The sequence below is a fragment of the Kribbella sp. NPDC059898 genome (assembly GCF_042730855.1).
Taxonomy (GTDB): Bacteria; Actinomycetota; Actinomycetes; order Propionibacteriales; family Kribbellaceae; genus Kribbella.
Genome location: NZ_JBHWKR010000014.1, coordinates 122,515 through 178,390 on the forward strand (window position 1 = coordinate 122,515; position 55,876 = coordinate 178,390).

General features: G+C 68.5%; 55 protein-coding genes and 1 pseudogene (1 of these 56 cut by a window edge). 13 read left to right on the forward strand and 43 right to left on the reverse strand.

Features of this window, described 5'->3' with window-relative positions; all coding sequences use genetic code 11:
• Window positions 1-117 precede the first annotated feature (117 nt).
• The gene (locus tag ACFV9C_RS34640) at window positions 118-963 is read right to left on the reverse strand and encodes a hypothetical protein (RefSeq protein WP_380200290.1); all 846 of its coding nucleotides are present in this window, start codon (window positions 961-963) and stop codon (window positions 118-120) included.
• A gap of 235 nt (window positions 964-1,198) precedes the next feature.
• Between ACFV9C_RS34640 and ACFV9C_RS34645 the strand changes: the two genes are divergently transcribed.
• Window positions 1,199-1,654 (forward strand): GNAT family N-acetyltransferase, encoded by a 456-nt coding sequence (locus tag ACFV9C_RS34645; RefSeq protein ID WP_380200292.1) that lies wholly within the window; start codon window positions 1,199-1,201, stop codon window positions 1,652-1,654.
• Here the strand turns inward: ACFV9C_RS34645 and ACFV9C_RS34650 are convergent.
• The 6 genes from ACFV9C_RS34650 to ACFV9C_RS34675 all read right to left on the reverse strand — a co-directional run bounded on the left by ACFV9C_RS34650 (window position 1,641) and on the right by ACFV9C_RS34675 (window position 7,540).
• Window positions 1,641-2,363 (reverse strand): neutral zinc metallopeptidase, encoded by a 723-nt coding sequence (locus ACFV9C_RS34650; RefSeq protein WP_380200294.1) that lies wholly within the window; start codon window positions 2,361-2,363, stop codon window positions 1,641-1,643. The genes ACFV9C_RS34645 and ACFV9C_RS34650 overlap by 14 nt on opposite strands.
• 115 nt (window positions 2,364-2,478) lie before the next feature.
• The gene (locus ACFV9C_RS34655; protein WP_380200296.1) at window positions 2,479-3,261 is read right to left on the reverse strand and encodes a neutral zinc metallopeptidase; all 783 of its coding nucleotides are present in this window, start codon (window positions 3,259-3,261) and stop codon (window positions 2,479-2,481) included.
• Between the two features lie 3 nt (window positions 3,262-3,264).
• Window positions 3,265-3,981, reverse strand: coding sequence for a neutral zinc metallopeptidase (locus ACFV9C_RS34660; protein WP_380200298.1), 717 nt, complete (start codon window positions 3,979-3,981; stop codon window positions 3,265-3,267).
• Between the two features lie 179 nt (window positions 3,982-4,160).
• The gene (locus tag ACFV9C_RS34665) at window positions 4,161-5,048 is read right to left on the reverse strand and encodes a neutral zinc metallopeptidase (RefSeq protein WP_380200300.1); all 888 of its coding nucleotides are present in this window, start codon (window positions 5,046-5,048) and stop codon (window positions 4,161-4,163) included.
• Complete coding sequence (locus ACFV9C_RS34670; protein ID WP_380200302.1) at window positions 5,048-6,313, reverse strand: neutral zinc metallopeptidase; 1,266 nt, start codon at window positions 6,311-6,313, stop codon at window positions 5,048-5,050. The genes ACFV9C_RS34665 and ACFV9C_RS34670 overlap by 1 nt, the downstream gene beginning before the upstream one ends.
• Window positions 6,314-6,331: 18 nt before the next feature.
• Complete coding sequence (locus tag ACFV9C_RS34675; protein WP_380200304.1) at window positions 6,332-7,540, reverse strand: neutral zinc metallopeptidase; 1,209 nt, start codon at window positions 7,538-7,540, stop codon at window positions 6,332-6,334.
• Between the two features lie 212 nt (window positions 7,541-7,752).
• Between ACFV9C_RS34675 and ACFV9C_RS34680 the strand changes: the two genes are divergently transcribed.
• On the forward strand, window positions 7,753-8,175 hold the full coding sequence (locus tag ACFV9C_RS34680; RefSeq protein WP_380200306.1) for a hypothetical protein: 423 nt from the start codon (window positions 7,753-7,755) through the stop codon (window positions 8,173-8,175).
• 29 nt (window positions 8,176-8,204) lie between these two features.
• Here ACFV9C_RS34680 and ACFV9C_RS34685 read toward each other — a convergent pair whose 3' ends face one another.
• From ACFV9C_RS34685 to ACFV9C_RS34720, 8 genes are all read right to left on the reverse strand, one after another.
• Entirely contained in the window at window positions 8,205-8,732 is a 528-nt protein-coding gene (locus ACFV9C_RS34685; RefSeq protein WP_380200308.1) for an MOSC domain-containing protein, read from the reverse strand.
• 2 nt (window positions 8,733-8,734) lie between these two features.
• Window positions 8,735-9,484, reverse strand: a complete 750-nt coding sequence (locus ACFV9C_RS34690; RefSeq protein WP_380200310.1) for a phosphotransferase — start codon at window positions 9,482-9,484, stop codon at window positions 8,735-8,737.
• A complete protein-coding gene (locus ACFV9C_RS34695) occupies window positions 9,465-10,934 on the reverse strand; it encodes an arylsulfatase (protein ID WP_380200312.1) in 1,470 nt (489 codons plus the stop codon). Before ACFV9C_RS34695 ends, ACFV9C_RS34690 begins: the two co-directional genes overlap by 20 nt.
• Entirely contained in the window at window positions 10,931-11,920 is a 990-nt protein-coding gene (locus ACFV9C_RS34700) for a LacI family DNA-binding transcriptional regulator (RefSeq protein ID WP_380200314.1), read from the reverse strand. The genes ACFV9C_RS34695 and ACFV9C_RS34700 overlap by 4 nt, the downstream gene beginning before the upstream one ends.
• 16 nt (window positions 11,921-11,936) lie before the next feature.
• Window positions 11,937-12,812, reverse strand: coding sequence for a carbohydrate ABC transporter permease (locus tag ACFV9C_RS34705; protein WP_380200316.1), 876 nt, complete (start codon window positions 12,810-12,812; stop codon window positions 11,937-11,939).
• Complete coding sequence (locus tag ACFV9C_RS34710; protein WP_380200318.1) at window positions 12,809-13,768, reverse strand: ABC transporter permease; 960 nt, start codon at window positions 13,766-13,768, stop codon at window positions 12,809-12,811. The genes ACFV9C_RS34705 and ACFV9C_RS34710 overlap by 4 nt, the downstream gene beginning before the upstream one ends.
• The gene (locus tag ACFV9C_RS34715; RefSeq protein WP_380200320.1) at window positions 13,768-15,384 is read right to left on the reverse strand and encodes a sugar ABC transporter substrate-binding protein; all 1,617 of its coding nucleotides are present in this window, start codon (window positions 15,382-15,384) and stop codon (window positions 13,768-13,770) included. The genes ACFV9C_RS34710 and ACFV9C_RS34715 overlap by 1 nt, the downstream gene beginning before the upstream one ends.
• A gap of 172 nt (window positions 15,385-15,556) precedes the next feature.
• Window positions 15,557-16,345, reverse strand: a complete 789-nt coding sequence (locus tag ACFV9C_RS34720; protein ID WP_380200322.1) for a hypothetical protein — start codon at window positions 16,343-16,345, stop codon at window positions 15,557-15,559.
• A gap of 261 nt (window positions 16,346-16,606) precedes the next feature.
• On the opposite strand from ACFV9C_RS34720, the gene ACFV9C_RS34725 reads away from it, so the two are divergent.
• A complete protein-coding gene (locus ACFV9C_RS34725) occupies window positions 16,607-17,194 on the forward strand; it encodes a hypothetical protein (RefSeq protein ID WP_380200324.1) in 588 nt (195 codons plus the stop codon).
• Here the strand turns inward: ACFV9C_RS34725 and ACFV9C_RS34730 are convergent.
• From ACFV9C_RS34730 to ACFV9C_RS34750, 5 genes are read right to left on the reverse strand one after another with little or no spacing between them, the layout of a single operon-like run.
• Complete coding sequence (locus ACFV9C_RS34730; protein ID WP_380200326.1) at window positions 17,191-18,189, reverse strand: LacI family DNA-binding transcriptional regulator; 999 nt, start codon at window positions 18,187-18,189, stop codon at window positions 17,191-17,193. The two genes, ACFV9C_RS34725 and ACFV9C_RS34730, sit on opposite strands and share 4 nt — an antisense overlap.
• A gap of 13 nt (window positions 18,190-18,202) precedes the next feature.
• The gene (locus ACFV9C_RS34735; protein ID WP_380200328.1) at window positions 18,203-19,021 is read right to left on the reverse strand and encodes a carbohydrate ABC transporter permease; all 819 of its coding nucleotides are present in this window, start codon (window positions 19,019-19,021) and stop codon (window positions 18,203-18,205) included.
• Window positions 19,018-19,914 carry a carbohydrate ABC transporter permease gene (locus tag ACFV9C_RS34740; RefSeq protein WP_380200330.1) on the reverse strand — a complete coding sequence of 299 codons (897 nt, stop codon included), beginning with the start codon at window positions 19,912-19,914 and terminating at the stop codon, window positions 19,018-19,020. The genes ACFV9C_RS34735 and ACFV9C_RS34740 overlap by 4 nt, the downstream gene beginning before the upstream one ends.
• Window positions 19,911-21,170, reverse strand: coding sequence for an extracellular solute-binding protein (locus ACFV9C_RS34745; protein WP_380200332.1), 1,260 nt, complete (start codon window positions 21,168-21,170; stop codon window positions 19,911-19,913). Before ACFV9C_RS34745 ends, ACFV9C_RS34740 begins: the two co-directional genes overlap by 4 nt.
• A complete protein-coding gene (locus tag ACFV9C_RS34750; protein ID WP_380200334.1) occupies window positions 21,167-22,633 on the reverse strand; it encodes a sulfatase-like hydrolase/transferase in 1,467 nt (488 codons plus the stop codon). Before ACFV9C_RS34750 ends, ACFV9C_RS34745 begins: the two co-directional genes overlap by 4 nt.
• Before the next feature lie 98 nt (window positions 22,634-22,731).
• On the opposite strand from ACFV9C_RS34750, the gene ACFV9C_RS34755 reads away from it, so the two are divergent.
• A complete protein-coding gene (locus ACFV9C_RS34755; protein WP_380200336.1) occupies window positions 22,732-22,929 on the forward strand; it encodes a hypothetical protein in 198 nt (65 codons plus the stop codon).
• On the opposite strand, the gene ACFV9C_RS34760 is transcribed toward ACFV9C_RS34755, so the two are convergent.
• From ACFV9C_RS34760 to ACFV9C_RS34770, 3 genes are all read right to left on the reverse strand, one after another.
• Window positions 22,922-23,305 (reverse strand): aspartate/glutamate racemase family protein, encoded by a 384-nt coding sequence (locus ACFV9C_RS34760; RefSeq protein ID WP_380200459.1) that lies wholly within the window; start codon window positions 23,303-23,305, stop codon window positions 22,922-22,924. The two genes, ACFV9C_RS34755 and ACFV9C_RS34760, sit on opposite strands and share 8 nt — an antisense overlap.
• 43 nt (window positions 23,306-23,348) lie before the next feature.
• On the reverse strand, window positions 23,349-25,541 hold the full coding sequence (locus ACFV9C_RS34765; protein WP_380200338.1) for a carbohydrate-binding protein: 2,193 nt from the start codon (window positions 25,539-25,541) through the stop codon (window positions 23,349-23,351).
• 104 nt (window positions 25,542-25,645) lie between these two features.
• On the reverse strand, window positions 25,646-26,296 hold the full coding sequence (locus ACFV9C_RS34770) for a DUF1345 domain-containing protein (RefSeq protein WP_380200340.1): 651 nt from the start codon (window positions 26,294-26,296) through the stop codon (window positions 25,646-25,648).
• A gap of 91 nt (window positions 26,297-26,387) precedes the next feature.
• Here ACFV9C_RS34770 and ACFV9C_RS34775 point away from each other — a divergent pair, with 91 nt between their 5' ends.
• Window positions 26,388-26,831, forward strand: coding sequence for a hypothetical protein (locus tag ACFV9C_RS34775; protein ID WP_380200342.1), 444 nt, complete (start codon window positions 26,388-26,390; stop codon window positions 26,829-26,831).
• A 3-nt stretch (window positions 26,832-26,834) separates the two neighbouring features.
• Here the strand turns inward: ACFV9C_RS34775 and ACFV9C_RS34780 are convergent, their stop codons facing one another.
• Together ACFV9C_RS34780 and ACFV9C_RS34785 are read right to left on the reverse strand one after the other, a co-directional pair.
• A complete protein-coding gene (locus ACFV9C_RS34780; protein ID WP_380200344.1) occupies window positions 26,835-27,221 on the reverse strand; it encodes a hypothetical protein in 387 nt (128 codons plus the stop codon).
• A gap of 75 nt (window positions 27,222-27,296) precedes the next feature.
• Window positions 27,297-27,626: a cupin domain-containing protein gene (locus tag ACFV9C_RS34785; RefSeq protein ID WP_380200346.1), complete on the reverse strand. Its 330-nt coding sequence runs from the start codon at window positions 27,624-27,626 to the stop codon at window positions 27,297-27,299.
• 32 nt (window positions 27,627-27,658) lie between these two features.
• Between ACFV9C_RS34785 and ACFV9C_RS34790 the strand changes: the two genes are divergently transcribed.
• On the forward strand, window positions 27,659-28,144 hold the full coding sequence (locus ACFV9C_RS34790) for a GNAT family N-acetyltransferase (protein ID WP_380200348.1): 486 nt from the start codon (window positions 27,659-27,661) through the stop codon (window positions 28,142-28,144).
• 161 nt (window positions 28,145-28,305) lie between these two features.
• On the opposite strand, the gene ACFV9C_RS34795 is transcribed toward ACFV9C_RS34790, so the two are convergent.
• The 5 genes from ACFV9C_RS34795 to ACFV9C_RS34815 form a co-directional block, all read right to left on the reverse strand.
• Complete coding sequence (locus ACFV9C_RS34795; protein WP_380200350.1) at window positions 28,306-29,421, reverse strand: ring-opening amidohydrolase; 1,116 nt, start codon at window positions 29,419-29,421, stop codon at window positions 28,306-28,308.
• A complete protein-coding gene (locus ACFV9C_RS34800; protein WP_380200352.1) occupies window positions 29,411-30,583 on the reverse strand; it encodes an amidohydrolase family protein in 1,173 nt (390 codons plus the stop codon). The genes ACFV9C_RS34795 and ACFV9C_RS34800 overlap by 11 nt, the downstream gene beginning before the upstream one ends.
• Before the next feature lie 3 nt (window positions 30,584-30,586).
• Window positions 30,587-31,810 carry an amidohydrolase family protein gene (locus ACFV9C_RS34805; RefSeq protein ID WP_380200354.1) on the reverse strand — a complete coding sequence of 408 codons (1,224 nt, stop codon included), beginning with the start codon at window positions 31,808-31,810 and terminating at the stop codon, window positions 30,587-30,589.
• 87 nt (window positions 31,811-31,897) lie between these two features.
• On the reverse strand, window positions 31,898-32,563 hold the full coding sequence (locus ACFV9C_RS34810; protein ID WP_380200356.1) for a GntR family transcriptional regulator: 666 nt from the start codon (window positions 32,561-32,563) through the stop codon (window positions 31,898-31,900).
• 10 nt (window positions 32,564-32,573) lie between these two features.
• Entirely contained in the window at window positions 32,574-33,476 is a 903-nt protein-coding gene (locus ACFV9C_RS34815; RefSeq protein ID WP_380200358.1) for a hypothetical protein, read from the reverse strand.
• Window positions 33,477-33,549: 73 nt separating this feature from the next.
• On the opposite strand from ACFV9C_RS34815, the gene ACFV9C_RS34820 reads away from it, so the two are divergent.
• From ACFV9C_RS34820 to ACFV9C_RS34835, 4 genes and pseudogenes are all read left to right on the forward strand, one after another.
• Window positions 33,550-33,711, forward strand: coding sequence for a hypothetical protein (locus ACFV9C_RS34820; RefSeq protein WP_380200463.1), 162 nt, complete (start codon window positions 33,550-33,552; stop codon window positions 33,709-33,711).
• Window positions 33,708-33,827, forward strand: a pseudogene (locus tag ACFV9C_RS34825) (ankyrin repeat domain-containing protein); the annotation flags it as partial. The gene ACFV9C_RS34820 and the pseudogene ACFV9C_RS34825, both read left to right, overlap by 4 nt.
• Window positions 33,828-33,839: 12 nt before the next feature.
• Window positions 33,840-34,619: an ankyrin repeat domain-containing protein gene (locus tag ACFV9C_RS34830; protein ID WP_380200461.1), complete on the forward strand. Its 780-nt coding sequence runs from the start codon at window positions 33,840-33,842 to the stop codon at window positions 34,617-34,619.
• Between the two features lie 44 nt (window positions 34,620-34,663).
• Window positions 34,664-36,223 (forward strand): N,N-dimethylformamidase beta subunit family domain-containing protein, encoded by a 1,560-nt coding sequence (locus ACFV9C_RS34835; RefSeq protein ID WP_380200360.1) that lies wholly within the window; start codon window positions 34,664-34,666, stop codon window positions 36,221-36,223.
• Between the two features lie 3 nt (window positions 36,224-36,226).
• Here the strand turns inward: ACFV9C_RS34835 and ACFV9C_RS34840 are convergent, their stop codons facing one another.
• The 3 genes from ACFV9C_RS34840 to ACFV9C_RS34850 form a co-directional block, all read right to left on the reverse strand.
• Window positions 36,227-36,949, reverse strand: coding sequence for a polysaccharide deacetylase family protein (locus tag ACFV9C_RS34840; RefSeq protein ID WP_380200362.1), 723 nt, complete (start codon window positions 36,947-36,949; stop codon window positions 36,227-36,229).
• Window positions 36,950-36,973: 24 nt separating this feature from the next.
• Entirely contained in the window at window positions 36,974-38,206 is a 1,233-nt protein-coding gene (locus tag ACFV9C_RS34845) for an alpha/beta hydrolase (protein WP_380200364.1), read from the reverse strand.
• Between the two features lie 252 nt (window positions 38,207-38,458).
• On the reverse strand, window positions 38,459-38,881 hold the full coding sequence (locus tag ACFV9C_RS34850; RefSeq protein ID WP_380200366.1) for a MerR family transcriptional regulator: 423 nt from the start codon (window positions 38,879-38,881) through the stop codon (window positions 38,459-38,461).
• Window positions 38,882-38,947: 66 nt separating this feature from the next.
• Between ACFV9C_RS34850 and ACFV9C_RS34855 the strand changes: the two genes are divergently transcribed.
• Entirely contained in the window at window positions 38,948-39,706 is a 759-nt protein-coding gene (locus ACFV9C_RS34855; protein WP_380200368.1) for an SDR family NAD(P)-dependent oxidoreductase, read from the forward strand.
• Window positions 39,707-39,919: 213 nt separating this feature from the next.
• Here ACFV9C_RS34855 and ACFV9C_RS34860 read toward each other — a convergent pair whose 3' ends face one another.
• The 10 genes from ACFV9C_RS34860 to ACFV9C_RS34905 form a co-directional block, all read right to left on the reverse strand.
• Window positions 39,920-40,837 carry an aldo/keto reductase gene (locus ACFV9C_RS34860; RefSeq protein WP_380200370.1) on the reverse strand — a complete coding sequence of 306 codons (918 nt, stop codon included), beginning with the start codon at window positions 40,835-40,837 and terminating at the stop codon, window positions 39,920-39,922.
• Between the two features lie 99 nt (window positions 40,838-40,936).
• Window positions 40,937-43,408 carry a glycosyl hydrolase family 28-related protein gene (locus tag ACFV9C_RS34865; RefSeq protein ID WP_380200372.1) on the reverse strand — a complete coding sequence of 824 codons (2,472 nt, stop codon included), beginning with the start codon at window positions 43,406-43,408 and terminating at the stop codon, window positions 40,937-40,939.
• Window positions 43,405-45,378, reverse strand: coding sequence for a heparinase II/III family protein (locus ACFV9C_RS34870; RefSeq protein ID WP_380200374.1), 1,974 nt, complete (start codon window positions 45,376-45,378; stop codon window positions 43,405-43,407). The genes ACFV9C_RS34865 and ACFV9C_RS34870 overlap by 4 nt, the downstream gene beginning before the upstream one ends.
• Complete coding sequence (locus tag ACFV9C_RS34875; protein WP_380200376.1) at window positions 45,375-46,205, reverse strand: amidohydrolase family protein; 831 nt, start codon at window positions 46,203-46,205, stop codon at window positions 45,375-45,377. Before ACFV9C_RS34875 ends, ACFV9C_RS34870 begins: the two co-directional genes overlap by 4 nt.
• Window positions 46,202-46,981, reverse strand: a complete 780-nt coding sequence (locus ACFV9C_RS34880) for a hypothetical protein (RefSeq protein ID WP_380200378.1) — start codon at window positions 46,979-46,981, stop codon at window positions 46,202-46,204. Before ACFV9C_RS34880 ends, ACFV9C_RS34875 begins: the two co-directional genes overlap by 4 nt.
• A gap of 46 nt (window positions 46,982-47,027) precedes the next feature.
• Window positions 47,028-48,920 carry a hypothetical protein gene (locus tag ACFV9C_RS34885; protein ID WP_380200380.1) on the reverse strand — a complete coding sequence of 631 codons (1,893 nt, stop codon included), beginning with the start codon at window positions 48,918-48,920 and terminating at the stop codon, window positions 47,028-47,030.
• Window positions 48,901-50,196: an amylo-alpha-1,6-glucosidase gene (locus ACFV9C_RS34890; RefSeq protein ID WP_380200382.1), complete on the reverse strand. Its 1,296-nt coding sequence runs from the start codon at window positions 50,194-50,196 to the stop codon at window positions 48,901-48,903. The genes ACFV9C_RS34885 and ACFV9C_RS34890 overlap by 20 nt, the downstream gene beginning before the upstream one ends.
• Complete coding sequence (locus ACFV9C_RS34895; RefSeq protein WP_380200384.1) at window positions 50,193-51,701, reverse strand: ABC transporter substrate-binding protein; 1,509 nt, start codon at window positions 51,699-51,701, stop codon at window positions 50,193-50,195. Before ACFV9C_RS34895 ends, ACFV9C_RS34890 begins: the two co-directional genes overlap by 4 nt.
• 43 nt (window positions 51,702-51,744) lie before the next feature.
• Window positions 51,745-52,665: a carbohydrate ABC transporter permease gene (locus tag ACFV9C_RS34900; RefSeq protein ID WP_380200386.1), complete on the reverse strand. Its 921-nt coding sequence runs from the start codon at window positions 52,663-52,665 to the stop codon at window positions 51,745-51,747.
• Window positions 52,666-52,720: 55 nt separating this feature from the next.
• The gene (locus ACFV9C_RS34905; RefSeq protein WP_380200388.1) at window positions 52,721-53,794 is read right to left on the reverse strand and encodes an ABC transporter permease; all 1,074 of its coding nucleotides are present in this window, start codon (window positions 53,792-53,794) and stop codon (window positions 52,721-52,723) included.
• A 102-nt stretch (window positions 53,795-53,896) separates the two neighbouring features.
• Between ACFV9C_RS34905 and ACFV9C_RS34910 the strand changes: the two genes are divergently transcribed.
• Both ACFV9C_RS34910 and ACFV9C_RS34915 read left to right on the forward strand, forming a co-directional pair.
• Complete coding sequence (locus ACFV9C_RS34910; protein WP_380200390.1) at window positions 53,897-55,486, forward strand: hypothetical protein; 1,590 nt, start codon at window positions 53,897-53,899, stop codon at window positions 55,484-55,486.
• A gap of 248 nt (window positions 55,487-55,734) precedes the next feature.
• Window positions 55,735-55,876, forward strand: the start of a protein-coding gene (locus ACFV9C_RS34915; protein ID WP_380200392.1) for a hypothetical protein. It continues 176 nt past the right edge of the window; the window shows 142 of its 318 coding nt (coding positions 1-142); its start codon is at window positions 55,735-55,737; its stop codon lies off the right edge, out of view.

The window sequence follows — 55,876 nt, forward strand, 5'->3', positions numbered from 1 at the left end:
GGGGGGTTGTGGTGTTTTGTTTTCTCGCCCGGCGTGCCGGCCCGCGGCCCCCCCCCCCCCCCTCCCCCCGCGCGGGCCCCCCCCGGGGGGGGGGCCCCCCCCCGGCTGGAGGAACAGTTACTGGCCCTGTTGCCAGTTGCCGTTTTGGGGGGTGCCGTTGGACCAGGTGCCTGTGCTGTGGGCGGCTGGGTGCTGCTCGGGCTGTTGTTGCTGGTAGCCGCCCTCGTAGTTGCCCTGGTAGTTGCCCTCGGCGGGGTAAGCCGCCGTACCGTTGGAGCCTGTCGCGTTCGGGTCCGCGGCCGGCTTCTGGAGGTTGTCCTTCGAGAACACGTTGCCCAGTGCGCGGCCGGCCATCTCGCGGCCCCCGAGACCGAAAGCGAGGCCGAGAGCGAGTGCGGCACCCGCGAGCACGATCAGCAGCGTGTTGCCGGTCAGCTGGACCGCGACACCGAGCTGGGTGAGGGCGGCGAACGCGGCGTACACCAGGACGGCGTACCGCGCCACCTTCGCCAGGGTCTCGTTGCCGGTGGCACCGCGGATGATCGCGGCCAGGAAGTTCGCGAACAGGGCCGCCAGGCAGACGATCACGATCGCGGCGAAGATCCGCGGGATGTAGCCGAGCATGTCACTCATGAAGTTCGAGATCTCCGGTACGCCGAGCGCGGAGGCGAACATCGTGAAGCTGATCAGGAACACGAACCAGAACACGACCTTGCCCAGCATCGCCGAAGCGGTCAGCCCCGTGCCCGACCGTTGCAGCACACCGGAGACGCCGGCCCGTTCCATCCAGTTGTCGAAACCGACCCGGCCGAGAAGTTTGCCGACGAGTTTGCCGAGCACCTTGGCGACGAAGTAACCGATCACCAGGATGACCAGGCCACCCAGCAGGTTCGGGATGAACGACAGCAGTTTGCTGAACGCATCCTCGAACGGCTGGGTGAAGTCAATCGCTAACGCTGACATCGGATGAACCTTTCAGGACTGGCCCGCATCCGCTGTCGGCGCATAACTGCCCCAACCCCGGCACGGGCGGATGCAGTGGTGTCCAGTATGACTGGTACCCGCTGATGCCCGAGGCAAACAACGGCACTCGGCGAGGCGGGCAACGAAAAGTGTTTGCATAAGGCAATCACCATCGCCGTACTTCGGTCCTTACCCCCATGACTGAACCGCTTCAGCTGTTTGCGATCCTGGACCCATGAACGACCTCGTGATCCGCCGCGCCACCGCCGCCGACGTCGCCCCGATCGTCACGATGATCGCCGACGACCAACTCGGCGCCACCCGCGAGTCGACCGCCGACCTGACGCCGTACCTGGCCGCGTTCGAGCAGATCGACGCCGACCCCAACCAGCTCCTCGTGGTTGCCGAACGCAACGACGAGGTGATCGGCACCCTGCAGCTCACGATCATCCCCGGCCTGTCCCGCCGCGGCTCCAGCCGCGGCCTGATCGAAGCCGTCCGGGTCTCCCGCCAGGCCCGCGGCGCGGGCCTAGGCACCACCCTCATCCAGTGGGCCATCGAGGAGTCCCGCACCCGCGGCTGCACCCTCGTCCAGCTCACCTCGGACAAGACCCGCACCGACGCCCACCGCTTCTACACCAACCTGGGCTTCGAAAACACCCACGAGGGCTTCAAACTCAAACTCCGGTGACACTGCCGGCCGGTGCCGCCCAGGTGTTGCAGCCGGCCGGTCCCCTTGCCGTGAACGCCTTCCGCATCCATCGGTCGAAGTTCACCATGTCGGCGTCGTGCCGGTCGTATCCCGGATGCCCGTAGTGGTCGAGGCGGGTACCCCGGATCCGAAAGGTGTCCCGGTTGGCCCCGAAGAACGCGGCCGCGAAGCAGTGCGCCTGCATCTCGCTGCGGCTCTCCTCGAGCTGCTTGGCGGCGCCCTTCGCCGCCCAGTACCGCTCGTCGTACTGGTCGAGAATGCCGGTCAGTGCCTGCACATGGTGCCCGTACTCGTGGCCGATCAGCCACTGCACCCATTGTTCGGCGTCGCGCTGGCCGAACGACCCCTCGACGACGTACTCCGGCCAGTTGAAGTAGATCCCCCGGTTGTTCTGGCAGTACATCCCGTAGACGTCCTTCTCCATCGTCCCGCAGGCAGTCCTGGTCCCTGGCGGCGACGAGAACACGGCTGACGGCGGGACGAAGTCGAAGCCTGCGCGGGTGATCACCGGCGCCCACGCCCGGTCCAAGCAGGCCACGAAGGCAGTCGCGTACCGGAGCATCGCCGTCTTGTTCACGAGCGCCGCGGTGGGCAGCGAGCAACGGACCGCGGCAATCGCGCCGGAGCTGTACAGCTGGTTGTAGAGCAGGAACTCGTCCTTGATCGGCGCGGGTGGTTGTACCGTCACCGCCCGCGGCGTCCGTGCCGGAACAACAGTCGAAGGGGCGACCGCGGGCACAGCTGCCGTCCTGGTGCACCCGGCAAGCAGAAGCACGGCGAGAAGCGCCGCCATACGTCGCACGTCAGCTGACCCGCTTCGCGGGGGCGGCCCAGGTATTGCAGGCCGACGGGGACTTGGCGGCGAAGGCGGCCTTGGACCAGGCCTTGTTGTTCTTGCCGGATCCGTGGTCGTGATCGCCGGTGCCAGCCCCGTCGTGGTAGGCGTCGAAGCGGTCGCCGTACAGGTTGAGCGTTGCCTGGTTCGCGCCGAGGAACGCGGCGGCCAGGCAGGAGGCCTGCAGTTCGAGGCGGCGGCCCCGTTCCAGGCTGTCGTCGGAGTACCCCATGATGCCGACCAACTGCTGGAGATGATGGCCGAACTCGTGCGCCAGCACGTACAACAAGTACGCCGACGCGTATTGCCGGTCGTCCGGGCTCTCCTCGACGTGTTGGGCCCAGTCGACGTAGATACCCGAGTCGTCGGCGCAGTAGAACGCATCGGAGTCGTCGTCGAAGTCGCCGCAGGCAGTCCCTGCTCCCACCGTCACGACGTACAGATCGGTCGGCAAGAAGTGGAGGTCCGCACGCTCCACCACCGGCTTCCAGGCGCGCTCGAGGCAGACGATCATCGCATCCCCGGAGCGTTGTACGTCGCTTCGCGTCGTCAACGGCACGTCCGGCAGATTGCACTGTACCGCGGGCACCTGCCCAGCCGAGTACAGCGGGTTGTGCACCAGGTAGGCGTCTTCCAGCGACGTGTAGGTCGTCGGGCTCGGTGTCTGCGGCGTGTTCGGGGCGCCAAGTGCGGCGCTCGCGCAAGCGCCGGCCGCCACAAGCAGCCCGAGCGTCAGGACCTTCCTGCGCACGGCTTAACTGACCCGTTTCGCGGGGGCGGCCCAGGTGTTGCAGGCCGCGGGAGACTTGGTGGTGAAGCCGGCTTTGGACCAGGTGGTGCTGCTTTTGCGGGAGCCGTGGTCGTGGGGTGCGGACGGGACATCCTCGTCGCCTACGTACGCGGCGTCGTGGTAGGCGCTGAGTCTTTCGCCGTACAGGTCGAGGGTCTGCTGGTTCGCGCCGAGCCAGGCGGCGGCGAAGCAGGTGGCCTGGAGTTCGTGGCGGCGCATCTGCTCGAGCTGGGCCGCGCCGGTGGCCTGGTTCCAGCGGTCGTCGAAGTACCGCGAGATGCCGACCAGCTGCTGCACGTGGTGACCGAACTCGTGCGCCATCACGAACTCGAGGTACGTCTGCGCCCAGGCCTGGTCGGCGTTGGACTCCTCCACCTGCTGGTGCCAGTCGAGGTAGATGAAGTCGTTCGCCGGGCAGTAGAACGCGTCGTCGTTCTTGCCGAACGTCCCGCAGCCGGTCCGCGCGCCGCGGGCGACTGCGTAGACCCTTGTCGGGGTGAACACCACGTCGGAGCGGTCGACCAGCGATTTCCAGGAGCGCTGGAGGCAGTCGAGAACGGCGTCAGAGTACCGCTGCACGTCTTTCTGTGTCCGCAGGTGGAGATCGGGAAGCTTGCACCGCACAGCCTGCACCCGCCCGGCGCTGTAGACCTCGTTGTACAGCAAGTACGTCTCTTCCAACGACCTGACCGTCATCGTCGTCGACGGTTCCAGTTTCGTCGGAGTCGGGGTCGGGGTCGGGGTCGGGCTTGGCATCGAAGTCGGAGTGGCCGACGTGGTCACCGCCGCAGGCGAGGTGGGCCCGGGGTCGCACGCGGTCAGGGCCAGTACGACGAGCAGGAGCCCTGTGCCGCGTTGCATCAGCTGACTCGCTTGGCGGGGGCGGTGAAGGTGTTGCAGGTGGCGGGGGTGGTGGAGGTGAAGGCGCGGGTGGTCCAGTAGGAGTGATTCTTGCGGGAGCCGTGGTCGCGGACCTTGCTGTACTCGTCGCCGACGTGGCTGACGACGTACCGCCAGTAGCGGAGGCGGAGGCCGGACAGCCCGAACGTGCTCTTGTTCGCGCCCAGGAAGGCGGCGCCGAGGCAGCTGGCCTGGAGTTCCTTACGGCGCATCACCTCCAGCTGACGCGCCTCGGACTTGCCGCGCATGAGTTCGTCGTACAGCGTGAGGATGCCGACCGAGTACTGGACGTGGTGGCCGTACTCGTGGGCGATCAGCTGTTCGAAGTTGACCAGGTTGAACTCCTGGTCCTTCGAGTCGAGGTAGATGTCGGTGTCGAAGCAGATCCTCCCGGTGAAGCCGCCGAAGTAGTAGAACGCGTCGGCGCTGCCCGGCGGGTCCGTGCAGGCGGGCGTGGCCTTCGGGTGGCGGGCGCTGTACGGGATCAGCTCGACCGACGTCTGCACCGCGTCCGCCTTCAGGACGAGCGGCGCCCAGGCCTTGTTCATGCAGGCGACCAGCGCGTTGCCGTACGCCACCAGCCCGGCCTTGGTGGTCAGCTGCGGCCGCGGCAACGCACACGGCACCACAGGCACCCGGCCGGCCGTGTAGAGCTTGTTGTGTACGACGCCCGACGTCATGTCGATGCTCATCGGCGAAGAAGGAGCCGTCGCCCTTGTCCGCGTCGGAGTAGGCGTAGGAGTAGGCGTTGGTGTCACGGCCGGCGTCGGTACGGCGGCCGGCTCCGTCCGCGCGCAGCCGGTCGCGGCCAGTACGACGAGCGCCACCAGCACACCGACGCGCCGCATCAGCTCACCTTGGCGGCGGCGGCGCTGAACGTGTTGCAGTCCTTGGGGTTGGCGGAGGTGAAGGCAGGACCGGACCAGGCCCAGTTGCTCTTCCGGGAGCCGTGGTCGCGGATCTTCTCCGGGTTGTACTCGTCGCCGGAGTGCTGCGCCTCCCACTGCCAGGTCTTCAGCTTCTCGCCGGACAACCCGAGGGACTGCTTGTTCGCACCGAGGAAGGCCGCGCCGAAGCAGGTCGCCTGGAGCTCGCGGCGGCGGGCCCATTCGAGCTTCATCGCCTTCGACTTCGTCCAGCCCTCACGGGAGAACGACGCGGTGATCATCTCGGTCATCTGCTGGACGTGGTGGCCGTACTCGTGGGCCATCGTGTCGAGCATCCACACCCGCGCGGCCTGCGGCTCGGCCTTGTAGTACTTGAGGTCTTCCTTCCAGCTGATGTTGATGCTCTCGTCGGCGCTGCAGTAGTACGCCGTGTCCGACTCGCCGGTGCAGTCCTCGTCGTCGGTGACCTGGCTGGTCTGCAGTTTCACCTTCGGCGACCGGAAGTCGTACCCGGCCTTCTTCACGATCGGCGCCCACGCATTGTTCAGGCAGGGCAGCAGCGCCTGGTAGTAGCGCAGGATCGTGGACTGCGAGTTCGGCTTGATGGCAGGCTCCTTGCAGCTGACCGAGACGACGGCGCCGGCGGCATAGATCTTGTTCTGCTGCAGCCGCACCATGTCCGGGACGCCCTGGACGGTGACCGTGACGGTGGGGTCCGGCGGGACCGGGATCGGCGCTTCCGACTTCTTGATCGACGGCTGCGACAGCGGACGCTGGAGACCGTACGAGTCGACGAGCTTGAACCCGCCGATGGTGGCGCCGGTCAGCATCACCACGACCAGGACCGCGAGGCCGGCGATGATCGGCCGCGAGTGCCGGCGCGGCGGCTTGAGCGGCGGCGGTTCGGCGCTGAACTGAGCCCCGGAGCGGGACGGGTTCGAGTGCCAGCCGCTCGGGCGCGGGCCGCCGGGGCGGCGGGTGCCGGTGAGCGGCGGGTACGGCGCACCCGTGGTGAGCGGCGCGATCGGCGGACCGTTGTAGTCGCTCTCGGTCCCCGGATCGGTCGGCAGCGGGCGGGCCTTCCGGCGTACGGACGAGTCGTCGTACGCCACCGGGCGCGCCTTCCCGAGACCGACGGGCTCCGCGGTCTTCAGGGTCAGCGGCTGGGATCCGGGCGGCGGCTCGCCGGTGCTGAAGTGGCCCGGCTTCGGGACGGAGTCAGGCATCGATCGTTCCCATCTCGCTCAGCTGACCTTGGCGGATGCTGCGCCGAAAGTGTTGCAGGCGCCGGGGCTGGTTGTCGCGAAGCCCTGGTTCATCCACAACGTGCGGCTCTTGCTCGAGCCGTGGTCGCGGACCTTGTCCTTGCTGAACTCGTCGCCACTGCGCCGGATCTGGTCGGTCCACTGCTGCAGCAGCTCGCCGCGGAGCGGGAAGGTCGACCGCGCGGCGCCGAAGAACGCCGCGCCGAAGCAGTACGCCTGCAGCGCCGCGCGCCGGTGCTGTTCCAGCTCGACGGTCTTGTTCGCCGCGGTGTCCGCCAGGTTGCCGGCGGCCTCGGCCATCCCGGTCAGGTTCTGCACGTGGACGCCGTACACGAAGCCGAACGACTGGGCCATCTCCACCCGGGTCGCGGCCCGGTGCTTCGGGTAGTCCTCGACGATCTTCTGCCACGGCATCGTCACGCTGCCGCCCTGTTCGTCCAGGCAGTACGACGCGAGGTCGGCGTCCTGTACGCCGCACGCGGTCTCCTCGCCGTCGTCGAAGACGATCAGCCGCGGCGACCGGAACTCGAAGCCCGCCTTGGTCACGACCGGCTTCCAGGCCTTGTCCATACATGCGGTCAGCGCCTGGTAGTACGAGCGCACGTTCTCCTTGGAGGTCGGGCGGAACGCGGGCTCCGGGCAGTTCACCGCCGCCAGCTTCCCGGCGGTGTAGATCGCGTTCTTGCCGACGATGTCCGCGTCCGGGGTGCCCTTGCCGACCGGCGCGGGGCTCGTCGGCGCGCCGCCGGGACCGTCGCTCGGGCTCGCGGACGGCGTACCGAGCGGGTTCGCGACGAAGCCGTCGTAGTTCGAGAGCATCTTGACCGCGAACGTCGCGCCGCCGCCGAGCAGCAGCAGGACCGCGGCGACGATCAGCGCGATCAGGCCCTTCGAGCGCTTCTTCGGCACGAACGGGATCGGCTCCGGGTGGAACACCTCCCGGTACGCCGCGGCCGCACGGTCGTCCGCCGGCGGCGGACCGAGCCGGGTGCCGGACAGCGTCGTACTCCGGGAGTCGAGCCGGCTGCCGCGGAGCTGTGGATGGGCCGGCTGGTCGTCCCGGCCGAGCCGTGGTGTGGGTGCCGCCAACGGTGCCGATCCGTCCGGCCGGCGCTGGTCCGCCGCCGTCCGGTCCCCGTCGCCGCCGGGCAGGAAATGCCCGGGCTTGGGCGCCGACTCGTCCGCCATAGGTTTCCGCTTCTCCCCAGTACCGGCTTCCACCGGTCCCCATCAGAAAGGCCGGCACAGACCCCCGAGCCGACCGCCGGCTGATATTACGGCCTGGACCGCCATCCGGAGAACCGGGTTGCAGCTATTGACACCGTTTCGCGACCGGCACTACCCACCGCACTCAACTGGTTACCTGAACGCATCCGGAAAGAACCTGGCATGCTGGGGGCATGAGCTGGGCTGTCTATGCGATGCGCGGGCCAGGAGGCGTACGGCGCCTCGACGACCTACCGGTGGACTACGAGCCGCCGTCGGTCGGGACCTCGACCGACGTGGTGGCCGCGGTCCGGGAACTGGTGCCGGACGTGGACACCAGCAAGCCGTCGTGGCTGGCGCTGCGAAGTGCCGACTTCGACGTCGAGATGACGATCGGCAAGGGCATCGAGGTCCGCGACATCACGTTCTACCTGAACGACGGTCCGCGGTCGATCCCGATCGTGATGGAGATCAGCCGCAAGCTCGGCGTCACGCCGTACGACACCGAGTCCGGCAACTTCCTCACCGAGGAGTCCCGGCCGCCGGTGCCGCCGCCGATGGAGCCGGACGAGATCAAGATGAACAAGCCGAAGTGGTGGAAGCTCGGCCGTAAGTAGTCACCTCACGCGCTGGGTCAGCTGCCTGGTCAGTCGTGGACGGTGAGGTCGGCCAGGCCCAGGCGGAGGGTGCCGGAGGTCAGTGGGGTGGCGCGGATGCCGCCGTGGCCGCGGAGGGCGCGCATTGCGCCGGGGGCGAGGACCTGGTCCATCCAGGCGCACGGGTTGGCCGGGCGGTTCGCCTGGAAGGTGATGCCGCCGAGGGTGAAGCGGCGGCCGGGGATGCGCGCGCCGTCGGGGGTGCGGCGGGCGGCGAGGTCGTCGATCGCGAAGCCGCGGAGGGTGATGTTGCGGCGGGTCAGGTGCGGGTCGAGCGGTGCTTGGAGGCCGAGGACTCGGACGACCTCGTCGAGGGAGGCGGCGTCGATGAGGGTGACGGCGGCGTTCTTGTGGACGGCCTGGCCGTAGTACCGGTCCCCGACGATGCCGAGCCCGGCGCGGACCTCGACCTCGGTCCGGGCGACCGGCTCCGGGTCAGGGCGCGGACCGTCGTGCGGGCGGCCCTCGAAGGCGTGCTGCCGGGAGACGGCGAGCGCGACGATCTCGACGGTCGGCACGGTCAGCCCCAGGTGAGGGGGTCGAGGAGGCGGAAGAAGTGCAGGCGGCGCTTGTCCGGGACGGGTACGCCGTACGCCTGGAGGAATGGGGTTGGGTCGGCGGACCACTCGTCGTGCAGCTGGATCGTGGTGAGGGCGAGGTCGCTGTACCTGTCCGCGACGCCGAGCCGCCCGAGGTCGATCAGGCCGGTCACCTCCAGGGTGTCCGGGTCGAAGAAGACGTTCGGCAGGCAGGCGTCGCCGTGGCAGACCACCGGCTCCAGCACGCTCTCCACATAGGTGCTCTCAGCAACAACCTCCGCCAGCAACTCCTCCGGCGCGACCTTCCGCCACTCGTCCGTCAAGAAGTCCGGGTTGACAGCCCCTCGCCGTACGACGTCCGCGGCCGACGCGATCACCTCCGCCAACGGCCGTTCGAACGGGCAGTCCTCCAACGAATGCAACTCCCGCAGAAACCGTCCGAGGCTGCGCATGGCGCGATCATGTGCACCTGCCGGAAGGGTGTCGCCAGGCACTCCAGGAACGGCAGACGTCATCAAACATCCACCCTCCGGCGACTCGATCCAGTCGAGGACTGTTGCGCTCGGCAACGCAGTCCCGGACAGCCACTGGATTCGGTCGCGTTCGGCGGTCAGCTCAGGTACGCCGGAAGGGGCGCAGCATTTGGCGAAAGCTTTGTCGCGACGGTAGACGGTCGTGTCGGACTCGCCGACCTCGACCAGGGACCAGTCGTCACCCGGTGGCTTGAGCAAGTTTTTCCCTTGTGTGGTTGAGGATCGGCGTGACCGGCCGACCGGTGACCAGGTCGCCGTCCGCGACGAAACCTTCCTCGCGCCCGGTGAGGTCCTGGATCAGGCGGGACCGCCAAAGCTCCCGCAACTCAGGCCGCAACGACACCAGGTTGTGCAACTCCCCCGGATCCGCCTCCAGGTCGAACAGCTGCTCCACGCCCCGCCCCGACCCCCACACGTACTTGATCTTCCCGTCCGTCACCCACTGCAGCGACTGATCGAAGTGCAGATGCTCCCCGTGCAACCACTCCCGCACCGGCACCTCCGAGCCACGCAGGAACGGCGCCAGCGACACGCCATCCACCGACGAAGGAACCGGAACCCCGGCGAGATCCAGCAACGTCGGCATCACGTCGCGCAACTCGACCACCTGATCCACTACGCCGCCGCGGACCGACGAGGCCGAAGCACGATCCGCCACGATGAACGGCACCCGCGCAGACCCTTCGTACGGCACCGACTTCCGGAACATCCGGTGGTCGCCCATCATCTCGCCGTGATCGGACGTGAACGCGATGATCGTGTCGTCGTACACCCCGAAGTCGACCAGTGCCTCGCGGATCCGGTTGACCTGCAGGTCGATCTGCGCCATCAACCCGTAGTACCCGGCCCGCGCCCGGTGCACCACGCGATCCGGCAGGTCCCCGATCGCGGCCTGGTAGTCCCCGTCCTTGCGGAACTCGTCCCACGAACTCTCCCAGTCGCCAAGCGTCTGCGAGTACGGCGGCAACGCGTCGTACCGGTCGAACGCCCAGGCCGGCGGGTCGTACGGCGGATGCGGCCGATGGAACGACAGGTACAGGAAGAACGGCCGGGTCGGATCCCGCCGGTACAACCAGTCGATCGTCTGCGTCCCGATCCACGACGTCGGGTGCAACGACTCCGCCTTGTCCCACGGCCGCGCGACCACCGAGTTGCAGTTCACCCCGTGATCGGAGTACTCCGCATCCGGCGAAACCCCCGGCTGCCGCCGCAACCACGGCACATAGTCGTCGAAGAACCCGAACTGCTGCCGGTACGAACGCCGCGAGTGGTGCAGGAACCCGTCATGCAGTACGACGTCGTCGAACCCGAGCCGCGCCCGCTCCGGCCACACGTGCATCTTCCCGATCGCCTGCGTGTGGTACCCGGCGCGCCGGAACTCCCCCTGCACAGTCACCGGATGCGCGACGTCGAACGGTACGCCGTCCGTGTACCCGACCCGCCCGTGCCGCTCCTGCGACTGCCCGGTGAACAACGCCACTCGCGCCGGCACGCACGTCGGCGTCGCGGAGTACGCGCGGCTGAACCGCACCCCGTTCCGCGCCAGCTCGTCCAGATGCGGCGTCTCGACGTACGGGTGACCGGCGCACGACATCGCGTCGCCCCGCCACTCGTCGACACAGATCAGTACGACGTTCGGCCGACTCAAGAAGACTCCCGGACGATCAGTTGCCAGGGGAAATCGAACACTTCACCGGGAGCGCCCTCCCGGTCCGTCAGCCGGCCGACGATGATCCGGGCGAGCGCCTCGTTGAAGCCGACGGGGCCGACGGTGGACAGCGCGGGGTCGAGGTGCTCGCCCTCAGGAGTGTTACCGACCCCGATGATCGCCAGGTCCCGCGGTACGTCGATCCGCAGCCGGTGCGCCGCCCGGACCGCGGCGATCGCGGCGAAGTCCGTCGTGCAGTACAGCGCGGTGGGGCGGTCCGGCCGGGACAGCAGCGCCATCGCGGCCCGGTACGCGCCCTCCGGGTGCTGCTCGAAGACCTCGACGTCGTCGCTGTGCACCGGTTTGCCGGCGGCGCGCAGCGTGTTCACGTATGCGTCGAAGCGAGCGAACCCCGTCGTTCGCGAGGTCAGCGCGCCGATGTGGTCGTGCCGCTCGAGCAGGTGCCGCACCGCGAGGTGACAGCGCGGCTCGGCGCCGGACCGGATCACGTCGAAGCCCCGCGGTTCCAGCGTCTCGGAGAAGGCGACGATCTGCACGCCCTGGGCGGCGAAGGCGGCGAGCTCCTCGGCCTGCGACGGGTCCGGGACGCTGTCGATGAAGATCACGTCCGGCGTCCGGTTCGCCAGCACGGTCCGCCAGTCGCCGTCGGCCACGATCAGCGCGGTCTTGCCGAACGGGGTCACCGCCGTACTGACCGTCGCCGCGACCGCCTGCGACCAAGGGTCCGCGAGCACGGTCAGCGACAGCAGGACCAGGTCCGACTTGCCGGTCCGGATCGCGCGGGCCGCGTCGTTGCGCCGGTAGCCCAGGCGCGACGCGGCCTCGCGGACCCGGTCCGCGGTGGAGTCCTTGATCGTGTGGCTGCGGTGCCGCCCGGACAGCACGTAGGACACGGTCGCGACCGAGACCCCGGCCTCCTTCGCCACCATCCGCAGCGTCGGCCGCTCGACCAAAGGTGAGGACATGAACCGAGCTTATGCCCTAGCCCTTGACCGCACCGGTGATGACGCCCTTGGTGAAGTGCCGCTGCAGGAACGGGTACACCATCGCGATCGGGACCAGCGCGACCACGACGACGGCCATCTGGAGCGACTGCGGTTGCGGGAGCGGGGTCACGCCGAGCTGGTCCGCGGACAGCGACTTGCCCTGCAGGACATACGTCCGCAGGATCACCTGGACCGGCCACTTCGACGTGTCGTTCAGGTACAGCAGCGCGTTGAAGAACGCGTTCCAGAAACCGACCGCGTAGAACAGCCCGACGACCGCGATCACGGCCTTCGACAGCGGCATGATGATCTGCCGCAGGATCGTGAAGTCGCTGGCGCCGTCGATCCGGGCGCTCTCCAGCAGTTCGCCTGGCACGTTCATGAAGAACGTCCGCAGTACGACGAAGTTGAAGGCGCCGAGCGCCCCCGGGAGGATCAGCGACCACAGGCTGTCCAGCAACCCGAGCTGCTTCACCACCAGGAACATCGGGATGATGCCGGGCGCGAACAGCAACGTGAACAGCACCATCAGCAGCACCGGCCGCCCGAACAGCACGGGCCGCGAGGTCGCGTACGCGAGCGCGATCGTCACCGCCAGCGCGATCGCCGTACCGACCACCGTCACGAACACGCTGACGAGGATCGCGCGGCCCATCAAACCGCCGGAGAACAGCGTCTGGTACGCCTTGAACGTCGGGTGCGACGGCCACAACACGTACCCGCCGGCCTTGATGATGTCCCGGTCGCTGGCCAGCGAGGTCGAGATGACGACGATGATCGGGATGATGATGGCGAGGGCGAAGCCGCCCAGGATGACGGCCTTGATCGCCTGGTAGCCGGGAGAGGGCCTCTCCTTCCAGACCGGTCTCATGAAACCCCTCGCTTCTGGAAGATCCCCGGCTCGCCGAGCCGGTGGGCCAGCGTGTTCGCGCCCCACAGCAGCAACGCGCCGACGACGCCCTTGGCCAGCCCGGCCGCGGCGCCACTGCTCCAGTCACCGCCGACCACGCCCGCGTAGTACGTGAACGTGTCCAGTACTTCGGCAGCGCCCGGCCCGACCGAGTCGCGTTGCAGGATGAACTGCTCGAACCCGACGCTGAGGATGTCGCCGATCCGCAGGATCAGCAGCAGCACGATGACGGTCCGCAGCGACGGCAGCGTGATGTGCCACATCCGCCGCCAGCGCCCGGCGCCGTCCGCCGCGGCCGCCTCGTACAGCGAGACGTCCACCGTGGTCAGCGCGGCCAGGAAGATGATCATCGCCCAGCCGGCGTCCTTCCAGATCAGCTGCCCGACGACGAGCAGCGGGAAGGTGTCTGGGTTCGTCATGAACGGGATCGGGTCCAGTCCCGCCTGCCGGAGCAGGTTGTTGACGAACCCCGCGCCGCCCAGCGACTGCTGGAACAGCGTCACCACCAGCACCCAGGACAGGAAGTGCGGCAGGTAGGCGATCGTCTGGAACCATTTCCGGAACCGGTTGCTGACCAGCGAGTCGACGATCAGGGCCAGCCCGATCGGCACCGGAAAGAACAGCAGCAACTGCACGCCGGCCAGCAGCAGCGTGTTCCGCAACGCGTCCCAGAAGTCCGGGTTGTCGTACAGGTTGACGAAGTTCTGCAGGCCGTTCCACTCGCTGTGCATGATCCCGAGGTACGGCTGGAAGTCCTGGAACGCGACCACGTTGCCGAGCACCGGCAGGTAGAAGAACACCAGGAGGAAGACCACGCCGGGGATCATCAGCAGCACCATCTGCCAGTCCCGGGCCCATTTCGCCTTCAGCGGCAGGCCGTTCTTGGCCTGCCGCTTCGACGAGCTCTGCTTCAGCATCAGGACACCGGAACGCTGGCGGGCAGTACGGCGGCGAACTCGTCGCGCATCTTGTCACCGCCGCCGGACTTCCACCGCTTCAGCGCCGCGTCGTACGCGTCGATCTTCTGCCGGCCGGTGACGATGTCCACGATCGTGTCCCGGAACGCCGCGGTCAGCTTCGGGCCGACCTTGCTGCTGGTGTCGGAGTACGTGCCCGCGGTCGGGTTCCGGACCGCGAACTCGAGCAGCTTCTGCTCGGTCGCGTAGATCTTCTGGGTGTCGTCCGGGAACGCCGGGTTGAAGATCACGCTCTCCGGCGCGTTCATGATCTGCAGCGCGCTGACCAGACCCGGCGCCTGCTGGTTCCCGGCCTTGGTCAGCACCGGGTTCTTCTGCGCGTCGAGCTGGTACTGCTGTCCCTCGACGCCGAAGTTCTTCACCAGGTACTCCTTGGTGCCGAACGGCGCCGACAGGTAGTCCATCAGCGCGAGCAGCTCGCGGATCCGGCCCTCGTCGGTCTTCTTGAACGGCGTGAACCCGACCGTCCCGTAGCCCATGTCGTACGTCGGCTTCGCCTTGCCGTCGTGGCCGAACGGGATCATCGTGTCGACGAACAGCGTCGGGTCCAGGTTGCGGAAGTCCGCGGTCGCCCGCGGGCCGACCACGACCTGCGCGGCGATCTGCCCGTTCACGGTCTTCGGCGTCGCGTCGGCAAGGTTCAGGTCCGGGTAGAACACCTTCGCGGCCCACAGCTTCGCGGCGTACTCGACGGCGGCCCGGTAGTTGTCGGTCTCGTACAGGTGCGTCAGCGAGCGGTCCTTGTTGACCCGCCACGAGTTCGGGGCGCCGAACCACTCGCCGAACATGTGCAGCATGTTGATGATGGCCGGCTCGAGCGCGTAGTTCGTGCCGTTGGTCAGCTCCTTGCACTTGGCAAAGAACTCGTCGGCGGTCGCGCACTGCAGCCCGCCGACCTTCGCCCAGGTCTTCGGGTTGCCCATCATCACCTGGCCGAACGGCGTCGACGGGATCGGGGCGCCCCAGATCTTGCCGTTCACGACCGCGGTCCGCCAGGAGGCCGGCTTCAGCGCGGCCAGGTTCGGGTACTCCAGGACGGCGTCGCCGGACAGGTACTTGGTCAGGTCCTGGAACTTCGCCTCGAGCATCGGGCCGATGTTCGGGATGCCCTGGTTCGGCGGCAGCCACATCAGGTCCGGCAGCGAGTCGCTGGCCAGCAGCGTGGCGAACTTCTCCGGGTAGCCCGGGTCGGTGCCGATGGTCAGCTTGAGCTCGGCGCCGAGCGCCTGGTTCAGCGCCTGCCACATCGGGTTGCTGCCCATCGGGGGCGGCGGCGTCGCGAACGTCTCGGTGAGCGCGGTCACCGCGTTCTTCAGCGGCGGCGTCTTCACACTCGCCACTGCGTCCGCCGGGAACTTCAGGAACCCGGGCTCCAGGCCGGACTCGGCCCCCGCCAGGTCGGGGTGCAGCCCCTCGAACGGCTTGTACGTCGGCAGCTTGAGCTCGCTCGAGGCCTTCGCGCCCCCGTTCGAGGCACCACCGTCGCCACAGGCCGCCAGCGTCGAGGCGCCGATCGCCGCCCCGGTCACCTGCAAAAACCGCCGCCGACTGATCATAGTTGCTCCAAGTTTCGAAGAAGTGCTCACTAACACTCACTTAAACGTTAACCCGGACCGTAAACCTGACCCCGCCTCCGATGCAAGGCGCAACCGCAAAAATGAGCCGACGGCCGCGGGGACTCGAGAACCCGCGGCCGCCGGCCGTCTTCTTCGGTGTTTCAGTACGTCGTCAGCAGCGGACGATCAGCCCTGTCAGCGCGGTGCAGGTCCGGGCGGCCTTGTCGTTCGCCGCCACCGGGTCGTTCGGTGAGCTCGCCGTCCGCTGAGCGGTCGCCGTCAGCGAGCCGACCGTGAGCAGCGTGGTGTCGGCCGTCAGCGTGCGCGTCGTACTCGCGCCCGCGGCCAGCGCCGCGACGTCACAGTTGACCGATCGCGTCGTACCGACCCGCGTACAGGTCGAGCCCGCAGAGACCAGACCGGCTGGATACGTACCCACGACCCGGATCCCGGACGCGTCGCCGGGCCCGTTGTTCGTGACCGTGATCGTGTACGTGATTCGTGCGGTCAGCAGACTCCGCACCGACGCGGAGATGCTGACGGCAAGATCCGCCGCGGTCACCGGCTCGGTGACGGTCAGCGCCGGCCCGTCGAAGACGTCGAACGCATAGTTCTCGCCGATGAACTGGTGCTGCAGCGTGATCGTCCCGAGCGGCGCGTCGGCCTTCACCCGGAACGTGAAGGTCACCGTCCGGGACTCACCGGGCGGTACGTCGCCGACGCCGCCGCGGACGCTGGTCCCGAGCGTGTCGCAGGCGTAGGCGCCCGGACAGGACACCAGCTCGACCATGGCCGGCAGCGACGTCTCCTTCGCGTACAGGCCGGCCTTCCCACCGGTGATCGTGAAGTCCCGGTCGTTGTACAGCGTCTGCGTGACCGTGAAAGTCCCCCCGCGGGCGACCGACGTCGCGCCGACCACGATCGCGCTGGTCGGCGGCACCGCACTCGCGACCGCCGGCAATGTTACGAGTCCCGCGCCGACGACAGCCGTCGTCAGCGCAGCACGAAATGTTCTCCAAACATGCACAGCCCAACCCCCTGGTTCCCCATGAATCCCCAGCTGCCCCCACAGCCCGCCCGACAGGCGGTGAAAGCAGTATGGAGTCAGCACTGTCCGTGGTCAACGACCTGAAAAATCGCAGTCAACCTTTCGGCGCTCCAGGGTGTCTCAGTGGGTGCGCCGCTCAACAACGGGCCGCGCAGAATCTTGGGGGAACACATGATGAAGCGGATCGTGACCGGTGTGGCGGCGCTGGCGGGTGCGGGTGCACTCCTGCTCGGCGGGGCGCTGCCGAGCCACGCGGCGACGCCGATCGTTGCGGCGAGCAACAGCTCGGCCGTCGCCTACAAGCTCCGGTACTTCAACCACTCCAGCGAGGGCTACCACGCGAGCGCCGTGCTGCCGGCGAACTGGCGGCTCGTCCAGCTGTCCACCTGGCACGCACGTTTCGACGACCCCGCGCACAACCGGATGGTCCGGATCAACACGGCGTACAACGGGAATCTCGGCACCGTCACCGCGCTGAACCAGAAGCTCAAGTCGCTGAAGAACACCCGCGGCCTGCACATCGTCGGTACGTCGACCGTGACGATGAAGTCGACCACCGGCCAGGGCCCGCTGCGCGCGAGCACGGTCGTCTACACGTACCGCAGCGGCAACACGACCCGCTGGGTCGCGACCCGGTACGTCGGCTGGTCCGGCCGGAACGCCGCCGACGTCGAGTTCTCGGTGGCAGGCTCGCCGAAGGACAGCAAGATGCTCGGGGCAACGATCAACAAGGCGACCGTCTCGCTCACCCTGGCCGGCTAACTGATCCCGGCCGTGCTCTCCCGCACCACCAGGCTGAACGGTGCTTGCAGTCGCACCGGTTCGCTGCCGGGTCGCTGATCGCGCAGCGCCTGCAGGGCAAGGCGCGCGATCGCGACCCGGTCGGGGGCGACCGTGGTCAGCGTCGGGAGGGTGGCGAGGTCGTACGGGATGTCGTCGAAGCCGACCACGGCGACATCCTGCGGGATCCGGAGCCCACGCAGTACGAGGGCCCGGATCGCGCCCATCGCGAGCCAGTCGGTCGCGGTGAACACCGCGTCCGGCGCCGGATGCCCGGAGTCCAGCCACTCGCCGAGGGTGCGCTCGGCGTCCTGACCGCGCAGCCCGCCGGTCGGCAGTACGACGTCCTCGTCGACCGGCAGCCCGGCCGCGGCGAGCGCGTCGCGGTACCCGTTGATCCGTTCGTCGTCCATCCGCGGGCCGGGCGCCAGCGCCATCACCTGGCGGCGGCCCAGCGACAGCAGGTGGTCGGTCGCCACCCGGCCGGCTTCCCGGTTGTCGATCCCGACGTGGTCGGCGTGGTGCTCGGTGCCGGCCTTCTCCCCCAGCAGTACGAGCGGGAGCCCCGGAGCGCGGCCTTGCACGTCCTCGGGGGTCAGGCCGAGCGGGCTCATCACGATCCCGTCCAGCCGGGCCGGATGCCGGTCGTTCAGCAGCGCCAGCTCCGCCTCCCGGCGCCCGCCGGTCTGGTGGAACTGCACGATCCACCCGAACGCTTCGGCCTCGTCGAGCATCCGCGCCGCCAGCGACGCGAAGTACGGCCGGTCGAGCTGCGGTACGGCGAGCGCGATCACACCGCTGCGGCCCTGGGCAAGGTTCCGGGCCGCGATGTTCGGCCGGTAGCCGAGCTTGTCGATCGCGGCGAGCACCTTCTGCCGGGTCTCCGCGCGGACGTGCTCGGCGCCGTTGACGACGTTCGACACCGTCTTCATCGACACCCCGGCCGCCTCGGCGACATCGGTCAAGCGCGGCCTCATAGCTGGCAGGATCTCACTTGAGCCCGGTATGAGCCATTCCGGCCAGGATCCGGCGCTGGAAGACCACGAACACCACGACCACCGGGACCAGCGTGACGACGCTCATCGCGAACAGCGCGCCCCACTCCGAACTGCCGGTCGCGTCCAGGAAACCGCGGAGCGCGACCGGGACCGTCAGCTTGGTCCTGGTGGACAGGTAGATCAGCTGGCTGAAGAAGTTGTTCCAGGTCCAGATGAACGAGAAGATCGCGGTCGTCACCAGCGCCGGCGACAGCAGCGGCAGGATGATCCGCCGGTAGATGCCCCAGTACCCGCAGCCGTCGATCCGGGCCGCGTCGTCCAGCTCGACCGGGATCGACCGGATGAACTGCACCATCAGGAACACGAAGAACGCGTCGGTGGCCAGAAAGCTCGGCACGATCATCGGCCAGAACGAGTCGATCCAGTCCAGCTTCCGGAAGATCGAGTACTGCGCGATCAGCGTCACGTGCGCGGGCAGCATCAGCGTCGCGAGCAACAGCGCGAACAACGTCTTCCGGCCGACGAACGTCATCCGCGCGAACGCGTACGCGGTCAGCGAGCAGGTGATCAGGTTGCCGATCACGACCGCCGCGCAGATGATCAGCGAGTTCACGATGTACACGCCGAAGCTCGTCCCGGTCGAGGACCAGCCGAGCGCGTAGTTGCCGAGTGTCGGGTGCTCAGGGATCAGCCCGGGATGGTCGAAGATCTCGGTGTTCTTCCGCAGCGAGGCGCTGACCATCCAGAGCAGCGGGTAGAGCATGATCAGCGCGCCGGCGGTCAGGCCGGCGTGGGCCAGCACGCGTTTCATCGGCGTACCCCTTCGTCTCCGTAGAACACCCAGGTGCGGCCGAGGACGAAGTTCAGCCCGGTGAAGACCGCGATGATCAGCAGCAGTACCCAGGCCATCGCGGCGGCGTACCCCATCTTGAAGTTGCCGAACGCCTGCTGGTACAGGTACAGCGTGTAGAACAGCGTCGAGTCCGACGGGCCGCCCTTGCCGCCGCTGATCACGAACGCCGGCGTGAACGCCTGGAACGCGCCGATGATCTGCAGCACCAGGTTGAAGAACACCACCGGCGACAGCAGCGGCAGCGTGACCCGCCAAAATCGTTGCCACCGGCCCGCACCGTCGACCTCGGCGGCCTCCAGCACCTCGTCCGGGATCTGTCGCAGCCCGGCCAGGAAGATCACCATCGGCGCGCCGAACTGCCAGACCCGGAGCACGATCAGCGTCCACAACGCCGTACCGGGCTCGGAGATCCAGCCGCGGCCGTGGATCCCGAACACGCCGAGGATGTCGTTCAGCAGACCGTCGCTGCCGAAGATCTGCTGCCAGAGCAGCGCGATCGCGACACTGCCACCGAGCAGGCTCGGCACGTAGTACAGCGCCCGGTAGACGGCGAGCCCCTTGAGCCCGCGGTTCAGCAGTACGGCGACCGCGAGCGCGAACGTCATCTCCAGCGGGACCGAGACGCCGACGTAGAGGAACGTGACCTTCAGCGACTGCAGGTACCGCGAGTCGTGGAAGAGCGCCGTGTAGTTGTGCAGGCCCTGCCACTCGGGGGTGTTGAGCAGCGCGTAGTCGGTGAAGGAGTAGTACAGCGACAGCAGCATCGGGCCGATGGTCAGGCCAACGAGTCCGATCAACCAGGGCAGCAGGAACAGGTACGCCGGAATGCTTCGCCGGAGGTTTCCGATCACTGGCCCAGGGTCTTCCCGGCCAGGTCGACGAACTCCTGCGCGCCCTTGCCCGGATCGCTCTTCCCGAAGCCGATGTTCTCGGCGATCCGGCCGAACCCGGTGAGCAGTTCGCCGTACCCCTTCGGCCACGGCTTCGGCGACGGCCCGACCTTGTCCGCGATGTCCTCGACGTACTTGATCGCCCGCGCACCGGCGGATCCGGCGTCGGCGGCGACCAGGTCGCGCGCCTTCTTCGACGGCGGTACGCCGAGCAGGATGCCGATCGCCTTGATCGCCTTCTCGTCGTTCAGCAGGAACCCGATCAGCTTGGCCGCGTCCTCGGGATGCTTGCTCGCCGACGAGATCGACCACAGGTCGAGGCCCTTGACGAACTGGCCCTTCAGGTCACCAGCCGTCCCTTGCGGCACCGGCAACACCGACAGCGGATTCTTCACCACCGGCTGGTAGAAGGTGACCTGCTGGACCCAGCCGAACTGCAGCGGAGCCTTGCCCTTGGCAACCAGCGACTTCTCGATCGCGGTCGTCTCGGCGCTGACGTTCTGCGCCGGTGCGGCCTTCGCCTTGCGGAGATCGGCCCAGTACTGGAACCACGCCTGGACGGTGTCCTTGCTGGTGGCAAGCTTCCCGCCGTCGTCGGAGAACAGTTCGGTGCCGTGCTGACGCGCGTACACCTCGAACAGCTGGAAGTTCCCGGCCTGGTCGGTCGATCCGTACGAGCCCTGCACCGATCGGCTGTAGTCGCGGGCGAACTCGGCGAACTTGTCCCACGTCCAGCCCTGCGCCGGGACGGTCCCGCCGGCCTTCTGCACGGCGGCCTCGTCGACGTACATCGCGTAGCTGATCGAGCTCTGCCCCACGCCGTAGTTCTTCCCGTCGAGCAGCCCGCTGTCCGCGACGCCCTTGTCCAGACCGGACGTGTCGATCCCGGACGAGCTCAGGTCCTTCAACGCGCTCCGCCCCGCGTAGTCGCTGAAGTAGCTCATCGACATCCGCAGTACGTCGGGAGCGTTGCCGCCGGAGGTCTGCGTGGCAAGCTTGTCCCAGTAGTCGTCGAACGGGGCACTCTCCGCGGTGTACTCGGCGCCGCCGCTCGCCTTCCAGGCGTCCAGCGCCTTGTTGAGGGCCTTGGTCACCGGATCCGGGCCGTACCAGGAAACCCGCATCGGGCCGGACTTCCCGGAGCAGCCCGGGATCGTGATCGCGGCAGCTGTCGCGGCGCCGAGCCCGAGGAGGGTACGGCGGCTGAGTGTGCTCATGGTGCTTCTCCTCGGGGGGCCCATCGCCAGTTGTGGGGCAGGCGGAGCGGGGTGTAGTTGCCGTTCGGGAGGTCGTCGGTCAGCCGCGCCTGCCAGCGGGTGAGCTGGTGCAGCAGGCGGGCCCGGACGGCCAGGTGGTGTTCGTCGTCGAAGAGGTTCACGAGCTCGGCCGGGTCAGTGTCCAGGTCGTAGAGCTCGCCCGGCAGGTCAGCGTGGACGATGAGCTTCCACTGCCCGCTGCGCAGCATCCGGGCGGCGCCGGACTGCGTGACGGTGTTGAGCTCGTCGAACGTCGGGCCTTCGTAGCTGAAGTGCAGCGGCGGGCGGGCGGTCACGTCGTACGACCGGCCGCCGTACCCCTGCTCGGCGATGATGTCTCCGAATTCGCCTGCCGGGGCCTTCTCGCCGTACGCGAGTGGGAGCAGGCTGCGGCCCTGGACGCCGTCGGGGATAGGTTGGCCGACGGCCTCACAGATGGTGGGAAGCACGTCGACGATCGAGACCGGTTCGTCGCGGTGCTGTGGCTCGATGCCGTCGCCGGCGATGATCAGCGGGATCCGCATCAGGAACTCGGACAGCCCGGCGCCCTTGCGTTGCAGCCCGTACTCGCCGACGTAGTCACCGTGGTCGGCGAGCACGATCGTCAGCCGCGGTCTGGTGCGCTTGGCCAGGCCGTCGTGCAGGCGGCTGATCTGGTCGTCGAGCAGGCGCAGCATGCCGAGGTAGTTCGCGGTGTAGCGGCGCCAGTTGTCGTCGTACCCAGGACGCTTGTCCTCCTGGAGTTTGCGCAGCCAGGCGTAGGTGCCTTGCTTGACGTTTGTTGCCTCCGGCCCCGTCAGCCGATCGGGGACGTCCTCGGGCGCGACGAGGTCGAAGTACGGCCGCGGGACCTGGTACGGGTTGTGCGGCTCGGGGTACGAGACCCAGAACAGGCCGGGGCGGTCTGGGTCCGCGTCGTCGATCGCCCGGAGCGCATCGCTGGTGATCCGGTACGGGAGCTGCGTGGTCACGTCGTACGGCGTGGGCTCGTCTGCGACGCCGTGGTCGAGCCGCTCGAGCCATTCGTCGAACGCCTGCTCGTCGGGGGTCCGTTCGGGTCCCTGGGTGTGGAAGTACGGCCCGGCGTACGTGTCGAAGTCCTCCGGCCGCCGGTGCATGTGGGGCTTGCCGGCGAAGTGCAGCTGGTAGTCCGCGGCCCGCAGTACGTCGAGCAGGTCCTGCTCGTAGTACGCGTAGCGTGCGTTGCTGTTCTGGCGGACCCGATGCGCGCTCGGGAACCGCCCGGTGAGCAGGCTCGTCCGCGCCGGAACACACGCGGGCGCCGCCGTGTACGCGTTCCGGAAGTCCGTCCCACCGGCCGCCAGCGCGTCCACGAACGGCATGGTGTCCACCGCATACCCACTCCGCCGCGTCAGCCCCACCCGCTGCTGATCAGTCATCACGATGACGATGTCCGGCCGCACGTAACCTCCAATTTACAGCGCTGTAATGCAGCGCTGTAAACCCTGCCTCACGGAACGGCCGACCGTCAAGAGGCGGCCGGCCGGATACCATCGCCGCCATGATCAACGAACCGGCCAGCCGCCGGATGATCCTCATCAGCACGACCGTCGGCGTGGTCCTGGCGGTCGCGGGCCTGATCGCACGCCTGTCCAACATCACCGTCGCGGTGGTGCTGTTCCTGGTCGCCCTAGGTGCTTTCACGCTCGCCGGCTACGCCGCCCTCGACCGCCTCGCCGCCCGGCGCAAGGTCAGCTGAGGTTCTCCGCCAACCGGCGAACACCACGCTCAGGACTGGTCAGCACCACTCGCGAAGCCTCCTCCGCCGCCGACGCCATCGACGCCTGCGCGAGCACGATCACCTCGCCGGCTGCCGCCTCGATCGCCGCCGCGACCAGCGCATCGTGCCGCGCCCGGTCCCCCGCGACCGCCGCCTCGAACGCCCCCTCGACGACAACCTCGTCGATCTCCACCGCCCGCCCCGCCAACTCGGCCCGCTCCCGAAGCAACGCGGCCGTAGGCCGAACCGTCGTCGGCAACGTGGCAATCACACTGACCCGCCCACCACCGGCCACCGCCTCGTCCGCCATCGCCTCGTCGACCCGATAGACGGGTACACCGAGCCGCTCAGCCAGCGGACGGCAGACTCCTGACGACTAGATATTCAGCATCGGCTGGTCATTCAACCACCGACAGCCTCAGGTAGTCGAGGTTGAAGCCGCCGGTCTCGCAGTAGACGGTGATTGCCTGATCCCCGGCCGGCAGCGCAATCTGCGTACTGATCGACTGGTAGTTCGCCCAGCCGCCGGTGTCCGGCACGGTGACCTTGCTCAGCACTGCCCCGCCGGCGTCCCGGATCGAGATCGCGTCCGGGGCCGGAGCGCCGGTGCCGTTCGCGACCCGGAGCTCCAGGTTGTACGTCCCCTGCGTGACGTCGACGCGGTACTGCAGCCAGTTCCCCGCCGCCGTCCAGCCGACGTTCTTCCCGCCGCTCGCGGCCGCGTTGTTCTCGATGAAGTTCGCGCCACCCTCGGTCCAGCCGTGCTGGGCGACGTACGACTCCGCCTCGATCTTCTCGCCCGCCGGCGCCCCGTGCGGCCGGACGGTCAGGTGCACCGTGACGTCGTCGTGCGCCGCGCCGTCGGTCACCCGGAACTTCAGCTCCTGCTCGCCGGACACCGTGGGATGAATCGTCACCAGCCCGGTTTCCGCGTCGAGGGTGACACCGGCCGGCAGGTCGGTCGCGTAGTACGCCAGCCGGTCGTGATCGGGATCGGTCGCGCGCAACTGGAGCTGTGTGGTCTGGTACTGGTCCGCGGTCACCGGCGGCACGTCCTCGAACCGCGGTGCCCGGCTCCGGTGCGGAACCTGGCCGTGCCAGCGGTACGTCGCATACGCGCCGGCCGGGACCGTCACCGTGAACGACCTGCCCGCCAGCGTGATCCGTACGGTGCTCGGTGTTGTGTTGGCGTTCCCAACGACCGCGACGAAGTTGTCCCCCGCGTCCTTGTACACGACGTTGCTGATCCCGTTCGCCGTACCGCTCGACTCGACCCGGGTGTGCTCCGGCCCGAGGTACTTCGCGAACTGCCCCAGCGCGTACAGCTCGTCCCGGACCGAGAACGTCTTCGTACTCGTGTTCACGGTGACCAGCCGGTTCGGCCACTTCGTCGTCCGGCCGACCTCGTTCCAGTCGACGTTGTTGTCGCGGGCCGGCGTCCAGTGCAGCGTGCCGCCGTCCTGGTCGGTGGTCTGCGCCCACAGCACGTACGACGACGCGTCCAGCCGGAAGTAGTCGAGAACGGTCGCCGGATTCAGGTCACTGGTCTCCGTCATGTGCACGGGCTTCCCGTACTGCTCGTACGCGTCCCGCATCACCGCCGGATCACCCCAGTACGGGTGGAACGCGATCGCGTCCGCGGCGGCGCGCGTCTTCGGGTCGTCGAAGATCCGGTAGTAGTTCTTGGTGGCCGTACTGTTCGGGTCCCGCCAGTCCCAGAAGTTGAAGTCGTGCACGTACAGCTGGGTCCGCAGCCCGGCGCGCCGTACCTCGCGTTTGATCGCGACCGCGAGCTTCTGCTGCTGCGCGACGCTGATGTCCATCGCCGGGTACACCACGTCGATCCCCGGCTCGTTGAGCAGCGTCAGTGCGTCGACCGTGATCCCGTACTTCGCATACGCCTGCAGGTACTTCACGTAGTACTTCGCGAACACGTCGACGCAGTCGTCGCGGAGCTTGCCGACCTGGTAGTACGACGTCGTACTGCCGGGCTGCAGCGCGACCTCGCCGGTGAACCGGTTGTTGGTCTTCATCCAGGCGGGCGCGCTCCACGCCGACGCGAAGAACGTGGCCCGCGGGTTGTACTTCTGGATCAGCTTCACGGTGTCGACGATGTGCAGGTCGACGTCCCGCTTGATCGAGAAGTACTTCAGGTCCCGGTCCTCGGCGACCCCGGCCGGCGGTTCGTCGTACGACCAGAACGGCAGGTGCTCGATCAGGTCCGGGCTGCCGATCGTCAGCCGGAACCGGTCGAACCCGGCGCCGGTCCTCGGGTCCACCAGCAGCCGGACCGCCCGTTCGCGCTGCTCGGGCGTCAGCTTCCACAGGTTCGACACGCTGGTCTCGTCGAGCGAGAACCCGATCCCGGTGTACTTCTGCCTGCTGATGCTCGGGTCGACCACGATCGTGGTACCGGCCGGCCCGTCGTTCCCGACGTACGTCGTCGGCAACGGCTGCCACACGTGCGCGGCGCCGGCCGAGTACGACCCCCGCACCACCGCCCCGTGCTCCGCCATCGCCTGCCCGCCGCCCGCGGCGAGCCCCGCCGCCACCACGCCGACTGCCACCGTCAGCCCCAGAGTCCGCCTCACGAAACCTCCAACGTCGACCGGAAAGCCCTTTCAGGCAGGCCGACTGTAGGTTCGGAAACCGGTCCGCAACACCCCCTGCCGGTTCCGGAACTGGTTCCGGAACCTCAGCTCGAGGCGATCCCCGCGACCAGGTTGATCGTCGCGGCCAGGATGACCGTCGAGAAGACGTAGGCGAGCAGGCAGTGCCGCAGTACGACGGCCCGGATCGCGCTGGTGGACACGCTCGTGTCCGACACCTGGAAGGTCATGCCGAGGTTGTAGCTGAAGTAGAAGAAGTCCCGGTACGACGGGACCTCGGCCTCGTTGTTGAAGTCGATCCCGCCCTCGGGCTCCCGGAAGTACAGGTGCGCGTACCGGGCGGCGTACATCAGATGCACCGTCGCCCAGGTCATGAACACCCCGACCAGCCCGACCGCGGCGGCCGTGTGCCGGGTCCCGGAGTTGCCGAGCACCAGCAGTACGCCGATGCCGCTGAGGCTCGCGAGCGCCGTGATCACCACGATCAGCTCCTCGGCGAACGGCCGGAAGTCCTCGCGGCGCGCGTACTCCCGGGTCCGGTCCGCCGACATCGGCCAGAGCACGGCCACCCCGGTGCCGACGAAGGTCGCGGTCGCGACGGTGATCCCGGCGAGAACGCCCAACGGAAAGTTCCCGAGAACGCCGACCACGAGCAGTACGGCACCGCCGACGACCACCGCGATCGTCAGCCGGAGGAACGGATGGAGCAGCGCAGCACGGGTCACGTCGGAAGACATGTTGCCACCGCCAATGAATTCTGTCGCCCGCCGCACGCCGTCGTGCGCCACACTGGTACGGGTCCGGCAACGATCGACGAGAGGTTCCGTGATGGACAAGCTACGGGTCAAGGATGCTCTGCTGGCACACCTCGAGGCACACCTGCGGGCGACCGACGCCGCCGTCGGCCGCGAGGACTCGGCGGCCCGGCTCGATCCGGACACCGTGTTCTCGGTCGACGACCAGTCCCAGTCCGACGAGGCCGGCGACCTCGGCGGGCTGTTCGAGCACATCGGTGAGCGCGAGCACAGCACGGTCGACGAGGCCGCCCAACTGGACTTCGCCCCGGCCACCGAGGTCCGGCCGGGCGCGATCGTCGTACTCGACGGCAGCCGGTACGTCGTGGGCGTGATCAGCTCGCCGTTCGAGTGCGACGGCGCGACGTACGAGGGCATGACCACCGACGCACCGCTCTACGGCGCGATCAAGGGCCTGCACGGCGGCGACAAGTTCACCTACGACGCCACCGAGCACGAGATCGACGCCGTGTACTGACCGTCAGCGGAGCTGCAGCGAGTAGACGTGCAGCCCCTCGGCCTTCGCGTGCCGGCTGAGGTGCTGCAGGTCGGTCAGGAAGTCGACCAGGTCAGCCGCCTTGAGCTCCGGGACCAGCTCCGCCCACGGCGTGGCCAGGTCCTGGAGTTCGTCCTGGTCCCGGTCGGCGATCTCGCCGGCCAGCCGGTCGCCCAGGCGGGCGAGCCCTTCGACGGAGGTTTCCAGCCAGCGCTGCTCGTCGTCGGGGAGGTCGTCGACCGACTTCCCCCAGACCAGCTCGATCAGGACGCGGAAATCGCCGCCACTGAGTGTGATCGCACTGGTGAGCTGCTCGTCGTCGGACTGCTGCGGAGCATCGGCATCGTCGCGGGCCGTGTAATAGGTAGCCATACCTGCCATCATCCGCAGAATCCGGCGCCGCGGGAGGTGCTTTGTGCCCGCTGACGACAAACTCTGTCGGCGGCGTCAGTGCAGGGCGACCGACAGCACCAGTACGGACGCGGCCCGCGCGTGCACGTCGTGACGCTGCGGCGGGACCGCCACCAGCTCGCCCGCCTGCAGCTCGACCTCGGTGTCACCGGACCGCAGTACGACCTCACCCTGCAGGCACATCAGCGAAGCGTCGCCCGGACTCTGGTGCTCACCGAGCGTCTGCCCCGTGTCCAGCGCGATCAACGTCTGCCGCAAACGCGCACCGCCGCGCCCGTACAACGTCGTGGAGCTCCGCCCGTTGTCACTCTTCCGCGCCAGCTCGAGATGAACAGCCGCCAACTCTTCAACCCGCAGTACGTCCATCAACCGATGGTACGACTCGATAGCATCACGGGATGTCCACCGCTCCCGGGGTTGCTGTCGACGTCGCAGTACTGAGCGATCTCGACGACCTGGTCCGGCTCGAGGCCGGCCTGTTCCGCGACGACGCGGGCGCGCACGACCCGCTCGTGGACACCACCTGGCCGGACCGGCACGCGCGGGAGGACTTCGTCCGCCTGATCGACGGTGAGTCCGCCGTCGTGCTCGTCGCACGGTACGACGAGCACGTCAGGGGTCATCTCGTCGGCTACCTCTCCGCGCCGTCGCCGACCCGCTTCGACCGCCGTACGGCGGAGATCCGCAGCCTCTACGTGGACAGCGCCGTCCGTACGAGCGGTATCGGCCAAGCCCTGGTGACCGCGTTCATGGGCTGGGCCCGCGCCCACGAAGCTGTTGCAGTGGGCGTGAGCGCCTACGCGGCGAACGAAGGCGCCCGGGCGTTCTACGAACACCTCGGCTTCGCCGAACAGAGCGTCACCTTCCGTCTCCCGCTCGGTTAGGTGGTGTCTGGTAATTCCGCGCCGTAGCGAGGAGGTGCCCGGTGCGGTAGCTCGGCGTGCGGGGGCGAAGGTCTCGATGCGGAGCATCGTGGCCTTTGCACCCGTGCGGCGAGATGCCGCACCGGGTGCCCCGCAGTAGGCGGGGAATTGCCAGACACCACCTAGTCGCCGACGTCGACCACCACGGCGAGGGTGCCGCCACCGACAGGGCCTTGGTGGGTGGCGGAGCCGGAGATCCAGATGAGGTTGTCCTGGAGCCAGCCGGCGAACATGCCGGCGACCGCGGCTTTGACCTCGGTGCCGTAGGCCGGGTTCTCGACGACCTGGCGGCGGCCGCGGAGGAGGCCGTTGGGTGGGGGGCCGATCTTGACGTAGACGGCAATGACGCGGGCGCGTTGCTCCGGAGTCAACGGGCCGGTGCCGACGTCCATCCCGGCGCGGCGGAGTGCGCGAGGGAGAGCGTCGACGTCGAGCAGGTCGGCGACCACCGCGTGGCCGACCCGCAGCCTGCCGCCGGCGCCGGCACGGTTGCCGAGCAGGATGAGTTGAGTGTCCGGTCCGCCGGCGGCGCCTTCCCATTCGTTCGCGGAGATCGAGGCGCGGCCGGTCCACACGTCCATCCGGACGCCGACGTCGTCCCCGTCGAGCACCGGCAGACCCTCGACCGCCGTACCGATGCCGAGCGCGGCGCTCCCACTGGTCCTGCGGAACAGTGTGTAGTCGTCGTACGCCGGGATCGCCCGCCCCTCGGCCCGCGCCGCCGCGAGCGTCTGTTGCGGGACGTGATACGCCTTTCCGATCACGTACTCCGCCATTTCCGGCTCGATCCCCGCCTCGGCGGCCGCGGCCCGGACGGCGGCCGCGGTCTCCTCGATGACGCGCGACGTACCGGTCCACTCCGGCTGCATCTGAGCGGTCCGAGCCGTGCCTAGGGCGAGCCGCGGACCACCGTCCGCGGCCGGTTCCGCGGGCCGGCGGCTGTAGACCACGAGCTGCGGCGTGAGGATGCCCATGCCGCCCGACGTGAACACCATCGGGAGCTGCGCGATCTGGTCGTCGGAACGGGTGCCGTGCTCGGACAGGAACCCCCGGATCGCCTGATCGGCGTCGACCCGGCTGGTCTCACCAGGAGTGCAGCCCTCGGTCTTACCGGTCACCGCAACGACGTCGTCGGGCCGCAGTCGGCCGTCGGCGACCAGCCGCGCCAGCCCGGACACGTCCTTGGAATGCCCCAGCGGCACTTGCACAGCATCGACAGCCATCGGTTCACCGGACATCGCTGATCTCCTCCGCAATCACACCACCTGCCTTGACGACAACCCGTTCGGCGGGCAGCCCAACGATCGCCTCGCCAACCGTTGCGCCCGGCAACAGCACGAAATCGGCGGCAGACCCCTCACAGACACCGTGTTCCGGCAATCCCATCACCCGGCCCGACGTCGCGAGGTCCACGGCGAACTGCAGGTCCTCGTCGCCACCGAACCCGCACCGCCACGCCAGCAGATACGCCTTCAGCACCATGTCCGACCGGTTGAACGGACCCCACGAATCCAGTTGCCCATCGCAACCGACCCCGACCGCGACACCAGCCTCGGCCAACGCTTTCAACGGCGGCATCGGCCCACCGGACGGCACGCACGTCGTCACGCCGATCCCGGCCTCGGCCAGGTCGTCGATGATCCGCGCCGCCCGGTCCGGAGACACCGAACCGAGGAAGTCCGGATGACTGATCACCACCGGCCGCGGCAACTGGACCGCCTTCGCCCGCTCGATGATCAGGCTCGCCGAGAACGCTCCCAGCTCACCGTGCTCGTGCAGGTGGATGTCGACGCCGGCACCGTGCCGCTCGGCCAGTGTGAAGATCAGGTCGACATGCTCGACCGGATCCCGTTCGTACGAACACGGATCCATCCCGCCGACGACGTCGGCCCCTGCGGCCAGTGCCGCGTCGAGCAGTTCCGCCGTACCCGGCCGGCCGCTCACCCCGCTCTGCGCGAACGCGATCACCTGCATCGTGAGCGAGTCCCGCAGCTCGTCGCGGACCTGCAGCATCCCTTCGACGCCGCTCAGCCCGATCTCCGTGTCCACGTCCGCGAAGGCGCGGGTATGCGTCGCGCCGTTCGCGATCATCACCTCGGCGTTCCGCCGGATCTGCGTCGCGGCGTCCCAGTCCGGCGCGGTCCGCATCGCCCGCTCGTCGGCGAGCAACTGGTGCAGGTCCCGCGGCTGCCGCGAGTACCAGGGCCGGCCGATCATCGACTTGTCGAGATGCGAGTGCGCGTCGACGAACCCCGGCAGCAGCACCTTGCCGGTCCCGTCGATCGCCCGGCCGCCGGGCGGCGCCTCGATGCTGTCCGCGATCGCGGACACGGTCCCGCCGTCGACGAGTACGTCGTACCGCCCGGTGCGGTGCGGCAGCAGTACGTTCTGGATGATCACAGGTCACAGGTCCTTTCCGGCGTACACCTGCACGCCGCGGTGGAAGACGTACCGCCGAGGTGTCCGCCGGGCGATCGCCTCGGCGGAGCACGTCGCGGGCGTGAGGAAGAAGCTCGCCTGGTCGCCGACGGCCGGCCAGCCGCGGGTACGGTCGGCCCGCCAGCGGCCGGCGTCGCCCGCCGCGTAGTGCAGGGTCTGCGCGATACCCCACTCGTCGTACGCGCCGATGCGCTGGGCGAGGATCCACAGCTGCTCGACCAGGTCGCCCGGCCCGAACGGCGTCAGGATGTCCATGATGCTGTCGCTGCCCAGGGTTACCTCGACACCGGCTTGCTCCAGGGCCGTGAACGGGAGCAGCGAGCCGCCGACGCCGACCGTCGTACCGACACTCACCTGAGCGGCGGCCAGCCGGCCGGCCAACGCCCGGACCGTGTCCGGCGACGCCCCGGACAGTGCGTTCGCGTTGCTCAAGGCAACTCTTCCCTGCCAGCCCGTCCGCTCGACGTACGAGAGGATCTGCGAGATCTCGTACAGCCCGAGGCTGCCTCCGTCGTGCAGGTGGAAGTCGATCCCGGCGCCGTGTTCCACGGCCAGCCCGAACGTCACGTCCAGCGCCTTCGCCACGTCGCCCTCGATCCGCGCCGGATCGATGCCTCCGACAACGGTCGCGCCGAGCCCGAGCGCCTCCTCCAGCAGCGGCACGATCGTCCCGTCCCGGAGGCCGTGCTGCGGATATGCGATCACCTTCCAGTCGACGTCCGCACGGGACCGCAGTACATCGAGGAGCCGCTCGACGTTCCGGGTCCCGACGATGTGGTCGACGTTGCAGTGCGCCGCGACCTCGGTGGTGCCGTTGGAGATGAGCAGGTCGAGGATCGCGTTGCTGCGTACCGGGATCTGCTCGGACATCTCAGGCAGCAGCCGCTCCTCCTCCGCCAGCCACGACCGCCCCGGGACCGGCGCCCGCCACGGCCCGCCGTAGAACGTCTTGTCCAAGTGGATGTGCAGGTCCCGCATCGCCGGCATCAACAACATCCCGCCCGCGTCCAACCTCCGCCGGCCGTCGTCGGGCGCCCGTTCTCCCCGCCGTACGTCGGCAATCACACCGTCCTCGATCCGTACGGCGCCGACATCGACCTGCGTCTCGCACGCCCCGTCGCCCCGCTCCACGACCCCCGCCTCCAGCCCGACCCGATCGAGCCACCAGTCGTGAGATTTTGTATTCATTTCAACCCTTTCAGCACGACAGAGTCGGTTGTCAGAGATGAAATGTATACATTTTCGCCGACGGAGGCTAGGGTCAAGAAGCGCCGGTCACGCGTCCGGCCGACTCTCCCGCAGCATCTGCAGGGCCGGTTCGCGGCCGGACTCGATGTGGGCGAGCATGATCGACTCGGCCAGCAGTTCGTTGCCGTCGGCAATTGCCTGGGTGACGGTGCGGTGCTCGGGGCTCGGGCTCTTCGGGTCGCTGCGGATCGACAGGTAGAACATCCACACCAGCCGCCCGGCGACGGCGGCCATCAGCGACGTCATCAAGGCGTTTCCGGTCGCGGCGACGACCTCCTGGTGGAAGTCCGCGTTGGCCTGCGCGACCGCGAGCGCGTCACCGGCCCGGATCTGCGCCTCCGACTCCTCCAGCCGCTCCCACAGCCGGTCGAGCTCGGCCTTGCCGTCCGCCGCCCGCCGCGCGGCCAGCCGGGCGGCCTGCCCCTCGATCGCGATCCGTACGTCGAACACATGGTGCACGGCCTCGTCGGTCCACCGGCTGACCACCACGCCGCGCCGGGGGAAGCTCTGGATGAAGCCCTCGACCTCGAGCTGCGGCAGCGCCTCGCGCAGCGGGATCCGGGACACGCCCAGCTCCGCGGCGAGGCTCTGCTCGGTCAGCCGCTGACCCTGGGGGTACACGCCCGTGATGATGCCGCGCCGCAGCTCCTCGTACAGCCGCGACGACAACCGCGGCCCGGACGTTTGCTTCACCCCGTCATCCTTACTCCGAACTGCTCCGGTCGGCCAACCCTACCCCCGCCGTCCGCAGCAGCTCCCGGCCCCACGACGCACGCTCGGCCGGGCCGGTCTGCGCCCCCGCATCGCGCGCCGACCGCAGTACGGCGACGAGTTCCGGTACGTCGAGGTCCGGCTGCAGGGCGAGCCAGTCCTCGTCGTACAGCGGCATGTCGAACTCGGCGCGGTGGATGTCGAGGACGTACTCGACATGCCGGTCGGCCAGTCGCGCGACGATCGCCTGCCACGGCAGGTCGCCGTCGCCGATCGGGCGGAGCCGGCGGGCGAGTCCTTCCGGCGTACGCACGACCCAGGTGTCGTCGACGAAGACGGTGTGGACCAGGTGGGCCACCCGGTCGAGAGCGCGGAGCGGATCTTCGAGGCGCGTGACGACGTTGACCGGGCTGAAGCCGACCTGCAGACCGGGCACATTCTCGGCGAGCCGGCACAGTTCGAAGGTCGTCATCTCCTCGTGGGTGCGCATCACCAGCGGACGCTCGGCGCGAGCGACCAGCTCCCGGAGGCCCTTGTGTCCCACGTCGAGCTGCTTCGACCAACTCGCGAGCCCTGCCAGGCGATCCGCGAGTACGCCGAACGACGTGTGGAAGGCCGTCGCTCCGAGCGTCTCGCCGGCCGCCAGCAGTACGACCTTCTCGTCCATCCGCAGCCGATCGGGGTGGACCTCACCGATGCCCACCTCGAGAGTCACGCCGTACCGGTCCGCCTCGGCCCGCACCTCGCGCAGCTCGCCGGGATCGAGCTGGGGACTCGCGACCCGCGGCGACGGCAGCATCAGCACCCGCCCACCGAGCCCGGCGAGCTCTTCGATCGCCGCCACCACCCGGTCACCGTTGAGATCCCGCGGCGTGGCACCACTCAGCTCGATCATGCTCTAATGTATACAACTTCTCGCCTTGAAGCACCATACTGCCGCTTCAGTAGCTCATCTGTATACTTTCACCATGCCCTTCGACCACGAGCTGATCGCCGCCGCCTGGCAGAACGACGTCCCCGAGGCCGCTCGGCTGATCGCCGCGGGTGCCGACGTCAACGCGCTCGACGACACCGTCCAGAGCGCGTTCCTGATCGCGGCCAGCGAGGCTACCTCGACCTGCTCAACCTGACGCTCGCCCACGGCGCGGACGTCCACAGCCTCGACAGCTACCACGGTACGGCGCTCATCCGCGCCGCCGAACGCGGTCACGCCGCCGTCGTCGGCCGGCTGATCCAAGCGGGTGTCGCAGTCAACCACGTGAACAACCTCGGCTGGACCGCGCTGCACGAGGCGGTCATCCTCGGCAAGGGCACCCCGCAGTACGTCGACACCGTCCGGCTGCTGATCGCGGGCGGCGCCGACCGCAACAAGCCCGCCGAGCGCGACGGTACGACGCCGCTCCAGGCCGCGACGTCCGACGTACTCGCCGTCCTGCGGACCGCCCGCCCGGAGTACCCCACGACCGCGTTGCTGCAGGCGGCCACGACCGGCGATGCGAACCTCGCGGCGGCGGCGCTGGCCGCCGGCGCACCGTTGGAGTACCGCGACGGCAACCGCCGTACCGCCCTCCTGCTGGCGTCCCTGAACGACAACGTCGACGTCGCCAGGCTGCTCGTCGGTCTCGGCGCCGACCCGAACGCCCAGGACGATCGCCAGGACTCCGCGTGGCTCGCGACCGGCGTCACCGGCAGCGTCGCGATGCTCGAGACCCTGCTGCCCGCCGGCCCCGATCTGAACCTCCGCAACCGCTTCGGCGGCATCTCGATCATCCCCGCCAGCGAACGCGGCCACGTCGACTACGTCCGGCGCGTGCTCCGGACCGGGATCAACGTCGACCACGTCAACAACCTCGGCTGGACCGCGCTGCTGGAGGCCGTCATCCTCGGCCACGGCACCACCCGCTGGCAGCAGATCGTCCAGCTCCTGCTCGACGCCGGCGCCACCCGGGACCTCGCCGACGCGGACGGCGTCACCCCGCTGCAGCACGCCCGCGACCGCGGGTACACCGCGATCGCCGCACTCCTCAGCCAGGTGTAAGGGGTCGTGTGCCACCATGGTGCGCGATCTCGGGGAGGAATCACATGGGGGCTGCGCGGACACTGGGGATCGGCGCACTGGTGCTGGCCTTGGTCACTGGTTGCCAGGGCGCGACGAGCAAGACGTCGACCGACAAGCCGACACCAACACCCAGCGGTACGACGAGCCAGCCGGCCAAGGCCGCCGAGGTCCAGTGGCAGATTCCGAACCGCCTGGTGGCCAAGCCGATGGAGCTGTCCGGGTACGCCGACCACGTGAGCGTTCGCAGCGGCGAGGCGTTCCGGCTGTTCGCGACCTCGATGGGGCACCCGTTCACCGTCCGGGCGTTCCGGATCGGCTGGTACGGCGGGGCCGGCGCGAAGCTGATCTGGACCTCGCCGGAGCTCAAGGGCACCAAGCAGCCGCAGCCGATCCTGACCAAGGAGCGGATGGTCACCGCGATCAACTGGTCGCCGACCACGACCGTGCAGACCAAGGGCTGGCCCGCCGGCAGCTACCTGTTGTTGCTCCGGGCATCGACCGGCCGGGAGAACTACGTCCCGATCGTGATCCGGTCGGACTCGGCGCGCGGCGCCGTACTGATCGTCAGCGGGGTGAACACCGACGAGGCCTACAACGGCTGGGGCGGGTACAACCTGTACGGCGGACCGGCCAAGCACTCGCACGACCAGCGGTCGCTGATGGTCACCTTCGACCGGCCGTACGCCCACAACCCGGCGCGCGGCGTACTGCACGACAACCTTCCGCTGGTCCAGCTGGCCGAGCGCAGCGGCGTACCGCTCGCGTACGCGACCAGCGTGGACCTGCAGGCCGACCCCGGGCTGCTCGCCGGTGCCCGCGCGGTCGTCTTCGGCGGGCACGACGAGTACTGGTCGCTGCCGATGCGCGCGGCGGTCACGAAGGCACGTGACGCCGGGACGAACCTCGCGTTCCTGGGCGCCAACTCGGTCTACCGGCGGATCCGGTACGCCGCCGATCCGCACGGCCCGAACCGGATCATCGTCGACTACAAGGACGCCGGCCTGGACCCGATCCACAACGCGCCCGACACCACGGTGAACTGGCGGCAGAACCCGTTCCCGGACCCGGAGAACAGCCTGGTCGGCATGCTGTACGAGTGCTTCCCGGCCACCGGCACGTTCACGGTCCGCGACCCGAACTTCTTCCTGTTCGCGGGCACCGGCGCCAAGGCGGGATCGGCGTACCCGGGTCTGGTCGGCAACGAGGCGGACCGCGCGTATCCGATCAAGGGGACGCCGGCGAACCTGCAGGTGGTGGCGCACTCGCCGACGACCTGCGACAAGCGGCACACGTTCTCGGACTCGACGTACTACACGGTGAAATCCGGCGCGGGCGTGTTCGCCACCGGGTCGATCGAGTGGGTCCGCGCACTGCAGGGCCCGGACCCGAAGTACGGCGTCGTACCGGTGTCGGTGGCGTTCGCGCAGAAGGTCACGCTGAATCTGTTCACCGCGCTCGCGGCCGGGCCGATGGGACAGACGCATCCCGCGGTCGGGAACCTGGCGAGCGTACGGGACCTCGCCACCACCACGACGGGAACCGGCGGTCCGATCGGGAACGCACCGGGGCCGAGCGGCGACTGAGCCTCAGCAGGACAAGGCGGGGAAGCCGTAGCCGCGCGCGGCCAGGTCGGGCAGGAGCTGGCCCAGGGCGGCGACGGTCTGGGAGCGGTTCCCGCCGCCGTCGTGCATGATCACGATGGCGCCCGGCTTCACCGCGGCCAGAACCCGCTTGACGATCACCGCGACGCCGGGGCGCGACCAGTCCCTGGGGTCCACGTCCCAGAGCACCTGCTGCAGGCCGTCGCGACGGATCTCGGTCAGCACGCGGTGATCGGTCGCGCCGTACGGCGGCCGGAAGCAGCGGGACTGGATGCCGTTCGCGACCTGGGCGTGCAGGGACGCCGGTGAGAGCTTGGTCAGCTTCGGGTGCGACACCGAATGGTTTCCGACCGCGTCACCGGCCGCGCGCACCGCGTCGACCAGGTCCGGGAACCGGCGGGAGTGCTGGGCGAGCATGAAGAAGGTCGCGTGCGCGCCGTGCTTCGCGAGCATCGCGAGCACCCGCGGCGTCCACACCCGATCGGGGCCGTCGTCGAAGGTCAGGTAGACGACCTTCCCGTGCCCCTGCTTGATCGGACCGGTCGGCCGGGGCAACGGTCTCGGCGACACCGACGCCGTCGCATGGGACGGCTCACTGGCTCGAGCGTTGCGGTTGCCACCGGAGATCACCGCGTGCAGAGCCCACACGACGAGGATCGCGCCGACCAGCAACGCGGCCGGCAACCTGGCCTTTCGCCATATCCTCACGAGAGCTGACGCGATGCCGCGCTCTCAGGTTGTCCTGTGCCCGGCGAGTTGGTCGACCAGCCAGGGGAACGCCGTCGCGAACGCCGGTGCCGCGAACTGCCACGTGTGCGTGCCCGGGGAGATCTCGACCAACGACCTGATCCCTACCGCGGACGCCGCCCTGGACAGCTCCTGCGCCTCGTGCTGATGCCGGATCTCCTCGGTGCTGGTCAGGAACACGCCCGTCAGGTTCGTGTAGTGGCCGTGGGCGCGCATGACCAGCAGCGCCTCGTTGGCGTGCTGCGCGGCGACGTTCCCGCCGTACAGGTCCTTCAAGGTCTGCGCGGGCGTCCCGGTGTACGGCGCGAGGTCGCCGGAGATGTCGACGAAGTGGTGGAACACGTGCGGGTACTCGACCACCAGGTCCAGCGCACACGTCCCGCCCATCGAGAACCCGCCGACGGCCCACTGCTCCGGGTTCTTCGAGGCGCCGAACGTCTTCTCGACGTACCTCGGGATGTCCTGCGCCAGGTGGTCCGCGGCGTTCCCGCGCGGACCGTTCACGCACTCGGTGTCGTTGTCGAAATGCCCCGTCGCGTCGGCGAAAACCAGAATCGGCGCGTACCCCCGATGCAGGTGCGCGTAGTCGTCCGACGTACGGACGGCGTCGCCGAGCCGCACCCAGTCCGCCGGTCCGCCACGCTCGCCACCGATCAACTCGACCACCGGCAGCACCGGCCGCCGATGACCGACGAACCAGATCGGCGGCAGGTACACCAGCTCCTGCCGGTGCTCGAAGTGGCTGTCCGTCGCGGGGATCGTCACCTCGACCAGCTTCCCCGCCGCCGGGACACTCGCCGCTCCCGCCGCGCGCACCGCACCCGGCAACGACGTCTGCCCCGGCAACGGCTTGTGCGTCCAGTCGTTGAACGCCGCCCCGAGCGTCGGGTAGTAGCCGACGAACTGGTTGATCCCGTTCGCACACGCGAACGCCGCGAGCCCCACGGCCAGAACCGCCGTACCGCGCCGCCACCACCGCGCACTACGCCACCCCACCACCAGCACCAGCAACGCCCCCGCCGTCGCCGCCAGCCAGAACCACACCACGAACGGCACTGGATCCACCTGCCGAACCGCCCTGGCCCCCGGATACGCCGCCAGGAACCCGAACAACACCGTCACCCCGACAACTACCGGCAGCACCCGCCACCGCCACCACCGATCCCGCCACCCCACCGCAACCAGCAAAACCCCACCGGCGACAACCTGCACCACCACCGGAAACCAACCCCGCAACAACGACCACCCCGTCACACTTTCGAGAGTAGCGCCGCGGAAACCCGGTCATGCCCTCACTGCGCGGCGGCCCCGCAGTCCGGCGCCGGAGCCCGCCGACGCAGCACCCGACAAACTGGAGCATTCGACAACCCGCTTCTCACCCAAAACCTTCCACGGCCAGGCACCGGAAAAACGCTGTGACGCCCGACCCCGGACCGAAACAAGAAAGCCGGTGAGCTTCGGTTGGCGACGCTATCTGGATTCCTGTGCAGCGAGTGCGAGCGACTCCGCATGCTCGCGCAGCATCCGGTGATGTACGGCGCACTCCTCCAGATGCTCGTGCCGGCACGCCAGCATGTGCGCGAGGGCGGCCTGCGCTTCCTGGGTCCGTCGTAGCCGCTCCTCGAGCTCTTGTTGCTTCGCCGATGCCAAGGCCCGCCACTGCGGAGTACTGCGGCCGACGGGATCAACGAATGCCGCGATCTCCGACAGGGTGAATCCGGCCAGCTTGAGCAGGTCGATGAGCGCGACCTGCTCGATCGCGGTCTGGTCGTACGTGCGTTTGCCCCCGGAGCGACCTGTGGCCCGTAACAGTCCCTTGCGTTCGTAGAAGCGCAGCGCTGAGGACGCCAGACCGGTCCGCGCCTGCAACTCGGAGATCGACAGCTCGCTCATTTGACTTGAACCGTAGTTCAACCGGCAGGGTCAGTGGAACACATCCATCACAGGAGGTTCCAGAAAATGCCGAGTGGACGCGCAGCCGTCGTCACGGGCGCAGGCCGAGGGATCGGCCTGGCGATCGCGCAAGCTTTGGTGGAGGACGGGTACGCCGTCGTCGGCGGCAGTCGTACTGTCACAGAACAGCTGGCGAAGATCACCGCCGATGCGGTCCAGGTCGACCTCGGCGCCGCAGACGGGCCGGCCCGTCTGGTGCAGCATGCTCTCGACCGGCACGGACGACTCGACTTACTCGTCAACAACGTCGCCGGTACGGCGAACCCGGCCGGTGGCTTCGGGGAACTCGACGACGACGCCTGGCTGCACACCGTCAACCTGACCCTGATGGCAGCCGTCCGCGCGACGCGAGCCGCGCTGCCCAGCCTGCTCGAGCACCGCGGCGCGATTGTCAACATCAGCTCGGTCAACGCCAGGCTGCCACAGCCCCGGCTGATCGCACAGTCGGCCGCCAAGGCAGCGCTCACCAACCTCGGCAAGTCGCTGGCCGAGGAGTACGGCGCCCGCGGCCTGCGGGTGAACACGATCGCCCCCGGTCCGGTCTGGACGGATCTCTGGGCCGCTCCCGGCGGCCCTGGCGACATGCTTGCCGAACGCGCCGGCGCGGAGCGCGAGCAGTTACCCGCGGTCCTCGGAATGTCCACAGGCCGGTTCACCGAGCCCCGCGAGATCGCCGACCTGGTCGTCTTTCTGGCCTCCGGCAAAGTAGGCAACATGAGCGGCTCCGAGATCGTCCTCGACGGCGGGATGATGAAAACCGCCTGAGGGGCCTAGGCAGGCTGTCCGCTCAAGCCTTCGATGGCATTGCGTGAGCGGCGACGCCGGCCTGCGCGGCGTCCGCGTCGGCAGCGGTCCGGCTGACCAGGTGCTGAGTCATCTCGAAGTTTCTCCGCCTCGCTCACTGCGCTCTGCGGCTCGTCGTTGAGCCCGCTCGCGCCCAGCTCCGTTCCAGGACGGCCCCGGACGGACGGGGACCGGTTAGGTACGAAGGGCGGACACTGCGGCCAGCTCCGCCCATAAGGTCGGCGGGACAGGTTTGTTCATCCAGTAGCTGTTCGCGGTGATCTCCGCGGGAGTGGCGGCGCCGACCAGGACGGTGGTTACGGCAGGATGTTGCAGGGGGAACTGAAGTGCGGCCGCCGGGAGCTCGGTCTCGAATCGTTGGCAAATTGCTTGCAAGCGTTGGGCTCGGGCCAGCACTTCCGGGGCGGCTGGGCGGTAGTCGAATCGTGCGCCGGGTGACGGGTCCGCCAGGATTCCCGAGTTGAAGACCGCGGCGGCAACCACCGCTACGCCGCGCTCGAGGCACAGGGGCAGCAACTCCTCCTCGGCGCTCCGGTCCAGGAGCGTGTACCGGCCGGCCAGGAGCACCAGGTCGAGATCGGCGCGCTGGACGAACCAGGCCGGCAGGGCGGGCCAGTTGACCCCGAGTCCGATGGCTCGTACGACGCCCTCCTCGCGCAGCGCCCGCAGTGCGGGGTATGCCTCGTCCAGGGCTTGTGCTCGGTACTCGTCCGGATCGTGGAGGTACACGATGTCGACGCGGTCCAGGCCCAGTCGTTGCAGGCTCTGATCCAGGGATCGGCGGATGCCGTCGGCGGTGAAGTCGGCGACCGGTGTCCCGTCGGTGAGCTGCCAGCCGACCTTGGTCGACAGGACGAGTTCCGCTCGGGGCTTGCTCCGCAGCGCGTTGCCGATCAGCGTCTCGGACACGCCGTTCCCGTACCTGGGTGCGGTGTCGAAGTAGCGGACCCCGGCCGTCCAGGCCGTGTCGACGACCGCGGCGACCTGCTCGCCGGACATCGACTCGTAGAGTCCGCCGAACGGCGCACCGCCCAGTGCCAGGCGGCCGACCGCCGGCCCGCCGCGCCACAGCTCGCTACCAGCGTCGCTCATCGGATCGGTCCTCCAAGGCGGGAGATGGGTGGGAAGAACACGGCAGACCTCCGAGGGTCGCGGCCGGCGCCGTCGCAACGCCGGCCGCGCTGAGCAGGATCAGACCGTCACAGTGTTGGTACCGGCGTCGGTGAGACCGCCGGCCGGACCCTGGTAGATCGAATGGTCCTGGCGGGCCAGCACCATGGTGTTGACCGTGCCCGTCGAGGTGAGCGTGTTGTCGACGGCCAGCGTTCGCGAGCCGAAGGTGCCGAGCGGGTAGGGACTGCTGGCCGGGGATCCACCGACCCGGACGCCGAAGGAGGCGTTGCTGATGGTGTTGCGGGCGGCAACGTTGCCGTAGAGCAGCTTGGCCGGGGGCAGCGGCCCGGTCGGGGTGCCGCCGTCGGGCCAGAGGATGCTGATGTACGAGATGTGCCCGCCGGCGACCTGGTTGTCGTTGATCTGCGTGTAGAGACACAGATCCAGCAGCGGTGGGGCGTACCCGGTGCTCAGCCCGAAGAACGCGATGCCGGCGCCGTCCGTGTTCGGCGGATTGGCCACCACCGCACCGGTGATGTCGAATTCGTTGCCGGCGGCAATACACAAGGCGCTCGGACCGTAGTTGCCGAGGTACTTCGGACAGGCGGTGATCGTGTTGCCGACGTACAGCTGGCGCTGGTGCAGTACGTCGACCACGAAGACCGAGGTGGTGTCGGGAACCACGTCCCACGCGGTGTCGACGGTCAAGGCGTTCGCGGTGTTGCGCACGACCTTCCGCAGTTGGCCGGATCCGGTGCCGGCGGTGACGACCACGGTCGCCCCGCGCGGGTCGAGGTTACTGGCCAGCGCGAAGGTCACGTCGGCTGTCTCGATCGTGGTCGCGGTAGCCGCGCTGGTGGTGAGCGCGCGACGGCCGCCCTGCACCGCGTTGAACTGGTCGCCGACCATCGCCTCCCCGCAGTTGGTGGCCGGTTCGCCGGCACCGACGACGGTGTTCTGGCCACAGTAGACGTCCTCCACGCCACCGGCGTCGGGGGTGCCGAACACCGACGACGGCACCTTGAGTGCGCCGGTCTGCACGGCCCGCGCGTAGTAGTACGTCGTCGACCCGCGCTCGAAGAGGTTGCGCCGTACGGTCAGCCGCTTGCCGCCCCATACCTTGATGCCTGAGTCGTCGGCCTGCCGCTGTGGGCTGTTGGCGGCTCCCGCGGCTCGCGGGAAGAACAGCCGGAACACGCTGTCCTCGATCAGGACATCGGTCACGGCGATCAGGAACGCACCGTTGGCGCAGTGGAGATCGCAGTTGGCGACGGTCAGGTTGCGTGAGTTCTGGGCGAACAGTCCGTAGCAACCGACGTAGAGCCACACGTCTTGTGGATAGTCGACGTTCTCGACCCCGACGTCCGACAGCGTGACGTTGTGACGGCCGTCGATTTCGAGGCCGATGAGCCGGCGCTGGTTGGTGTCGAAGGTGAGTCCCGCAACGGTCACCGCGACGTCGGACGGCGCCAGGTACAGCATGCCCTTGTCGTCGGCCGCGGACACGCTGTACGTGTCGGTGGCCACGGAGCGCGGCATGCTCGGGCTGAAGACCGTCGCGTCACTCATCCGGATCGTCGTCCCGGTCCGCCCGGCACCCTGGACGATGACTGGCCCGAGGCCCGCGCCGAGGTGCAGCTTGCTGGAGATCGTGTAGGTGCCGGCGGGAATCGTCACCTCCGCTCCGGAGCTGCTGGCCGCCGCGGCGTCGAGGGCAGCCTGCAGCGCCGCCGTCGAGTCCGCCACTCCGGTCGGGTCAGCACCGTGATCGGCGACGACATCGATGGTTGTCGTCGGGGTCACGGCCGGCGCTACAACGGCCAGGCTGAGGGACTGGTCCTGGCCGGGCGTCCCGCCGTGGCCGTTGGACACGCTGACGGTGTAGCTGCCGATCGCCGTCGACGCGGGGATCGTGAACGTGACGTGATACGAATCGGAGTCCACGATCGCCGCGGCCGATGCCGTCGTACCGGCCACCAGGTCGACCGCAGGAGCGGCACTGTCCAGCCTCAGGTTGTCGCCGTACACCGTGACCTGATCGCCCGGGGACGCCTGCTGTCCGTCGAGATACCAGGCCTGTGCCGCGTTCAGCAGGAACGGGGCCGAGTACGCCGATCCATCGGCCGACGACACGTAGATCGCGTACACGTCGGTCGGCGAGCTGCTGGGGATGATCAGCACGATGCTGTCATCCGTGGCCGAAGTCACGGTGGCGGTCACGGCCGCGGCCGGTGGCGTGGCCGGAACCGTCACGGCGCCAGGCCCGTTCGGTACCAGCCAGGCTCGGGCCGAGGCCGTCGAACTGAATCCGGAACCGGCGATCAGGAAGGCTTCCCCCGAGCGTCCGGATCGGACCTGGCGGGTATAGAGCACGGGTGGCTGGTCGGCCGGTACCGTGTCCAACCCGACCGGAGCCGCTTCGGCCAGCGCCGCCGGCAGGACACTCGCCGCAGCGGCACCGGCGGCGACCAGTCCGGTGGTCGTCAGGAACGATCGCCGGGAGACTGCCGAGGCAGTACCGGGTTTCGGGTCGATCTGGCTGGTGGTCACTGTTCTCTCCTCGCAGTTGGTGGGGTGGACCGTGGCGACTGTTGACTGGGTTCGGCGGCAGAGATCAGCAGCCGGTGAGTTCCCGTCCGGCCAGGCGCCCGGGCGGTCAGGGTGACCCGGTGGACGGCGCTACCCCAGACACGGGTCAGCAGGTCGTCGGTCAGGTCGACGGTTTCGATCCGGGCCTCGAACCGGGTGACGTCGAAGCGGGCCAGGAGCGGACCGATGGTCAGTACGCCCGGCGTGTCACACCGAGGGGCGGTTGCTGTCATCAGATGCAGCGAGAGCTGGTCCGGATCGTGTTCGAGGTCCCACTGGTCCTCGACGACGATCCGCGGCTCGGCACCGTCACGCTGCAATCGCATCGTCCGTGACCACGACCTGATGCCCGCGGCCGACGGGTACGCCGGCCCGAGATCCAGCCGCAGTTCGGCGCTCCCCCGATCGAGCGTTGCGGCGACCTCTGCCGCTCGATGATCCGCGCCGTGGGCCTGTTCGAAGCCGTCGACCGTGGGGACGTTGTGGTAGCTGCTGCGCATGGTCCAGATCTCGTACCGATCGCCGGAGAACGTCCGGGCCGTGTAGTTGCCCACCCCGACATCGATGATCACCGGCACCCCGTCGTGGGCGACGATCCAGTTTCCGACGTCGTTGTGATTGTGGTTCTCGGCGTTGTGACCGGCCTTCGCGGCCAGGAACAGTCCGGTGTCCGCCCCCGGACGTTCGCGCGCAACCAGTACTTCGGTGGTCGGCAGCCAGGTCTGGTCCGGGTACGGGAAGTCGTACGCAGCTGTGACAGCCCAGTCCGGGTCGAACAGGACGCCCAGGATGCAGGCCAGCGACGCTCCCGGAGTCACCGGCACGGGATAGCGACCGAATACTCCGGCCAGAGCACCGGCATGGGCGACCACCTCCGGGTCGCCGACCGCACGTCCGAACCGGTGCAGCAGCCCCGGCACCACCGTCCCGGGCCGGGGCAGCGCGAACCCGTCGGCGAAGTTCACGTGCCAAGGCCCCCCGATGTGAGCGGCAACCGGGTAGCGCGCGATTCGGCCCAGCAAAGGCAGATCGAAGGCGTCGAAGGCTCCACCGGTGGCCGTGTGCAGGATCTCCAGGCACTCGAACAGGGTCGCGCCGGCACGCCACCAGTAGGTGATTCCCTCGTCGCATCCGCCGTCCGCCGGAACCTGCGCGAGATAGTGGTCCAACCCACGCAGAACCTGGCCGATCGTGGCGATCAGATCCTCGCTGCCGGATTCGACCAGGAGTGCGGCCGCCAGCACGTTCGAGTGGATCCAGGGATTCCAGTTGTTGCCCGCGGCGTACCAGAAGGTGCCGGTCGCGTCCCGGTACGGGCGGAGTACGCGGGCTCGCACCTCATGATCGATGCGGTCGGCAACCAATGGGTACTGCGTTCGCAGCACCGGCCCGAGCACCGACCCCGCGTACGCCAGGAGGGCTCCGGTCTCGGCGGCGAACAGGTCGAGGGTCGGCGCCTGCCGGTCGGGAAGCGGACCGGGCTCATGGGCAGGAAAGCACCAGGAGCTCTCCTCGCACAGCAGCCAGATGCCGTCGATCGCCGACGACAGGTGCCGGGCGCGGTCGGCCGGGGCCGTGGCCAGGGCGGCTGCGAGAACCGTACGGGCCAGGCGATCGCGGCGCTCGAGGTACGGCGTTTCGTACGACTGCCGATCGCCGTCGACGCTGAACCGCAGGTATCCGGATGCGGTGAGTTCGGGCCAGGGGGTGTTCCGCTCGTGGTCGACCTCGGCCAGGATGTGCTTCACGAAATCCTGATCGACTGCTGTCCACGCTGATCGCCGGCTGGTGTCCGGGTACGGCTGCCAGCGGCCGGCAGCGGCCAGCGCGCGGGCCAGATCTGCCGTGGGCAGCAGGCCGGACAATCCGGCGGAGAATCGTTCGGAGTCAGGTCTTCGATCCGCGGCCGGATCCGTGGTTGTGGGTCTCATCGCATTGTTCCTTCCAGCCGGCTGCGGGCAGCTCGGTAGATCGATCGGGCAGTCGTGTCCATGACCTGCGCTACCTCGCCGGCGTCGGCCCCGGCGTCGGCGAGTGCCGTTCGGGCCATCGCGAACGGGTCGCCCGCGCCAAGCAGGGCCACCGGCCAGTCGGAGCCGAACAGCAGGCGTCCAGCGCCGACAGCTGTGAGCAAGGTCGCCGTGGTCTCGGCCACCAGCTCGCGATCAGGGGTTCGCCCGCCGGGGCCGCGGGTGGCCAGGCCGGAGAACTTGTAGCTGACGTTGGCGGCGCCGACAGTTGCGAGGGTGGTGAGCTCGGCCCGCCACTCCATCCCACCGATCACCAGTCCGCCCAGGTGGTCCAGCACGACAGTCACCTCGGGATGCCGGCGAGCCTTCGCGACGATGCCGGGCACGTCGGCCGGGCTCGCGAGTACGTCGACAGTCAGCCCGGCCGACTCGGCCAGCAGGAGCAGTGGCCGGGACAGCGAAGCGGCAGACACCCGGATGCCAACCAGCAGGTCTCCTCCAGGGCCCGCGGCCAACGCCGCCAGCCGGCCGGCCGCGGCGTCGTCACCTCCCAGCGATCCGATCACCCCGTGCACCGTGCTCCGGTGTTCGTGGGCCGTGGCGAGGAGGTCGGCGGTTTCGGCTGGGTCGTGCAGGGCTTGAACGAGAATGACCGACGTCGTGCCGGTGGTCGCGCGTAGGTACTCGTCGAGCGCGAAGGTTCGCTTCAGCACCGGCGCCGTGATCCAGTCGTACGATCGGCGGCTCAGGTCCCAGAGGTGTATGTGTGCGTCGAGGACACCACTCATTGAGCGGCCTTCCAGGACTGGTACTCGTCCCAGTTCGACTCGGAGACCGGGTAGTAGTCGGCCAGTCGACCGCCTTCCTCGATGCGGAGTCGGGAGAACCGTTCCCATTCCTCGTGCTCCAGCGAGGTCGTCGCGACCTCGGCGGCCAGGGCCTTCGGTACGACCACCGCACCGTCCTCGTCGGCGACGATGGCATCGCCGGGCAGGACCAGAGCGCCGCCGGCCGCGATGGGTACGTCGTACGCCCAGGGGAACAGTTCGGACTGGGAGGCATAGTTCGGCGTTACCCCGGTGCACCACAGCGGTACGCCGAGCGCCCGGACCGCGGAGGCGTCCCGGATACAGCCGTCAACGACGATCCCGGCGCCGCCCCGCTTACGGAAGTACCGGACCAGCATCTCCCCCAGGCAACCTGTGCTGCTGCTGCCGTTGGCCTGCACCACCAGGACATCGCCGGGCTGGATCGTCTCCAGTACCGCCCAGAGCGCAGTACCCCGCTCGACGGTCTCCTGGGCCAGACCCGAGTAGACGTCTTCGCGTTGTGGCATGAACTGCAGGGTGACCGCCGGGCCCGCGATTCTGGTCTCGGTCCGCGGCGTCAACGGGCGCGGCCCGTCGACGAAGGCGTGCCGGATTCCGGCGGACCGCAACTTCGCGCTGGCAGTAGCAGCGCTCAACTCGGAAAGGGCGCGGACATGGGCCGGATCGGCGCGCTGGAACTGCGGGCCTCGGACCGGAATCGGCCATGCGGCAGTGGCTTTCGCTTGGGCAGTCATCGCAGCGGCGAGTCTTTCTGTTCGAAGGGCACGGCGGGACGGTCGGTCAGCACACGGTTCGCGTGCTCTGATGGCGTGGCTGGGCGGCGCGCAACCGCAGGGTGAGAGACACGGCGATCTGATGTCCCGGCGGCAGCACCACCTCGACCGCCGGTACGTCGATGCCGATCTGGTCGATGCCGGTGCGATCGCTGCCTGGCAGCTGGATCGCGGTGATCCGGTGTTCGCCGAAGGCTCCCGCCGCGACCACGACCCGTCGGGTCGTGCTCGCGGACAGGTTGACCAATCGCACGGCGACCCCCTGGTCGTCGACCCGGGTGACCAGTGCCGCGACGTCGGGTGGCAGTCCGGGGCGGCGGCGGTCGGGGTCGTAGTGGCGCAGCCTCGAGGTCAGCAGCCCCCCGTTGTAGAGCACCTGGGGTGTCCCGGTGGTCAGTTGGAGCAAGGCTTCGGTGAGAACCGGGTTGAGCTGTTGCCAGAAGTGCAGTTCCTCCGGGCCGCTGGGTTCGCCCCACTGGTCCATGAGCAGGATCCGCCGATCGACCTCGGCGAGCGCGACGGACAGCATCCGCTCGGGATAGTCCGGGTTCCGGCCGGCCAGGTACTCCAGCCACGGTTCCTCGTGGCCCGACTCCATCTTGTCCCGGAACGGCCGGACGGTTCGCCAGTCGTATCCGCTGGCAGCGTGGATGTCGCGGATGCGCTGCGCGTCCTGGCGCTCGCCCGAGGCGTGCCACAGCCAGGTCGCGAACGGCATCGGCGGCGGCTGGTAGTCGAACCAGCCGTCCGGCCTGTGACGGTTGGGGACCAGGACACTCTTGGCGGCCAGGTCCTCGCCCAGATGGACGGCCCAGATGTCGCGCAGGCTCATCGGCTCGTCGGCGATCACGCCTTGTTTCGCGGACGCCCAGGTCACGTCGAGCGGATTGCGGGCCAGATCGAACCGGCTCCGATCCCCGTCGACCAGTACGGCGTTGAGCGCGCCGATCAGCGCCGCCGCACCGACAGTGTGCAGGCCGTGCGGCCACGTCCAGCCGTAGTGTCCGCCGTACCAGGCACCGTCGTGCAGCTCGCCGACCAGCCCGGACGGCCCGGCATTGTCAGGAAGGATTCCCGTGGCCTGCATCCGCTCGCGCCAGGCGTCGGTGTAGTCCAGCACCCACCGGCCCAGGTCAGCGGCGCCCGTGAACAGCCAAGCGTTGGTGACCAGACTGGTCACCCCCAGGTTCACCACCGTGTCGCCATGCCCCAGCCGGCTCTGCAGTGCCGCGCCCATCCTGCGGGCGTTCGCCGGGTCGGCCAGATCGTCCCACTCGGTGATCCCTGGCAGGTCGTACAGCGGCAGACCCCAATGCCGCATCCCCGAGTCGTGCCGGTAGCTGCTCCAGCCCTCGTCCAGCCCCGGACGTGGACCGCCGGCGCCGGTGTGCGGAGCACGGATGATCCGGCGACCGGGATCGTAGTTGCCGCTCGGGGACCCCGGGAGGTACAGCCGCGCGAACCGATCGGCCCGTTCGGCAAAGGACTGGTCGTCCGGGTCTGCCGCACACAGCCCGAAGAACAGCAGCAGAGACTCGCCCTGATGGAACCAGTCGTAACCGCGCTCGAACTCGTCGACCAGCATGCCGAGCTCGGTCAGCTGCGCCGTGACCCCGGACCAGTGGTGTTTGGCGCTGTCGAGCAGGTCGTCTGCACCGCCCAGCAGGTACAGCGTCGGCCAGTTGAAGAACGACTCGTAGAAGTCGTCGACGCCGTCGCGGGAGCTCAACGTGTACGGGAACCTCAGTCGACCGTCCCCGCTCGTGTACCGGACCGTGAACTCGCGGCGGCCGCGGTCCATCAGGTCGAACAGCCGGCGTTGGAGTACGGCCCAAGGCGGCGGCTCCGCGGCGCCGTCCGTCGCGGTCAGCCGGATCCGCTCAGAGCTCGGTCGGATCATCGCCGTTCTCCACATCCGCGAGGATCCGTACCGCCAGCAGGTTCCAGGACAGGAAGCCCGGATTGAACCCCGGCCGGCCCGAGTCCGCGTCGTAGTACTCGTGGATGGTGCCGTTGGCCGCGAGGTCGGCTGCCAGCAGGCCGATGAAGCGCCCGGCCACGCGCAGCGCTTCTGCCCGGTAGCCGTACCGGGCCAGTCCGTAGCACGTGAGCATCGTGCTCAGGCCCCAGACCGGTCCCTGCCAGTTCGACGGATCAGCCATCGCCAGGTTGTTGTACATCCGGTCGTCGGCCGGTGTGGAGCGGATGCCGAAGCCGGACAGGAAGCGGTCCGGGTTCAGCACCTGCGATCGGACCAGGCGATCGGCCCGTCCGTGGTCGGCCACTCCGGTCCAGAGCGGGAACAGACATCCCCAGCTCTGGACCTTGTAGGGCAGCTCCCAGGTCGCGTGCTGCAGGGTGACGCCCTGACGCGGAGGGAGGTGCAGGTGGTAGTAGGTCTCGTCAGCCGGGTCCCACATGTAGGTGTTGATCGACTCCGTCAGCTCCGCGGCCGCGGCACGGTAGTCGACAGCGTCGTCAATTCCGAGTTCATCGGCCAACGCTGCCATCGCCCGCAACTCGCGGACGTGGAAGCAGTTCATGTCCACCAGGGCGACCTCGCCGCCGGGGCGGCCGTAGATCGCACGATCGTTGTCGATGCCGGAGCCGGCTCCGTCGATCCAGGTGTACAGGTGATGCCTGCTCCGGCAGTGCCGATCCCACCAGTCCCGGACAGCGACCAACGTCGGCCACACGGACGGCAACCAGGACGGGTCCGAGCGTTCCAGACGCAGTACGGCCAAGGCCCACTGGGCGTGTACCGGTTGCGCGACATGCTGGTACGACGGCACGCCGGCCGCATCGATCAGGCTCGGGGGCCGGCCGTCGTCCGTGACGGCGGACAGCAGGTTGTCCAACGATCCCGCGAAGGCCTCCGGATGCTGCTGCTGTACCGCCAGTCCGGTGAAGTACGCGTCCCAGGTCCACAACTGGTCGTACGACGCTCCCGGAACCAGATACGGGAAAGCGAACGCCGGAGAACTCACCACGATCCCCGGCACCTGTGCCAGCAGGGCGTCCCGGACTGTCTGCCGGGCGTCGCCGGGCCGAGGCTGATAGCCGAACGGCGGTCGCGGAAACGCTCCGGTGCCCTCTCGGGCGGTCCAGCCGTCGGTGTCGTAGGAGGGTCTCCAAGCAGCGCTGATGTCGTACGCCGCCGGCCGTACGGTCGTCATTTCGCCGACTTCAGCTTGTCGAGCTGGGCCTGGACTTCCTTGAGGATCGCCGGCAGACCCGCCTGCTCGGTCCGGCTGAGCAGCGTGGAGATCCCGTTGCCCGGATCGACGAGGCCGTTCATCAGTGGTTTGAGGTACTCCCCCATCGCGGCGCTCACCGTGGCGACCTGGGTCTTGACCTTGGTGGTGTCCAGCGAGAAGCCGATCGCCTTCGACACCACCGCCTGCGCGTTGACCCTGGCCTCCACCTGCCAGCGCTTCGCCTTCGCGTCGGCAAGATCCCGGTAGTAGGCGTTGAACTGGTTGCCGAAGGCCCAGTCCATGTTGGGGTTCCACTTGCTGGTGGCCGCCGTCTGCCCGGCGGGCAGACCTACCACCCCGAGCGCCTTGTCGGTGAAGACGTAGTGCTTGCCCTCGACCCCGAAGCACATCAGGTTGTAGAAGTCCTTGTCGGAGTTCAGGAGCTCGAGGAACTCGATCGCCTGCTCCGGCCGTGAGGCGTTGTGCCGGATGCCGTTCAGCGTCGCGCATACCCCGTCGGTGTTCAGGATCGGCTTCGGCACCAGACTCTTCCCCAGCGTGGGGAACTGCCAGTACTGCGGGTTCGTCGGCGCCACCTGGCCGCTGTTCACCGCGATCCGGCCGGCGTTCATCCGCGCGTTCATGTCGCCCTGCGACGGCGGCGAGGCAACGGCGTACCCTTTCTGCTGCCAGCCGCGGATCAACGCGCACGCGGTCCGGAACTCGGGGGTGTCGTACATGTTGAACGCGGTCAGGCCCGCGTCGTCGTAGCGGACCGCGATGCCGTACGCCGAGGCGACCGGATCCCAGCCGTACAGCTCCGGGTGGAAGACCGTGCAGTCCGAGCTCAGGTCGGTGGCCCACGGGGTGATTCCGTTCCCGGACTGTTTGACCGCCGCCAGGAACGGTTCCAGCTCGGCGAACGACGTCACCGCGTCGACGTCCAGGTGATGCTGCTCGGCCAGCTTCTGCTGTACCACGAATCCCCACAGCTTGGGGAACCGCTGCTGGTTGATGACCCCGTAGATCTTGCCGTTCACCCGGGCCGCGTCCCAGACACTGGCCGGCATGCTCTTCCACAACTTGGGCGCGTACTTGGGCAGCAGGTCGTCCAGCGCCATCAGGTTCCCGCTGCCGACGTTGCGGTAGTAGTCGTTGGCCCACGGGGCGGTGAAGAACACATCGGACTCGGAATCGGCCGTCATCGCCAAGGTCATCGCCTGGCTGTAGTTCTGCACCGGGGTGAGAACGATCGTGAAGTCCTTGCCCTTGCTCTTCAGATAGGCGTTCATCGCGTCCTGGACGACACCGGAGTCCGACTGATTGGTGTTACCCATGAACTGGAAACCGATGCCGCCGGACGACGACTTGGCGTTGCCGGACGAGCAGCCGGACAGCAACGGTCCGGAGAAGGCGACGGCGCCGCCGGCCAGGGCCAGCCGGCCGGTGTTCCTGAGCAGCGCACGACGGGAGAATGTAGACATGCTGTGGACCTTTCGGGGTTCGTGACGGCATGCGGCGGACGGTTCAGTCCTTGACGCCGCCGACGGTGATGCCACGGATCAGGAACCGCTGGACGAAGAAGAAGGCGACGACGATCGGGCCGATCGCCAGCACCGCGATCGCGGCCCGCAGTGTCTGGATGGGCACGTCGAGGGACTGCCCGGCGAACTGGCTCTGCGAGGTGACGAAGTCGATGTTGGTCAGGATCCGGTACAGGAACAGCTGGACCGGGATCAGCTTGTCGTTGGTGATGTAGAGCAGACCCAGCCACCAGTCGTTCCAGTAGACGAGCGCGACGAAGAGTCCGACGGTGGCCAGCGCCGGTTTGGACAGCGGCAGCACGATCCTGGTGAACAGCCTCCAGTCCCCGGCTCCGTCGACCCGGGCCGCGTCGAGGATCTCGTCCGGCAGCTGGGAGAAGAACGTCCTCAGCAGCAGGACGAACCACGGCGACACCAGGTACGGCAGGATCAGGACGAACAGCGTGTTCTGCAGATGGAGGTACTGGGTGATCAGGATGTAGCCCGGTACCAGCCCGCCGCTGAAGATCATCGTGAACAGCACGTAGAACGACAGCGGCCGACGGAGCCGGTACGAACGCTGTGCCAGGCTGAATGCCAGCATCGACATGACGGCCAGTGACACGACCGTACCGACCGTCGTCACCAGGATCGAGACACCGTACGCCCGCAGGATCGAGCTCGGGTCGTTGAGGATGTAGCGGTACGCGAAGGTGGAGAACTGCCGCGGGAGCACCGAGTAGCCCTTGGCGCTGATCGCCGACTCGCTGGAGAACGAGGCGGACACGATGATCAGCAGCGGCATCACGAAGGCCAGCGAGACCAGAGTCAGCGCGCCGTGCATGACGATTCTCGGTACGTCGACCCGCGGCCGGGACCGGACCGCCGCTCGGGGCCGGTGCAGAGTGGACGCCTGCTGAGCCATGTCTTGAGGCCTTCCTGTGAGTGACGGTGATTCGTCGGCGGGGTGCCGGAACCGCTCAGAACAGCGCGTTGTCGCCGCTGCGCCGGCGTACCCACCAGTTGGCGCCGACGACCAGCAGAAAACCGACGACGGCCTGGTAGAAGCCCGCGGCCGCGGCCATGCCGATGTCACCGGTCGAGGTCAGCGACCGGTACACGTACGTGTCGATCACGTCCGTGGTCGGGTAGAGCGTGGGGCTGTTCAGCGTGACCTGGAAGAAGAGCCCGAAGTCGGCGTTGAAGATGTGGCTGACCGACAGCAGCACGTTCATGATGATCAGCGGTGTCAGCAACGGCAGCGTGATCCGCCGGATCTGTGCCCAGCGGCCGGCGCCGTCCAGCTCGGCGGCCTCGAACAGTTGCGGGTTCATCGCCATGATCCCGGCCAGGTAGACCACGACCCAGAATCCGGCGCCTTTCCAGACCTCCACGACGGTCAGGATCAGCGGCCACCATCCCGGCGAGTTGTAGAAGTCGACACCGTTGCCACCGAATGCTCTCAACACGTGGTTGACGATGCCGGTGTTGCTCTCCAGGAAGGTGAGTACGAAGTTGGTGAGCACCACGTACGACAGGACGTACGGCAGGAACATCGTCGACTGGTAGACACGGCTCAGCCACCGCGAGCGGTCACGGAGCTCGTTCAGCAGGACGGCAAGGCCGAGAGACACCACCAGGTTGGCCGTGATGAACAGGCCGTTCATCCCCACGGTGTTCCGGGTGATCCGCCAGGCGTCACCGCCGACGAGCAGGTACCGGAAGTTGGCGAGGCTGACCCAGTGGCTGCCGAAGATCCCGGTCGACGGCCGGAAGTCCTCGAAGGCGATCGCTAGGCCGGCCAGTGGCAGGTAGTGGAATACGAACAGCAGCAGGAGCGCCGGCGCTCCCATCAGCAGCAGGACCAGATCCCGCCGCAGGCGACGCGCACGGCCCGCGCCATCGGGCCGCGAACCCTCGGCCCTTCCTAACACCCGATCGGCAGAGCCCGACCGCGCGTCGGTACGGCGATCCCGGCCGAGCGTGTCAGCTTGGTCCAGCTCCGGCCCCGGCAACGCCGTCGCGGCGTCCGAGGAGGACTGTCCGGCTACCACGGGATTCCTCGATACGGCACGTGAACCTCCGGACTCACTGCCACAGGTCGGCGCAGTGATTTCGTATTGACTATACAATGCAATGGTCAGTAATATTCACTCATGTCGTTGCTACGTCAAGCCCCAGTTCCCGGAACGCGCACCGCAGCGCTTCAGCGGATCGAGACGGCCCTGGAGTCGCTGGCTCCCTCGGAACGACGCGTCGGGGAGGCGATCCTGGCCGACCCCGGCTCGGCGATCGCACTCTCGATCAGCGAGTTCGCCGAGCTGTGCGGGGTCGCTCAACCGACCTTGTCGCGCTTCGCGAAGAGCATCGGCTTCAAGGGGTATCCGGCCCTTCGGCTCGGGATCGCCCACGACTTCGCCGGCGACGAGCAGGCGAGCAGTACGTACGCCTCGGCGACCGGCCCGGCCTCCTCGGTGTATCGCGACATCCGGGCCGATGCCGCACTCCCGGAGCTGGCCGACGCGTTGCGCGACGCGACCACGGTCGAGGTCTGGTCGTCCGCCGAGCTGGGCGCCGGCGCGAACCTGCTGGCCGCGCAGCTTCGGGCGCTCGCCGTCCCCTGTGCCGCGTCCGCAGTACCGGCCCATTGGGAGCTCCGGGCCGGCGGCCTGCCGGCGGGGGCGGTCGTGCTGCTGCTAGCGCCGCCCAGCAATGACGCGGTCGTCACTCGCGCGATCGAGCGGGCCCGGGAGGCGCAGGCAACAATCGCGACCGCTTCCTGCGGTTCCGGACTGGCGCCGGCCGAGGCGACCGATCTGGTCCTGTCCCTCCCGGCGTACACGCCGAGCGAGATGCTGGGCCTGTGGGTGGCCGAGGCGATCACCGACGCGGTCCGCGAGGCGTCGAACATCGCGGGCCCGGCCGGAGCTGCCTCACCGTGGCTGCCCTGGCCGCATCGCCGCGAGGTCTTCCTGCCCACGGATGGGGACGAGCCGATTCCGGGTGTTCTGCTGTTCCATCAGACTCCGGTGCCGGCGCCGTCGCTGGTCCTGTATCTGACCGGCATGAACGGCTCGGTGGCCGCCGCGGTGCAGCCGGCCACCAGGGACAGCCACATCGACGCGGCCATCATCGCCGCCCTGCTCAACGCCGGCCATACCGTGCTCGTCACCGACAACCCGGCGCACGGCGCCCGCAAACGGCAATGGGAGAGTCCCGAGGAGCTGATCCGGTCGAGCCTGCAGGGAACCGGCGACGACGTGCTGGCTCGATCCCGGTCGGAGGCCACCGCACTGGTCGACGGTGCGCTGGCCCTTGGCATCATCGACGACCCGAGCCGGTTGGCCATCGTCGGGCAGTCCTGGGGCGGACTGCAGGCGCTGCTCAAGATGTCCGGAGACCCCCGGATCGCCTGCGGCGTCGGCATCATGCCGCTGTGTGACGCAGCTGCACTCGAGCCGTTCCACGAGTTCGCCGACGCAGCTCGTGTGCAGGCCAGCAGCCTGCTCGGTCCGCTGGCCGCAACGATCGCCCCGCGACCACTCCTGCTCATCTCGGGCTCGGACGATCCCACGGCCACCCACGACCAGGTGGACCGATTCGAGGCCCACCTCCGCCCCGAGTACGCCGCCGCGGGGAAGACTGCCGACCTCGAACACATCCGGCTGGCCCACGTAGCCCATCATTTCGACCCCGGCCAGATCGAACACACCATCGAGTGGCTGACCCGGAGCCTCGACCGCTGACCCTCGGGCGGTGCGCACCTGCCGGCGCTTCACACTCGCCCTCACACCGCGGGACACCGCCAGAAGGACGCCGACGCAACGCACGATTCCAGGCCCGCGCCGTCAAGCCCCTTGGGCGAGCTGGGGACGAACACCCTGTGCAGTAAGGCGGTTGCGGTCCGTCGGGCAATTCGGGTGTGGGTTTCGCTGAGACGGCGTGCGGAGACTTCCTGTGACGAAATCGTAGGCGAACGGCACCTGGGGGCATCATGGACAACAGCTTGTACAACGGGGGCGGACAGGTAGGCGGCATTGCGCGAACGACTGCAACCACAAACGCGAAGCTCGTCAGCTTTCTGTTGGCGCGCATCGCCGAGGACGAAGTCGATGCAGCGAAAGGCCCGGAGACAA

Bases quoted from the DNA above. Each gene is read 5' to 3' on its own strand.
- ACFV9C_RS34640 (WP_380200290.1), bottom strand. From the start codon at position 963: ATGTCAGCGTTAGCGATTGACTTCACCCAGCCGTTCGAGGATGCGTTC.
- ACFV9C_RS34645 (WP_380200292.1), top strand. From the start codon at position 1,199: ATGAACGACCTCGTGATCCGCCGCGCCACCGCCGCCGACGTCGCCCCG.
- ACFV9C_RS34665 (WP_380200300.1), bottom strand. From the start codon at position 5,048: ATGCGGCGCGTCGGTGTGCTGGTGGCGCTCGTCGTACTGGCCGCGACC.
- ACFV9C_RS34670 (WP_380200302.1), bottom strand. From the start codon at position 6,313: ATGCCTGACTCCGTCCCGAAGCCGGGCCACTTCAGCACCGGCGAGCCG.
- ACFV9C_RS34675 (WP_380200304.1), bottom strand. From the start codon at position 7,540: ATGGCGGACGAGTCGGCGCCCAAGCCCGGGCATTTCCTGCCCGGCGGC.
- ACFV9C_RS34680 (WP_380200306.1), top strand. From the start codon at position 7,753: ATGAGCTGGGCTGTCTATGCGATGCGCGGGCCAGGAGGCGTACGGCGC.
- ACFV9C_RS34700 (WP_380200314.1), bottom strand. From the start codon at position 11,920: ATGTCCTCACCTTTGGTCGAGCGGCCGACGCTGCGGATGGTGGCGAAG.
- ACFV9C_RS34705 (WP_380200316.1), bottom strand. From the start codon at position 12,812: ATGAGACCGGTCTGGAAGGAGAGGCCCTCTCCCGGCTACCAGGCGATC.
- ACFV9C_RS34710 (WP_380200318.1), bottom strand. From the start codon at position 13,768: ATGCTGAAGCAGAGCTCGTCGAAGCGGCAGGCCAAGAACGGCCTGCCG.
- ACFV9C_RS34715 (WP_380200320.1), bottom strand. From the start codon at position 15,384: ATGATCAGTCGGCGGCGGTTTTTGCAGGTGACCGGGGCGGCGATCGGC.
- ACFV9C_RS34725 (WP_380200324.1), top strand. From the start codon at position 16,607: ATGAAGCGGATCGTGACCGGTGTGGCGGCGCTGGCGGGTGCGGGTGCA.
- ACFV9C_RS34730 (WP_380200326.1), bottom strand. From the start codon at position 18,189: ATGAGGCCGCGCTTGACCGATGTCGCCGAGGCGGCCGGGGTGTCGATG.
- ACFV9C_RS34735 (WP_380200328.1), bottom strand. From the start codon at position 19,021: ATGAAACGCGTGCTGGCCCACGCCGGCCTGACCGCCGGCGCGCTGATC.
- ACFV9C_RS34745 (WP_380200332.1), bottom strand. From the start codon at position 21,170: ATGAGCACACTCAGCCGCCGTACCCTCCTCGGGCTCGGCGCCGCGACA.
- ACFV9C_RS34755 (WP_380200336.1), top strand. From the start codon at position 22,732: ATGATCAACGAACCGGCCAGCCGCCGGATGATCCTCATCAGCACGACC.
- ACFV9C_RS34770 (WP_380200340.1), bottom strand. From the start codon at position 26,296: ATGTCTTCCGACGTGACCCGTGCTGCGCTGCTCCATCCGTTCCTCCGG.
- ACFV9C_RS34775 (WP_380200342.1), top strand. From the start codon at position 26,388: ATGGACAAGCTACGGGTCAAGGATGCTCTGCTGGCACACCTCGAGGCA.
- ACFV9C_RS34780 (WP_380200344.1), bottom strand. From the start codon at position 27,221: ATGGCTACCTATTACACGGCCCGCGACGATGCCGATGCTCCGCAGCAG.
- ACFV9C_RS34785 (WP_380200346.1), bottom strand. From the start codon at position 27,626: ATGGACGTACTGCGGGTTGAAGAGTTGGCGGCTGTTCATCTCGAGCTG.
- ACFV9C_RS34790 (WP_380200348.1), top strand. From the start codon at position 27,659: ATGTCCACCGCTCCCGGGGTTGCTGTCGACGTCGCAGTACTGAGCGAT.
- ACFV9C_RS34795 (WP_380200350.1), bottom strand. From the start codon at position 29,421: ATGTCCGGTGAACCGATGGCTGTCGATGCTGTGCAAGTGCCGCTGGGG.
- ACFV9C_RS34805 (WP_380200354.1), bottom strand. From the start codon at position 31,810: ATGAATACAAAATCTCACGACTGGTGGCTCGATCGGGTCGGGCTGGAG.
- ACFV9C_RS34815 (WP_380200358.1), bottom strand. From the start codon at position 33,476: ATGATCGAGCTGAGTGGTGCCACGCCGCGGGATCTCAACGGTGACCGG.
- ACFV9C_RS34820 (WP_380200463.1), top strand. From the start codon at position 33,550: ATGCCCTTCGACCACGAGCTGATCGCCGCCGCCTGGCAGAACGACGTC.
- ACFV9C_RS34835 (WP_380200360.1), top strand. From the start codon at position 34,664: ATGGGGGCTGCGCGGACACTGGGGATCGGCGCACTGGTGCTGGCCTTG.
- ACFV9C_RS34850 (WP_380200366.1), bottom strand. From the start codon at position 38,881: ATGAGCGAGCTGTCGATCTCCGAGTTGCAGGCGCGGACCGGTCTGGCG.
- ACFV9C_RS34855 (WP_380200368.1), top strand. From the start codon at position 38,948: ATGCCGAGTGGACGCGCAGCCGTCGTCACGGGCGCAGGCCGAGGGATC.
- ACFV9C_RS34860 (WP_380200370.1), bottom strand. From the start codon at position 40,837: ATGAGCGACGCTGGTAGCGAGCTGTGGCGCGGCGGGCCGGCGGTCGGC.
- ACFV9C_RS34870 (WP_380200374.1), bottom strand. From the start codon at position 45,378: ATGAGACCCACAACCACGGATCCGGCCGCGGATCGAAGACCTGACTCC.
- ACFV9C_RS34875 (WP_380200376.1), bottom strand. From the start codon at position 46,205: ATGAGTGGTGTCCTCGACGCACACATACACCTCTGGGACCTGAGCCGC.
- ACFV9C_RS34880 (WP_380200378.1), bottom strand. From the start codon at position 46,981: ATGACTGCCCAAGCGAAAGCCACTGCCGCATGGCCGATTCCGGTCCGA.
- ACFV9C_RS34885 (WP_380200380.1), bottom strand. From the start codon at position 48,920: ATGATCCGACCGAGCTCTGAGCGGATCCGGCTGACCGCGACGGACGGC.
- ACFV9C_RS34890 (WP_380200382.1), bottom strand. From the start codon at position 50,196: ATGACGACCGTACGGCCGGCGGCGTACGACATCAGCGCTGCTTGGAGA.
- ACFV9C_RS34895 (WP_380200384.1), bottom strand. From the start codon at position 51,701: ATGTCTACATTCTCCCGTCGTGCGCTGCTCAGGAACACCGGCCGGCTG.
- ACFV9C_RS34900 (WP_380200386.1), bottom strand. From the start codon at position 52,665: ATGGCTCAGCAGGCGTCCACTCTGCACCGGCCCCGAGCGGCGGTCCGG.
- ACFV9C_RS34910 (WP_380200390.1), top strand. From the start codon at position 53,897: ATGTCGTTGCTACGTCAAGCCCCAGTTCCCGGAACGCGCACCGCAGCG.